We start from the raw sequence: 57,671 nt of genomic DNA, 5'->3' as shown, positions 1-57,671 counted from the left end.
AGCGGGCCAGCGCCGATCTGCGGCGCTCCCGACAGCGGGTGGGCGAGTTGGAGGCGGCGGCCCGCGAGCCGATCGCCATCGTGGGCATGAGTTGTCGTTTCCCGGGGGGCGTGAGCAGCCCCGAAGAGCTCTGGTCCCTGCTCGCCGACGACGGGGACGGCATCACGGCTTCCCCCGATGACCGCGGCTGGGAGATGCTGACCGAGGACCCCGGGCAGTTCTCCGGCGGATTCCTCCACGATGCGGCCGAGTTCGACGCCTCCTTCTTCGGGATCTCCCCCCGCGAGGCCCTCGCCATGGACCCGCAGCAGCGCCTGCTGCTGGAGTCCTCCTGGGAAGCCTTCGAGCGGGCCGGTATCGACCCGGCCTCGGTCCGGGGCGGCCGGACAGGCATGTTCGTCGGGGCGATGCCCCAGGAGTACCGGGTGGGTCCGGACGACGATGTCCAGGGCTTCGCCCTGACGGGCACCACCACCAGCGTCCTCTCGGGCCGACTCGCGTACTTCTTCGGCACCGTGGGCCCGGCGGTCACCATCGACACCGCCTGCTCGTCCTCCCTCGTGGCCCTGCACCTGGCCGCCCACTCGCTGCGTCAGGGCGAGTGCTCCCTGGCGCTGGCCGCGGGCGTCACCGTGATGTCCAGCCCCACCACCTTCGTGGAGTTCAGCCGCCAGGGCGGGCTCGCCGCCGACGGGCGCTGCCGCTCCTTCGCCGACTCCGCGGGCGGCACCGGCTGGGCCGAGGGCGTGGGCGTCCTGGTCCTGGAGCGCCTCTCGGTGGCCCGCCGCAACGGGCACAAGGTCCTGGCCGTCATCCGGGGCTCCGCCGTCAACCAGGACGGCGCCTCCAACGGCCTGACCGCGCCCAACGGCCCCTCGCAGCAACGGGTCATCGAGCAGGCGCTGGTCAGCGCGCGGCTCTCGGCCGACGAGATCGACGTCGTCGAGGCGCACGGGACCGGCACCGCGCTGGGCGACCCGGTCGAGGCCCAGGCACTGCTGGCGACCTACGGCCAGGGCCGGGACGCCGAACACCCCCTGCTGCTGGGCTCCGTGAAGTCCAACCTCGGCCACACCCAGGCGGCGGCCGGCATGGCCGGCGTCATCAAGATGGTGCTGGCCATGCGGCACGGCCTGCTCCCGCGCACCCTCCACGTGGACGCGCCGTCCTCGCACGTCGACTGGACCCAGGGGGCCGTGCGCCTGCTCACCGAGCCGGTCGCCTGGCCGCAGGGCGAACAGCCGCGCCGCGCCGGCATCTCCTCGTTCGGACTCAGCGGCACCAATGCACACACGATCCTGGAGGAGGCCCCGGCCGCCCCGTCGCCCGAGGCAGGCCAGGAGGACACGGCACTCCCGGCCGCCGCCGCACCCGTGGCGCCGGGCGCCGTCCCGTGGCTCGTCTCCGGCCGCACCCGCGAGGCGCTGCGCGCCCAGGCGGCGCGGCTGCTCGCACACCTCACGTCCCACCCCGACCTCGCACCCGCCGACGTGGCCTACTCCCTGGCCACGGCCCGCTCCGGCCTCGAACACCGCGCCGCGTTCACCGCGGCCGACCTGGACCGGGCCCGCGCAGCCCTCACCGCGCTCGCCGACGGCATACCGACCCCCGGCCTCGTGCAGGACACCGCCCGGACCCGGTCCAAGCTCGCCTTCCTCTTCGCGGGCCAGGGCTCCCAGCGGCCCGGCATGGGACGGGAACTGGCCGCCCGCTTCCCCGTCTTCGCCACCGCCCTCGACGAGGTCCTCGGCCACCTCGACCAGGGCCTCGAACGCCCCCTGAAGGACGTGCTGTTCGCCGCCGAGGGCACGCCCGAGGCCGCCCTCCTCGACCAGACCGGCTACGCCCAGCCCGCGCTCTTCGCGATCGAGGTCGCCCTCTACCGGCTCGCCGAGTCCTTCGGCATCAAGCCGGACTTCCTCACCGGGCACTCCATCGGCGAGATCGCCGCGGCGCACGTGGCCGGGGTCTTCACCGTGGCCGACGCCGCCGCCCTGGTGCTCGCCCGGGGCCGCCTCATGCAGGCGCTGCCCGAAGGCGGCGCCATGGTCTCCCTGGAAGCCACCGAGGAGGAGGTCCTGCCCCAGCTGGCGGACCGGCAGGACCACGTCTCGATCGCCGCGGTCAACGGTCCCGCCGCCGTCGTGATCGCCGGCCGGGCCGACGAAGTCGACGCCGTCGCCGAGCACTTCGGCGCGCTGGGCCGCAGGACCAAGTGGCTCCGCGTCTCGCACGCCTTCCACTCGCCGCTCATGGAGCCCATGCTGGCGGACTTCCGCGCCGCCGTCTCCCGACTCACCCCGCAGGCACCCGTCATCCCGGTCGTCTCCGGACTGACCGGGACCCTCGCCACGGTGGAGCAGCTGACCTCCCCCGAGTACTGGGTGAACCACGCCCGGCACGCCGTACGGTTCGCCGACGCCGTCGACTGGCTCCACGGCCACGGCACCGCCACCTTCCTGGAGCTGGGGCCCGACGGCGTCCTGTCCGCCATGGCCCAGACCTGCCTGGCCGCGACCGGCGCCACCGACGGTGCCCCCGACACCGCGGACGGCGTCCCCGCCACGCTCGCCGTACTGCGCCCGGGCCGCCCCGAGGCCGAGACCCTCACCGCCGCGCTGGCGGGCCTGCACACCCGCGGCGCGGCCGTCCAGTGGGAGCCCTACTTCCAGGGCACCGGCGCCCGGCGCACCGACCTGCCCACCTACGCCTTCCAACGCCGGCGCTACTGGCCCAAGAGCCTGCCCGCGACCGGCGGTGACGTGCGCGCCGCCGGCCTGGGCGCGGCGCACCACCCGCTGCTGACCGCGGCCGTGTCGGTCGCCAACTCCGACGGCCTGCTGCTGACCGGCCGGCTGTCGCAGCGCACCCACCCCTGGCTCGCCGACCACGCCGTGCGCGGCACGGTGCTGCTGCCGGGCACCGCCTTCCTGGAGCTGGCCGTGCGCGCCGGGGACGAGGCCGGCTGCGGTCGCGTGGAGGAACTCACGCTGGCCGCCCCCCTGCTGCTGCCCGAGGAGGGCGGCGTCCAGGTGCAGGTGTGGGTGGGCAGCCCCGACGAGTCCGGCCGCCGCGCCGTGAGCGTCCACTCCCGCCCCGACGGTCCGGAGGAGCTCCCCTGGACCCAGCACGCCGCCGGCACCCTCGTGACCGGCGAGCACCACGCCGACTTCGACGCCACCGCCTGGCCGCCCGCCGACGCTCAGCCGCTGGACCTCGACGGCTTCTACGACCGCCTGGCCGACACCGGCTTCGCATACGGCCCCCTCTTCCAGGGCCTGCACGCCGCCTGGCGCCGCGGCGACGACGTCTACGCCGAGGTGACCCTGCCCGAGACGGACCGCTCCGACGCCGAGTCCGCCGCGTCGTTCGCGATCCACCCGGCCCTCCTGGACGCCGCGCTGCACGCCGCGGCCTTCGCCGACCTGGGCGAGCACGCCCGCGGCGGCCTGCCCTTCTCGTGGCAGGACGTGACCCTGCACGCCAGCGGGGCGACGACGGTCCGGGTGAAGCTGACCCCGGCCGGAGACGACGCGGTGGCGATCGCCGTCGCCGACACCGCCGGCGACCCCGTCGCCTCCATCGGCTCGCTCGTCCTGCGCACCGTGCCCGACGAGCAGCTCGACGCCGCCAACTCCCTCGCCCGCGAGGCCCTGTTCGAGCTGCGCTGGACCGCGTCGCCCCAGGACGCCCAGGCCGCGCCCGCCTCCGTCGCCGTCCTCGGACCGGACCCCTTCGGCCTGGAGTTGGCCCTCGCCTCGCCGGACCGCATCGTCACCGCGCTGCCCGGCCCGGACGCCGACACCCCTGCCCCGGACGTCGTCCTCGCCCCCGTCCTGGGTGCGGCCGACGCCGTCGGTGACGAGGTCGTCACCTCCGTGCACGACCGCACCGCCCACGTCCTGGAACTCCTGCGGACCTGGCTGGAGAACGAGCGGTACGCCGCCTCCCGGCTGGTCCTCGTCACGCGCGGCGCCGTCGCCACCGACCCCCGGCAGGCGCCGGACCCGGTGGCCGCCGCCGTCTGGGGCCTGGTGCGGGCCGCGCAGAGCGAACACCCAGGCCGCTTCGCACTGTTGGACCTCGACCCCGCCTCCGCCGCGCCCGCCGCGCAACCGCTGCTGCAGGCCCTGGCACTGTCCTCGGACGAGCCGCAGACCGCCGTCCGCGGCACCGCCGCGCTCACCGCGCGGCTCGCCCGCGCCCGGACGGCGCAGCACGCCACCGAGTGGGACCCCGAGGGCACCGTGCTCCTCACCGGAGCCACTGGCGGCCTCGGCCGCGTACTGGCCCGGCACCTGGTCACCGAGCGCGGCGTACGGCACCTGCTGCTCGCCAGCCGCCGCGGCGCCGACGCCGAGGGCGCCCGGGAACTGGTGGCCGAACTCACCGGCCACGGCGCGCAGGTGGCCCTCGCCTCCTGCGACCTGGCCGACCGCGCCGCCGTGGACCGGCTGCTGGCCGACGTGCCCGTCGAGCACCCCGTCACCGCCGTCGTGCACAGCGCCGGCACCCTCGACGACGGCGTGATCGAGTCGCTCACCCCCGAGCGGATCAGCGCGGTACTGCGGCCCAAGGCCGACGCCGTCTGGCACCTCCACGAGGCCACCCGCGACCTGGACCTGGCGGCCTTCGTCGTCTTCTCCTCCCTCTCCGGCACCGTGGGCGCGGCCGGCCAGGGCAACTACGCCGCCGCGAACGCCTTCCTCGACGCGCTCGTCCAATTGCGCCGTACCCAGGGCCTGCCGGGGCTCTCCCTGGCCTGGGGCCCGTGGGAGCCCACCGGCGGAATGACCGGCGGTCTGACGGACGAGGACCTCGCCCGCCTGGCCCGGATGGGCACCCCCGCGCTCACCGCGGAACAGGGCACCGTCCTCTTCGACGCCGCCACCGCCATGGACGCCGCCGTCCTGCTGCCGACCCGGCTCGACCTGTCCGTCCTGCGCCTCCAGGGCGAGGTGCCGCCGCTGTGGCGCGGTCTGATCCGCACCCCGGCCCGCCGCTCGGTGGTCTCCGGCTCGGAGACGGCCGTCACCCTCGTGCAGCAGCTGTCCCGGCTCGCGGAAACCGACCGCCGTGAGGTCGTCCTGGACCTCGTGGCCGGTCAGGTGGCCGCCGTACTCGGCCACGCCGGCACCGCCGACATCGACGCCCGCCGCCCGCTGCGGGAGCTGGGCTTCGACTCGTTGACCGCCGTCGAACTGCGCAACCGGCTCAGCGCGGCCACCGGCCTGCGCACCGCCGCCACCGTCATCTTCGACTACCCGACCGTCGACGCCCTCGCCACGCACGTACTGGCCGAACTCATGGGCTCCGAGGTCGCCACCGCGACCAGCGCCCCGCGCGCCGCCGCCGACGAGGACCCCATCGTCATCGTCGGCATGAGCTGCCGCTACCCGGGCGGCGTCGCCTCGCCCGAGGACCTGTGGCGACTGGTCAGCGAGGGCACCGACGCCATCTCGGGCCTGCCCACCGACCGGGGCTGGGACCTGGACGCGCTCTACGACCCGGACCCGGACCGCACCGGCACGTCCTACTCCCGCTTCGGCGGATTCCTGCACACCGCCGCCGACTTCGACCCCGCCTTCTTCGGCATGAGCCCCCGCGAGGCCCTGGCCACCGACTCCCAGCAGCGGCTGCTGCTCGAAGCGTCCTGGGAGGCCGTCGAGCGCGCGGGCATCGACCCGACGTCCCTGCGCGGCAGCCGGACCGGCGTGTTCGCGGGCGTGATGTACAACGACTACGCCACGGTCCTCGGCGGCGGGCAGTTCGAGGGCCACCAGGGCAGCGGCACCGCCCCGAGCGTCGCCTCCGGGCGCATCTCCTACACCCTCGGGCTGGAAGGCCCCGCCGTCACCGTCGACACCGCCTGCTCGTCCTCGCTGGTCGCCATGCACTGGGCGATGCAGGCGCTGCGCGCGGGGGAGTGCTCGCTCGCCCTGGCCGGCGGTGTCACCGTGATGTCGACGCCCGGCGCCCTCATCGAGTTCTCCCGGCAGCGCGGTCTGTCCCCGGACGGCCGCTGCAAGGCGTTCGGCGACGGCGCCGACGGTGTCGGCTGGTCCGAGGGCGTCGGCGTCCTCGTCCTGGAACGCCTCTCCGACGCCCGCCGCAACGGGCACCAGGTGCTGGCGGTGGTCCGCGGCTCCGCCGTCAACCAGGACGGCGCCTCCAACGGCCTGACCGCCCCCAACGGCCCCTCCCAACAGAGGGTGATCCGGCAGGCGCTGTCCGCCGCCGGCCTGTCCGTCACGGACATCGACGCGGTCGAGGGCCACGGCACCGGCACCACCCTCGGCGACCCCATCGAGGCCCAGGCCCTGCTCGCCACCTACGGCCAGGACCGCGACGCCGAACGGCCGCTGCTGCTCGGCTCGGTGAAGTCCAACATCGGCCACACCCAGGCCGCGGCCGGCGTCGCCGGCGTCATCAAGATGGTCCTGGCGATGCGCCACGGCGTGCTGCCCCGCACCCTCCACGCCGACGAGCCGTCCTCGCACGTGGAGTGGGACTCCGGGGCGGTGCGCCTGCTCACCGAGGAGACCCCCTGGCCGCAGGCCGACCGGCCGCGCCGCGCCGCCATCTCCTCCTTCGGCTTCAGCGGCACCAACGCCCACCTCATCGTCGAGGAGCCGTCGGCCGCCCCCGACCAGCGCGAACAGCGGGCGAACACCCCCGTCGTCGTGCCCTGGACGCTGTCGGGCACGAGCCGGGCGGCGCTCCGGGACCAGGCCGCCCGCCTGCGGTCCTTCCTCGACGAGCGCCCCGCCCTCGACCCGGCCGACGTCGCGCTCTCCCTCGCCACCACCCGCTCGGCCTTCGACCAGCGCGCCGTCGTGACCGGCGACCGCGACGAACTGCTGCGCGCGCTGGCCGACCTGGCCGCCGACCGGCCCACCCCCGCAGTCACCGAGGGCGAGATCGGCGGCGCGGGCAAGCTGACCGTGCTGTTCGCCGGCCAGGGCAGCCAGCGCCCCGGCGCCGGCCGTGAACTCGCCGCCCGCTTCCCCGCGTTCGCCCAGGCCCTCGACGAGGTGACCGCGGCCCTCGACCCGCACCTGGACCGCCCCCTCAAGGACGTCCTGTTCGCCCCGGAGGACAGCCCCGAGGCGGCGCTGCTGGACCGCACCGAGTGGACCCAGCCGGCCCTGTTCGCCATCGAGGTCGCGCTCTACCGGCTGCTGCGGACCTGGGGGATACGCCCCGACGTCCTGCTCGGCCACTCGGTCGGCGAGATCGCCGCCGCGCACGTCGCGGGCGTCCTCCCGCTCCCCGACGCGGCCCGCCTGGTCGCCGCACGGGCGCGGCTGATGCAGGAACTGCCCGCCGGCGGCGCGATGTTCTCCCTGGAAGCCACCGAGGACGAGGTCGCCCCGCTGCTCGCCGGCCGCGAGCACGAGGTGTCCCTCGCCGCCGTCAACGGCCCCCGCGCCGTCGTCGTCGCCGGCGACCTGACCGCGACCGAGGAGATCGCCGCCCACTTCGCCGCGCAGGGCCGCAAGACCAAGCGCCTGAAGGTCAGCCACGCCTTCCACTCGCCGCTGATGGAGCCCGCGCTGGACGGCCTGCGCGAGGTCGCCGAGCAGCTCACCTACGGCGCACCGGAGGTCACCGTCATCTCCGGCCTCACCGGCCGGGCCGCCACCGAAGAGGAACTGCGCTCCGCCGACTACTGGGTCGCGCACGCCCGCGGCACCGTCCGCTTCGCCGACACGGTGCGCGCCGCACACGCCTGCGGATCCGGCACCTTCCTCGAACTCGGCCCCGACAGCGCGCTGTCGGCCCCCGCCCACGACACCCTGGGCGACGACACCACGGCGGACTTCGTCCCGCTGCTGCGCGCCGGGCGCGACGAGGAGCGCTGTGCGGCCACCGCACTGGCCCGCCTGCACGTGCGCGGAGTCACCGTGGACTGGTCCGCGTACCTCGCCGGCACCGGTGCACGCACGGTCGATCTGCCCACCTACGCCTTCCAGCACGAGCGCTACTGGCCCGAGCCGGCCCCGGCCCGCCTCGCGCAGGCCGCCGCCGACCCCGCGGACGCCGAGCTGTGGGGCGCCGTCGAACGGGGCGACGCGGCCGAACTGGCCGCCCTCCTCGGGTTGCGCGACGAACAGCACGCCTCTCTGTACGCGCTGCTGCCCGCGCTGTCCTCCTGGCGCCAGCACCGGCACGAGAAGGCGCTGCTGGACTCCACCCGCTACCAGGTCGCCTGGCGCCCCGTGACGGCCGCCGCCGCGCCCGTACTCGACGGCACCTGGCTGCTCGTCACCGCCGACGGCATCGACAGCGACGAGCTCCTGCACGCGCTGCGCGGCCACGGCGCCCAGTTCGAGACCCTCGTCCTGGACGACGCCTGCCGCGACCGCGCCGAACTCGCCGCCCGGCTCCACGCCGCAACCGCCGAGGGCGGCGCCTGCTCCGGCATCCTGTCCCTGCTCCCGCTCGCCGACCGGCCCGGCACCGAGGCCGGCGCCGAGCCGCCCACCGGGCTCGCGCTGAGCCTGGTCCTGACCCAGGCGCTGGTCGACTCCGACCTCGCCGCCCCGCTGTGGACCCTGACCCGCGGCGCCGTCACCACCGGCTCCGACGACCCGCTCACCAACCCCCTCCAGGCAGCGGTCTGGGGACTGGGCCGGGTCGCCGCCCTGGAGCACCCACAGCTGTGGAGCGGCCTGATCGACCTGCCGGCCGCCCTCGACGCACCCGCCACCCAGCACCTGGTCAGCGCGCTGGCCGCACAGGGCGGCGAGGACCAGATCGCCATCCGGGCCACCGGAGCGCTCGGCCGGCGCCTGGTGCGCCACCCGCAGGCCGAACTGCCGCCCGCCGACGCCTTCACCGCGCCGCACGGCACCGTGCTCGTCACCGGCGGCACCGGAGCGCTCGGCGCCGAGGTGGCCCGCTGGCTGGCCCGCAGCGGCGCCGACCACCTCCTCCTCACCAGCCGCCGCGGCCCCGACGCCCCGGGAGCCGCCGAACTCGCCGCCGAAATCGAGGAGTTGGGGGCCGAGGTCACCATCGCGGCCTGCGACACCGCCGACCGCGGCGCGCTGGCCGCGCTCCTGGCCGCCGTCCCCGCGGAGCACCCGCTGACCGGCGTCGTGCACGCCGCCGGCGTCGGCCAGAACGCCGCCCTCACCGAGACCCCCCTGGACGTCGCCGCGGAGGCGATGGCCGCCAAGATGCTCGGCGCCGCCCACCTCGACAGCCTCCTGGACGGCCACGACCTGGACTTCTTCATCCTGGTCTCCTCGATCGCCGGAGTGTGGGGCAGCGCCGGACAGAGCGCCTACGCCGCCGCCAACGCCTACCTCGACGCCCTGGCCGAGCACCGCGCGGCCCGCGGCCTGCCCGCCACCTCCGTGGCCTGGGGCCCCTGGGCCGAGGCCGGAATGGCCACCCACGAGGCCATCACCGACGAACTGCACAAGCGCGGACTGCGCTTCCTCGCCCCCGCGAACGCCCTCACCGAACTGCGGCGCGCCGTCGTCCACCAGGACGTCACGGTCACGGTCGCCGACATCGACTGGGAGCGCTACCACCCCGTCTTCACCGCCACCCGCCCGAGCCCCCTCTTCGACGAACTGGCCGAGATCCAGGCCCTCGCACGCGCCGAGGACACGAGCGCCGCGCCCGAGTTCGCCGCGCGCCTGCGGGGCCTCGACGAGGACGAGCAGACCCGGCTGCTGGCCGACCTGGTGCGGGCCGAGGCGGCCATCGCCCTCGGCCACGACTCGTCGGACGCCATCCCGGAGCGGCGGGCCTTCCGCGACGCCGGCTTCGACTCGCTGACCGCCGTGGAACTGCGCAAGCGGTTGGCCGCCCTCACGGGTCTGGCCCTGCCCGCCACCCTCGTCTTCGACTACCCGACCCCCGCCGTCCTCGCCCGCCACCTGCGCGAGGAACTCCTCGGCACCGGCGGCCACGCGGCCGCGACCGTGGTCGCCGCGCCGGGGGCCTTCGACGAGCCCATCGCCATCGTCGGCATGAGCTGCCGCTTCCCCGGCGGCGTCCGTTCCCCGCGACACCTGTGGGACCTGGTCAGCGAAGGCGTGGACGCCATCTCCGACTTCCCCGTCAACCGCGGCTGGAACACCGACCTCTACCACCCCGACCCGGACAACCCCGGCACGACCTACTCCACCCAGGGCGGCTTCCTCCACGACGCGGGGGAGTTCGACGCCACCTTCTTCGGCATCTCGCCGCGCGAAGCGCTGTCGATGGACCCCCAGCAGCGGCTGCTGCTGGAAACCACCTGGGAGGCGTTCGAGCACGCCGGCATCGACCCCACCACCGTCCACGGCACCCCGACCGGAACCTTCATCGGCTCCACCTACCAGGAGTACGGACTCGGCATCGAGGACGGCTCCGCCGGCCACCTGGTGACCGGCACCAGCCCCAGCGTGCTCTCCGGTCGCCTGGCCTACCTCTTCGGCCTCGAAGGACCGGCGGTCACCGTCGACACCGCCTGCTCCTCCTCCCTGGTCGCCCTGCACCTGGCCTGCCAGTCCCTGCGCAACGGCGAGAGCTCCCTGGCCCTGGCCGGCGGCGCGACCGTGATGACCAACCCCAACCCGTTCGTCGCCTTCAGTCGGCAGCGGGCCCTGGCCGGCGACGGCCGCTGCAAGGCGTTCTCCGACGGCGCCGACGGCATGACCCTCGCCGAAGGCGTCGGCATACTCGTCCTGGAGCGCCTCTCCGACGCCCAGCGCAACGGACACGAGATCCTCGCCGTCGTCCGCGGCTCGGCCATCAACCAGGACGGCGCCTCCAACGGCCTGTCCGCCCCCAACGGCCCCTCCCAGCAGCGCGTCATCCGCCAGGCCCTGGCCAACTCGGGACTGGCCCCGAAGGACATCGACGCGGTCGAGGCGCACGGCACCGGCACCGCGCTCGGCGACCCCATCGAGGCCCAGGCCCTGTTCGCCACCTACGGCCAGGACCGCGACCCGCAGCACCCGCTGCTGCTGGGCTCGGTGAAGTCCAACATCGGCCACACCCAGTCGGCGGCCGGCGTCGCCGGCGTCATCAAGATGGTCCTGGCCCTGCGCCGGGGAGCGCTGCCGCGCACCCTGCACGCGGACACCCCCTCCAGCCACATCGACTGGACCCCCGGCACCGTCGCCCTGCTGCACGAACCCGCCGACTGGCCCGAGGGCGAACGCCCGCGCCGCTGCGCGGTCTCCTCCTTCGGCATCAGCGGGACCAACGCCCACACCATCCTCGAAGAGGCCCCCCGCCCGCAGGAGGCGGCCGCCGAACGGCCGGTGCCCCCGGCCGGCGACGCCATCCCCTGGATACTGTCCGCCCGCACCCCGGGCGCGCTGCGCGCCCAGGCCACCCAGCTCGCCGCCCACCTCGACGACGAACCGACCCCCGACGCCCTCGACGTCGGCCACTCCCTGGTGACCGCACGCACCGTCTTCGACCACCGCGCCGTCGTCGTCGGCACCGACGACCTGACCCGGCGCGCGGCCCTCGACGCCCTCGCCACCGGCGGCTCCGCGCCCGGCGTCGTCCAGGGCACGGCGGACATCGACGGCAGGACCGTCTTCGTCTTCCCCGGCCAGGGCTCCCAGTGGGTCGGCATGGGAGCGCGGCTCCTCGACGAGTCGCCGGCCTTCGCCGAGCGCCTGACCGAGTGCGCCGCGGCCCTCTCGGAGTTCACCGACTGGTCGCTGCTGGACGTCCTGCGACAGGCACCGGGCGCACCGACGCTGGAGCGCGTCGACGTCGTCCAGCCCGCCTCCTTCGCCGTCATGGTCTCGCTGGCCGCACTGTGGACCTCCTACGGCATCACCCCCGACGCGGTGGTCGGCCACTCGCAGGGCGAGATCGCCGCGGCGGCCGTCGCCGGGGCACTCTCCCTGGAGGACGCGGCCCGCGTCGTCGCGCTCCGCAGCCAGGCCATCGCCCGCGGACTGGCCGGATCCGGCGGCATGCTGTCCGTCCCGCTGCCCGCCGCCGACGTCGAAGTGCGCCTGGCCGCCTACGAGGACCTGTCGATCGCCGCGGTCAACGGCCCCGGGGCCACCGTCGTCTCGGGCGCCGTCGCCCCGCTGGAGGCACTCCAGGCCGCACTGGTCGCCGAGGACGTCCGCGCCAAGCGCATCGCCGTGGACTACGCCTCGCACTCCGCGCAGGTCGAGCGGGTCCGGGAGGAACTGCACACCGTCCTGGCCCCGGTCCGCCCGCGCCCGGCACAGGTGCCGTTCTTCTCCACCGTCACCGGCGACTGGCTCGACACCACCACCATGGACGCCGACTACTGGTACACCAACCTGCGCCAGACCGTCCGCTTCCAACCCGCCATCCGCGAACTCCTCGCCCAGGAGCACCGCTTCTTCATCGAGGTCAGTTCGCACCCCGTACTCGCCATGGGCGTCCAGGCGACCGCCGAGGAAGCCGGCGGCACGGCCGCGGTGCTCGGCACGCTCCGGCGCGACGCGGGCGGCACCGACCGCTTCCTGACGTCCCTGGCCGAAGCCTTCGTCCGGGGCGCGGGCGCCGACTGGTCCGCCGTCTTCGCCGACACCGGCGCCCGCCGGGTGCCGCTGCCCACCTACGCCTTCCAGCGCGAACAGCTGTGGGCGATCCCCGACCGGTCCTCGGATCGGCCCGAAGCCGACCCGGTGGACGCGGAGTTCTGGACGGCGGTGGAAGAGGCCGACGTCGACTCCCTCGCCTCCCGCCTGCGCCTGGACCGCGCCGCCCTGGAGCCCGTCCTCCCGGCCCTGTCCGACTGGCGCCGGCGCCGGCGCGACCTGGCGGCCGTCGACACCTGGCGCTACCGCGCCACCTGGCAGCCGCTGACCGCACTGCCCACGGCGGCGCTGACGGGCACCTGGCTCGTCGTCACCTCCGAGGGCACCGCCGGCGACGACCTCACCGGCGCCCTCGCCACACACGGCGCCGACACCCGGACCCTCGTCCTGGACGACGCCTGCACGGACCGCGCGACGCTGGCCGCGCGCCTGGCCGACCTCGACGGCACCGCGGACCTCGCGGGCGTGGTGTCCCTGCTGGCCGCCGCCGACGGGCCGAGCCCGCACCACCCGGCGCTGCGCCGCGCAACGGCCCTGACCGTCGCGCTCGTGCAGGCGCTCGGCGACGCCGGAATCGACGCGCCGCTGTGGTGCCTGACCCAGGGCGCCGTCTCCACCGGCCGGGCCGACCGGCTCACCCACCCCGACCAGGCCCAGATCCTCGGCCTCGGTTGGACCGCCGCCCTCGAACACCCCCAGCGCTGGGGCGGCCTGGTCGACCTGCCCGAGGAACTGGACCGGCGGGCCGCCGAGCGCCTGGCCGCGGTCCTGACCGGCCGCACCGGCGAGGACCAACTCGCCGTCCGTGCCTCGGGCGTCCTCGCCCGCCGCGTCGTGCGCGCCACCCCCGCGGACTCCGCTCCGGCCCGTCCCTGGACGGCGCGGGGCACCACCCTGGTCACCGGTGGCACCGGCACCCTCGCCCCGCACCTGGCCCGCTGGCTCGCCCGGCAGGGCGCCGAACACGTCGTGCTCACCAGCCGCCGCGGCCCGGCGGCCCCCGGATCCGACGAACTCGTCCGCGAACTGGCCGAGTTGGGCTGCGAGGCAAGCGTCGTCGCCTGTGATCTGACCGACCGCGACGCGGTCGCCGGGATGCTCGACACGCTGGCGGCCGAGGGCCGCACCGTACGCACCGTCGTGCACACCGCCGTCACCATCGAGCTGGCGACGCTGGACGAGACGACCCTCGACGACTTCGCGAAGGTGATGGACGCCAAGGTCAACGGCGCCCGGCACCTGGACGAACTCCTCGGCGACGACCTCGACGCCTTCGTCCTGTACTCCTCCACCGCCGGTATGTGGGGCAGCGGCGCCCACGCCGCCTACGTCGCCGGCAACGCCCACCTCAACGCCCTGGCCGAACACCGCCGCGCCCGCGGTGCCCGGGCCACCGCCGTCTCCTGGGGCATCTGGGCCGACGACCTCAAGCTCGGCCGCGTCGACCCCGGCCAGATCCGCCGCAGCGGACTGGTCTTCATGGACCCCGAACTGGCCCTCACCGGCCTGCGCCAGGCCCTCGACGACGACGAGACGCACCTGGCCGTCGCCGACGTGGACTGGGAGCGCTACTACCCCGTCTACACCTCCGCGCGTCCCACCCGGCTCTTCGACGACCTGCCCGAAGTCCAGCGGCTCACGGAGAACACCGGCCAGACCGCGGAGTCCGGCAGCGAGTTCGCCGACCGGCTGCGCGGGCTGGCCACCGTCGAGCAGGACCGGCTCCTGCTGGACCTCGTCCGCGGCGAGGCCGCCACCGCGCTCGGCCACGCCTCACCCGACGTGCTCTCCGAACGACGCGCCTTCCGCGACGTCGGCTTCGACTCGCTGACCGCCGTCGACCTGCGCAACCGGATCGCCGCCGTGACCGGGCTCGCCCTGCCGAGCACCATGGTCTTCGACCACCCCAACCCGCTCGCACTCGTCGCCTTCCTGCGCGAGTCCCTCGCCGGGTCCGCCACCGGCACCGCCGCTCCGACCACGTACACCGCCGCTGCCGACGACGAGCCCATCGCCATCATCGGCATGAGCTGCCGCTACCCCGGCGGCGTCGGCTCACCGGAGGACCTGTGGCGGCTGGTCGCCGAAGGGGGCGACGCCACCGGCGAGTTCCCCACCGACCGCGGCTGGGACGCCGAGGGCCTCTACGACCCCGACCCCGACCGGTCCGGCCACACCTACTCGACCCGGGGCGGCTTCCTCCACGAGGCCGCCGACTTCGACGCCTCCTTCTTCGGCATCTCGCCCCGCGAGGCGCTGGCCATGGACCCCCAGCAGCGGCTGCTGCTGGAGACCTCCTGGGAAGCCATGGAGCGTGCCGGGATCGACCCCGCCACCCTGCGCGGCAGCAGCACCGGCACCTTCATCGGCGCCAGCTACCAGGACTACGGAGCCACCGGCGCGAGCCCGGAAGGCGCCGAAGGACACCTGATCACCGGCACCATCTCCAGCGTCCTGTCCGGCCGGCTCTCCTACACCTACGGCTTCGAGGGCCCGGCCGTCTCCCTCGACACCGCCTGCTCCTCCTCCCTCGTCGCCCTGCACCTGGCCTGCCAGTCCCTGCGCAACGGCGAGAGCTCCCTGGCCCTCGCGGGCGGCGTCAGCATCATGTCCACCCCCGGCGCGTTCGTCGGCTTCAGCCGCCAGCGCGCGATGGCGCCCGACGGCCGCTGCAAGGCGTACTCCGACCAGGCCGACGGCATGAGCCTGGCCGAAGGCGTCGGCCTGGTCCTCGTCGAACGGCTCTCCGACGCCCGCCGCAACGGGCACCGGGTCCTGGCCGTCATCCGGGGCTCCGCCGTCAACCAGGACGGCGCGTCCAACGGCCTGACCGCCCCCAACGGCCCGTCCCAGCAGCGCGTCATCGGCCAGGCCCTGGCCAACGCCAAGGTGGAGCCCGACAGCATCGACGTCGTCGACGGTCACGGCACCGGCACCGCCCTCGGCGACCCCATCGAGGCGCAGGCCCTGCTGGCCACCTACGGCCAGGGCCGCGACCCGCAGCACCCGCTGCTGCTGGGCTCGGTGAAGTCCAACATCGGCCACACCCAGATGGCGTCCGGCGTCGCCAGCGTCATCAAGATGGTCATGGCCATGCGCCACGGCACCGTGCCGCGGAGCCTGCACATCGACCGGCCCTCCTCGCACGTCGACTGGAGCTCCGGCGCCCTCCACCTGCTCACCGAGCCGCTGCCCTGGCCGAGCACCTCACACCCGCGCCGCGCGGGCGTCTCCTCCTTCGGGCTCAGCGGCACCAACGTCCACACCATCCTCGAACAGGCCCCGGAGGACAGCCCCGAGGACACCACCGACACCGCACCGGCCCGCCCGGTCGATGCCACCCCCGTGCCGGTGCTCCTGTCGGGACACACCGAAGCGGCCCTGCGCGCCCAGGCCGGGCGGCTCCTGACCCACCTCGCCGACCACCCCGACCTTCCGCTCACCGACCTCGCCTTCTCCCTCGCCACCTCCCGGGGCGCCCTGGAGCACCGCGCGGCCGTCGTCACCGACGACCCCGACGCGCTCACCCGCGCCCTGACCGCGCTGCGCGACGCGACCCCCGACGCCGGGCCGCTCACCGGCCGCCCGGACCACGGCCGGCTGGCCTTCCTCTTCACCGGCCAGGGCAGCCAGCGCCCCGGCATGGGCCGCGAGCTCTACGACCACCACCCGGTCTACGCCCAGGCACTGGACGCCGTACTGACCCGCTTCGACCTCGAACTCGACCGTCCGCTGCGGGAGATCCTCCTCGCCGCCCCGGGCTCGCCCGAGGCCGCGCTGCTGGACGACACCCGCTACACCCAGCCCGCCCTCTTCGCCCTCGAAGTGGCCCTGTTCCGCCTCGCCGAGTCCTGGGGCCTGCGCCCCGACTACGTCGCGGGCCACTCCATCGGCGAGTTCGCCGCCGCACACGCCGCCGGAGTCCTCTCCCTGGAGGACGCCTGCACCCTGGTCGCCGCCCGCGGCCGGTTGATGGCCGCACTGCCCACGGGCGGCGCCATGGCCTCCGTCGAAGCCACCGAGGACGAAGTGACGGCCGTGCTCTCCCCGTACGAGGGACGGGCCGCGGTCGCCGCCGTCAACACCCCGACCTCCCTGGTCGTCTCGGGCGACGAGGACGCGGTGCTCGCCGTCGCCGCGCACTTCGCGGAGCGGGGCCGCCGCACCAAGCGGCTGCGCGTCAGCCACGCCTTCCACTCACCGCACATGGACCCGATGCTGGCGGACTTCGCCCGCGCCGTCCGCTCCGTCACCTGCCACGCACCCACCGTGCCACTGGTGTCCACCGTCACCGGCACGCTCCTCACGCACGAGGAACTCGCCGCGCCGGAGTACTGGACCGGGCAGGTACGCGGCACCGTCCGCTTCGCCGACGCCGTCCGGCACCTCACCGAGCACGGCGTGACGACCTTCTTCGAGCTCGGCCCGGACGCCGTGCTCAGCGGCGCGGTCCGCGAGGGCACCGACGAACAGACCCGTGCCACCGCCGTCCCGGCACTGCGCCGGGACCGGCCCGAGGCCCCCGCACTGACCACGGCACTGGCCCAACTCCACCTGCACGGAGCGCAGGTCGACTGGAACGCCGTGTTCGCCGGCAGCGGAGCCCGCCCGATCGACCTGCCCACCTACCCCTTCCAGCGCGAGCGCTACTGGCCCGAGGCGACCACCGAGAGCGCCGCACCCGCCCACCCCGCCGACGCGGCGGACGCGGACTTCTGGTCGGCCGTCGAGCGGGCGGACCTGGCGTCCCTGGGATCGTCGCTGGACCTGGACGACGACACCCTCACCGCCGTCGTGCCCGCCCTCTCCTCCTGGCGGCGCCGCAGCCGGGAGCGCTCCACCGTCGACGGCTGGCGCTACCGGACCACCTGGAAGCGCCTCACCGGCCCGGCCGCCGCACGGCCCGCCGGGACCTGGCTGGTGCTCGCACCGGCCGACGGCGAGTCGGCGTGGCTCGACCCGGTCGCCGACGTCCTGGGCACCGACGCCGTACGGCTTCTCGTCACCGCCCCACAGCGCCAGGACCTGACCGAACGCCTGACCCAACTGGTCGACGAGCACGGCGCGTTCGCGGGCGTGCTGTCCCTGCTGGCCACGGCTGGCGACGGCACCGAGAGCACCGCCGACGCCACCACCGCGGGCCTGCTGCTGACGGCAACCGCCTTCCAGGCCCTGGGCGACGCGGGCATCGAGGCACCCCTGTGGTGCGTGACCCGCACCGCCGTGGCCGTGGACCGCACCGAACACCCGGCCCGCCCCGCCCAGTCCGCCGTCTGGGGCCTGGGCAGAGTGGCCGCACTGGAGCACCCGCAACGCTGGGGCGGCCTGATCGACCTGCCCGACGCGCTCGACGACGGCACCCTGCGCCGCCTGGCCGCCGTCCTCACCGACAGTGCCGGCGAGGACCAGATCGCCGTGCGCACCACCGCGGCCTTCGCCCGCCGGCTGGCCCACCACCGGGCCGCACCGGCCCCCGAGGCGGGCACGTTCAGCCCCACCGGCACCGTGCTCGTCACCGGTGGCACCGGCGCCCTCGGCGGCCACGTCGCCCGATGGCTGGCCGAGGCCGGCGCCCCGCGCCTGCTGCTGGTCAGCCGCCGCGGCGCCGACGCCCCCGGTGCCGCCGAACTCGTCGCGGACCTCGAAAACGCGGGAGCCGAGGTCACCCTCGCGGCCTGCGACACCGCGGACCGCGACGCGCTCACCGCCGTACTGGCCGCGATCCCCGACGCGCACCCGCTCACCGCCGTGTTCCACACCGCCGGCACCGTCGACGACGGCACCCTGGACACACTCACCCCCGAGCAGTTCGCCACCGTCCTGCGCGCCAAGGTCACCGCCACGCTCAACCTGCACGAGGCGACCCGCGACCGGGAACTGAGCGCGTTCGTGCTCTTCTCCTCCGTCGCCGGCACCCTCGGCGCACCCGGCCAGGGCAACTACGCGGCCGCCAACGCCTTCCTCGACGCCTTCGCCGAACAGCGCCGCGCCCACGGCCTGCCCGCCACCTCGGTGGCCTGGGGCCCCTGGGCCGAGACCGGCATGGCGGCCGACGGCACCGGCGTCCAGGAACGGATCCGCCGCGGCGGCTTCGCCCCCCTGCCACCCCGCCTCGCCCTCACCGCCCTGCGGCGGGCGATCGAGCACGGCACCCCCACGCTGACCGTCGCGGACATCGACTGGTCGCGCTACGCGGAGGTGTTCACCGCACTGCGCCCCAGCCCCCTCGTCGGCGACCTGCCCGCACTGCAGCGGGCCACCCCGACCGCCGGGACACCGCAGGCCACCCTGCAGGAACCGGCCCTGCGCCAGCGGCTCGCCGGACTCTCCCCGGCCGCGCGCCCGAGCTTCGTCCTGGACCTGGTGCGCACCCGGGTGGCGGCGGTCCTCGGGCACTCCGGCACCTCGGACATCGGCGCCGACCGCGCCTTCAGCGACCTCGGCTTCGACTCGCTGACCACCGTGGAGCTGCGCAACACCCTCACGGCCACCACCGGTCTGAAACTGCCCGCGACCCTCGTCTACGACTACCCGACCCCGACCGCACTCGCCGACTTCCTGCTCGCCGAACTCCTCGGCACACTGCCCGCGTCGGACATCGACACCCCGGCTCCGGCCGGCCGCGCGGCGGACGACGACCCCATCGTCGTCGTCGGCATGAACTGCCGCTTCCCCGGCGGCGTCCGGTCCCCCGAGGACCTCTGGCGACTGCTGAGCCGCGGCGAGGACGCGATCAGCGGCTTCCCCGCGGACCGCGGCTGGGACCTCGACGCGCTCGCCCAGGGCGCCTCCGCCACCCTCGAAGGCGGCTTCCTGGACGGCGTCGGCCTCTTCGACGCCGGCTTCTTCGGCATCTCGCCCCGCGAGGCGCTGGCCATGGACCCCCAGCAGCGACTTCTGCTGGAGACCTCGTGGGAGGCGTTCGAGCGCGCCGGCATCGACGCCACCACCCTGCGCGGCAGCCGCACCGGCGTGTTCGTCGGCACCAACGGCCAGGACTACGCCACGCTCCTGCGCCAGGGCACCGGCACCGCCGACCTCCGTGGCCACGTCGCCACCGGCAACACCGCCAGCGTCATGTCCGGCCGTCTGTCCTACGCCTTCGGCCTGGAGGGCCCGGCCGTCACCGTCGACACCGCCTGCTCCTCCGCGCTGGTCGCCCTGCACATGGCCGCCAACGCGCTGCGCAACGGCGAGTGCACCCTCGCCCTGGCCGGCGGTGTCTCGGTGATGTCCAGCCCCGGCTCCTTCACCGAGTTCACCGTCCAGGGCGGACTGGCCCCCGACGGACGCTGCAAGCCCTTCGCCGACGCGGCCGACGGCACCAGCTGGTCCGAGGGCGTGGGCGTCCTCGTCCTGGAACGGCTGTCCGACGCCCGCCGCAACGGCCATGACATATGGGGCATCGTGCGCGGCACCGCCGTCAACCAGGACGGCGCCTCCAACGGGCTGACCGCGCCCAGCGGACGGGCCCAGCAGCGCGCCATCCGCCAGGCCCTCGCCGACGCCCGCCTCACCCCCGCCGACGTCGACGTCGTCGAGGCCCACGGCACCGGCACCACCCTCGGCGACCCCATCGAGGCCGGCGCCCTCATGGCCGCCTACGGGCAGGACAGGCAGCACCCGCTGCTGCTCGGCGCCGTCAAGTCCAACCTGGGCCACACCCAGGCCGCCGCCGGCGTCGCCGGCACCATCAAGGTGCTCCTGGCGATGCGCCACGGCGTGCTGCCCAAGACCCTGCACATCGACGCCCCGTCCTCGCACGTCGACTGGAGCGACGGCACGGTCGCGCTCGTCACCGAGCAGCAGGAGTGGCCCGAGACCGGGCACGCCCGACGGGCCGGTGTCTCCGCCTTCGGCGTCAGCGGCACCAACGCGCACGTCATCCTCGAACAGGCACCGGACACCGAGGAACCGGTGGCACCGGAACCCACCGCGGCGGCGCCGGGCCTCGTGCCCTGGCCGGTGTCGGGCAAGACCGCGGCCGCACTGACGGCACAGATCGAGCGGATCTCGGCCCTGACCGACGCGTCACCGCTCGACGTGGGCCACTCCCTCGCCACCGGCCGTTCCGCGTTCGCCCACCGCGCGGTCCTCACCGCCGACGCGGCGGGCGTACGGGAACTCGCCCGCGGTGTCGCCCAGGAGACCGACGGGAAGCTGGCCGTGCTGTTCTCCGGCCAGGGCGCCCAGCGGGTCGGCATGGGCCGGGAGCTGTACGGCAGGTTCCCGGTGTTCGCGGCGGCGCTGGACGAGGTGCTGGCGCACTTCGAGACCGGGGCCGTGACGGAGCCCCCGTTGCGGGAGGTGATGTTCGGCGGGGCGGAGGGCCTGGACGAGACCGGGTTCACCCAGCCCGCGTTGTTCGCCATCGAGGTGGCGCTGTTCCGGCTCGCCGAGTCCCTCGGCGTCCGGCCGGACTTCGTGGCCGGGCACTCGATCGGCGAGATCGCGGCCGCGCATATCGCGGGGGTGTTCTCACTCGCGGACGCCTGCGCGCTGGTGGCGGCCCGGGCGCGCTTGATGCAGGCGCTGCCGACCGGCGGGGCGATGGTGGCCGTCCAGGCCGCCGAGAACGAGGTCGGGCCTCGGCTGGTCGACGGGGTGTCGATCGCGGCGGTCAACGGCCCCGAGGCGGTCGTCCTCGCCGGCGCCGAGGCCGAAGTGCTGCGGATCGCCGGCGAGTTGGCCGACGAAGGACGCAAGACACAGCGCCTCGCGGTGAGCCATGCCTTCCATTCGCCGTTGATGGAGCCGATGCTGGAGGAGTTCCGGCGGGTGGCCGATGGCCTGTCGTACGAGGCTCCCCGGATCCCGCTCGTGTCCAACGTGACCGGGCGACTCGCCGCCGAGGAACTGCTGTGCTCGCCCGGGTACTGGGTGCGGCACGTACGGGAGACGGTGCGGTTCGCGGACGGCGTGCGAACGCTGGCCGCCGAAGGCGCCGCGGTCTTCCTGGAGCTGGGCCCGGACGGGGTGCTGACCGCGATGGCCCAGCACACCCTCGACGCGACCGCGACCGTCGTGCCGATGCTGCGCAAGGACCGGCCCGAGGAGACCGCGCTGCTCACCGCGCTCGCCCACCTGTATGTCGTGGGCGTCGGGGTGGACTGGTCGGAAATCTTCGCCGGCACCGGCGCCCGCCGCACCGACCTGCCCACCTACCCCTTCCAACAGCAGTGGTTCTGGCCGGAGGCCGGGGCGGCCGAGCCCCGTCAGGACGGCCCGCAGGACTCCGTGGACGCCGAGTTCTGGGACGCCGTGGAGCGCGCGGACCTCCCGTCGCTCTCGGACGGCCTCGAACTGGACGACGCCGCACTGTCGGCCCTCGTGCCCGCCCTGTCCGCCTGGCGCCGCAAGCGCGTCGAACGTTCGACCGTCGACGGCTGGCGCTACCGGGTGACCTTCACCCCGCTGGCCGGCACCGCACCGGGCACCCTCACCGGACGGTGGCTGGCGCTCGTCCCGACGGGCGGCACCGCCGACGTGTGGACCGCCACCGTCCTCGCTGCCCTCGGCGAGTCGGCCGTCATCGTCGAGACCGACCCGACCGACCGTGCCGCACTCGGCGGGACGCTCGCCGAACTCGCCGCAGACGACACCGAGTTCACGGGTGTGGTCTCGCTGCTCGCGGCCCCGTTCACCGACGCCGTCCCCGCCGGACCGGCCTGGCCGAACGAGGCGGTGGCGGCACTGGCGGACGCCGGAATCGACGCCCCGCTGTGGTGCGTCACCCGCGACGCGGTGACGGTGGGCCGCGCGGAGACCCAGGTCAGCCCCGCCCAGGCGACGGTCTGGGGAATCGGCAGGGTCGCCGCCCTGGACCACCCCGACCACTGGGGCGGCCTGGTCGACGTGCCGCAGGTGCTCGACCGGCGCTCGGCCGAAAGGCTCCGCGCCGTCCTCACGGGCATCGGCGACGAGGACCAGGTGGCACTGCGGCCCTCCGGTCTCTTCGGACGACGGCTGGTGCGCGCCGCGCACGACGGCACCACGACCCCGTGGCGCCCGACCGGCACGGTCCTGATCGTCGGCCCGGCGGCCGGCGCCGGCGGACACTGCGCCCGCTGGCTCGCCGAGCAGGGCGCCCAGCACCTGCTGCTGGCCGACCCCACCGCACCGGACACGGCACCGGCGCGCGCCGAACTCGACGACCTGGCCGTACCGGTGACGGTCCTCGACTGCGCCCCGTCCGACGGTGAGGCGCTGCTGACCGCGCTCGCCGCGCTGCCGGCAGGGGCGCCCCTGACCGCCGTCGTGTACGCCGACGAGCCGTCCGACGCCGAGGAGCCCGACGCCGCACTGGCCGCGCTGCGCGCCGACGTGACGAACCTGGCCGAGGTGGCCGAGGCGGCCGCCGGCGACCGTCCCCTGGACGCGTTCGTCCTCTTCTCCTCGATCGCCGGGACCTGGGGTGCCGGTGGCCGGGCCGTCGAGGCCGCGGCCGGAGCCCAACTCGACGCCCTGACCGGCACGTTGCGCACCCGCGGGCTGCCTGCCGTGACGGTCGCCTGGGGCGGCTGGGCCGGCACCGCGTCCGACAGCCTGGCCGCCCACCTCAGGGCCAACGGGCTGCCGCCGATCGACCCCGCACGGGCCCTGACCGCGCTCGCCGGCTCGCTCGGCACCGACACCTCCTCGGTGACGGTCGCCGACGTCCGGTGGGACCGGTTCGCACCCGCCTTCACCCGCAACCGGCGCAGCGCCCTGTTCGCCGAGCTGCCCGAGGCCCGCGCGGCGCTGGCCCGGCCGGACACCACCGAGCCGGGCACCGCGGACACCGCGACCGGCCTGCGGGCCGAGCTCGCCGCCCGCCCGGACGCGGAACGCACCGAGGTCCTGTTGGCCCTCGTCCGTACCCAGGTCGCCGCGGTGCTCGGGTTCGCCGACGCCGACGCCGTACCCTCCGGCCAGCCGTTCCGGGACCTCGGCTTCGACTCGCTGACCGGCGTCGACCTGCGCAACCAGCTCACCACCGCGACCGGCCTGGCGCTGCCCGCGACCCTCGTCTTCGACTACCCCACCGCCGAGGCGCTCGCCGGCCACCTGCGGGCCGAGCTGCTCGGCGAGGAGACGCAGGAACTCCGCGTGGCGACGCGGGCGAAGGACTTCGACACCGCCGAGGACCCGGTCGTCATCGTCGGCATGAGCTGCCGCTACCCGGGCGGGGTCCGCTCGCCCGAGGACCTGTGGCAGCTGGTCATGGGCGAGGCCGACGCCATCGGCGGCTTCCCCACGGACCGCGGCTGGGATCTGGACCGGCTGCTGCACGGCGACCGGGACGGCCGCGGCCGGACCGTCACCGGCGAAGGCGGATTCCTCTACGACGTCGCGGACTTCGACCCCGGATTCTTCGGGATCTCACCGCGCGAGGCGATGGTGATGGACCCGCAGCAGCGCATCCTCCTGGAAGCCACCTGGGAGGCCCTGGAGCGCACCGGCATCGACCCCGCCCGGCTGCGGGGCGGCGACACCGGAGTGTTCATCGGCGGCGGATCGGGCGACTACCGGCCCGAGGCCGGCCAGCTCGGCCACGCGCAGACCGCGCAGTCGGCGAGCCTGCTCTCCGGCCGGGTGGCCTACCACTTCGGCCTCGAAGGTCCCTCCGTCAGCGTCGACACGGCCTGCTCGTCGTCCCTGGTGGCGCTCCACCTGGCGGCCCAGGCCCTGCGGGCGGGCGAGTGCTCGCTCGCGCTCACCGGCGGTGTGACCGTGATGTCCAGTCCGGTGAACTTCGTCGAGTTCGGCGAGATGGGAGCCCTCGCGACGGACGGCCGCTGCCGGCCCTTCGCATCCGCCGCGGGCGGCACCGGCTGGTCCGAGGGCGTGGGCGTCCTCGTCCTGGAACGGCTCTCGGACGCCCGCCGCAACGGGCACGAGATCCTCGCGGTGCTGCGCGGCTCGGCCGTCAACCAGGACGGCGCCAGCAACGGCCTCACCGCGCCCAACGGCCCCTCGCAGCGACGGGTCATCCAGCGGGCGCTGGCCAACGCGGGGCTGGCCCCGGCCGACGTGGACGCCGTGGAGGCACACGGCACCGGAACGACCCTGGGCGACCCCATCGAGGCGCAGGCGCTGCTGGCCACGTACGGGCAGGGCCGCGACCGTCAACTGCCGCTGCTGCTCGGGTCGGTGAAGTCCAACATCGGCCACACCCAGGCAGCCGCCGGCGTCGCCGGTGTGATCAAGATGGTGCTGGCGATGCGCCACGGCGTGCTGCCCAGGTCCCTGCACATCGACGAGCCCTCGGCGCACGTCGACTGGAGCGCCGGAGCCGTCGAACTGTTGGCGGAGGCGGCCGACTGGCCGCGTACCGGACGCCCGCGCCGGGCCGGAGTCTCGGCGTTCGGCGCCAGCGGCACCAACTCCCACGTGATCATCGAGCAGCCCGCGGAGATCCCGGCCGACGAGCCCACGCGCCCCCAGGGGGCGGGCGGCCCGCTGCCGGTCCCCGTGACGGGCACCGTGCCGGAAGCGCTGCGGGCCCAGGCCCGACAGCTGCACGCCTACGTGGCCGCCCGACCCGACCTCACGGTCGCCGAGTTGGCGCTGTCCACGGCCACCACCCGGTCGGCCTTCACCCACCGGGCCGCGGTCCTCGCCGACGACCGCGCGGCACTGCTCGCCGGCCTGGCCGCGCTCGCCGACGGACTCGACACCCCCCAGGTCCTGCACGGCCAGGCAGCGGAGCGCCGGGGCAAGCTCGCGGTGCTGTTCTCCGGCCAGGGCTCGCAGCGAGTGGGCATGGGACGGGAACTCCACGCCCGCTACCCGGTGTTCGCCGAGGCCCTCGACGCGGTCACGGCACGCCTGGACACGGAACTGGAACTCCCGCTGAGGGACGTCATGTTCGAGGACGCGGAGCGGCTGAACGAGACGCGCTTCACCCAGCCCGCACTGTTCGCCATCGAGGTGGCACTGTTCCGCCTGGTCGAATCCTGGGGCATCCGCCCGGACTTCACCGCCGGGCACTCCGTCGGCGAGATCGCCGCCGCGCACGTGGCCGGCGTCCTCTCCCTGGACGACGCATGCCGTCTGGTGGCCGCTCGGGCGCGGCTGATGAACGCCCTGCCCACGGGCGGCGCCATGGTCGCCGTACAGGCCACCGAGGAGGAGATCCGACCGCACCTGACCGACGGCGCGTCCCTCGCGGCGGTCAACGGACCGCGGTCGGTGGTCCTCTCCGGCGACGAGGACGTCGTGGTCGGCATCGCGGAGAAGCTCACCGCGGACGGGCGAAAGACTACGCGTTTGCGGGTGAGCCATGCGTTTCACTCCGTGCATATGGATGCCATGCTCCAGGACTTCCGACGCGTCGCCCGCAGCGTCGACTACCACGCCCCGGCGATCCCGATCGTGTCCAACGTGACCGGCGAGGTGGCCACCGAACAGCAGGTGTGCGACCCGGACTACTGGGTGCGCCACGTCCGTGAGGCGGTCCGCTTCGGCGACGGGGTGCGCACCCTGGCCGACCGCGGCGTGACCACCTTCCTGGAGCTCGGCCCCGACGGCACGCTCTGCGCCATGGCCCAGGACACCCTGGACACCCTGCCCGCGCAGCCGGTCACGCAGCCGGTCACCGTACCGGCGCTGCGCCGGGACCGCGGCGAACAGGAGTCCGTGGTCGGCGCTCTCGCCCGACTGTACGTCGACGGAGCCGCCCCCGACTGGGACGCCCTGTTCGACGGGACCGCGACCGCACCCCGCCGCACCGACCTGCCCACCTACCCCTTCCAGCACCAGCGGTACTGGCCGGCCACCCAGCCGGCCGCCGACCCCGTCGCGACGGGCGCTGCGGACGACGGCTTCTGGTCGGCGGTGCGCGAGGCCGACTTCGCCGCGCTGGAGACGACCCTGAACGTCGACGGCGACGCCCTGGCCAAGGTGCTGCCCGCGCTCGCGGACTGGCGCCGCCGCCGGGACGAGGAACACCTCGTCGACGGCTGGCGGCAGCAGATCACCTGGCAGCCGCTGACCCGGCGCCCCGGCCGCACCCCGGCCGGCACCTGGCTCGCCGTGCTGCCGGCCGGTCACCCCGACGACCCCTGGGCCGCCGACGCCGTCGCCGCCCTGGGCCCGGACACCGTATGCCTGGCAGCGCCCGGCCCCGACCGCGCGGCGCTGGCCGCACAGCTACGCCAACTGGCCGACGAAGGACACGAGTTCACCGGAGTGGTGTCCCTGCTCGCCCTCGCCTCCGCACCCGCACACGGTGCGGAAGCCCCCGAGGCACTGGCCCTGACCACCGCCCTGTTCCAGGCACTCGGCGACGCGGACCTCGCCGCACCCCTGTGGTGCGTCACCCGCGGCGCGGTCGCCACCACGCCCGCCGAGCCGGTACCCGGGCTCGCCCAGTCCGCCCTCTGGGGCCTGGGCCGGGTCGCCGCCCTGGAGCACCCGCAGCGCTGGGGCGGTCTGATCGACCTGCCCGACACGCTCGACGAGCGGTCCGCGGCCCGCTTCGCCGAAACCCTCGCGGCGCCCGGCGACGAGGACCAGATCGCGATCCGGCCCGCCGCCGTCCTCGGCCGCCGGCTGGTACCCGTACCGGCCGGAGCCGGCACGCAGGAGTGGAACCCCACCGGCACCGTCCTGATCACCGGCGGCACCGGAGCCCTGGGCGCCCACGTGGCACGCCGGCTCGCCGAGGCCGGCGCCCGGCACCTGCTGCTCGTCAGCCGCCGGGGCGCCGACGCCCCTGGCGCGGACGGACTGCGGGACGAACTCACCGCACTGGGCGCCGAGGTCATCCTCACCGCCTGCGACGCCGCCGACCGCGACGCGCTCGCCGAGGTGCTCGCCGCGATCCCCGACGAGGCCCCGCTGACCGGTGTGATCCACACCGCGGGCGTCCTGGACGACGGGATCCTCGACAGCCTCACCCCGGACCGCTACGAGGCCGTCTTCCACGCCAAGGCCGCCTCGGCCCTGGCCCTGCACGACCTCACCCGGGACCTGGACCTGGCCGTGTTCGCACTGTTCTCCTCGTCCTCCGGAGCGGTCGGCAACGCCGGCCAGGCCAACTACGCCGCCGCCAACGCCTACCTCGACGCGCTCGCCGAACGGCGCCGCGCCCAGGGCCTGGCCGCGACCTCGCTCGCCTGGGGCGTGTGGGGCGGCGACGGAATGGCCGCCGACCACCGGGCGGCGGAGGCGGCCCGGCGCACCGGAATCCGTCCGCTGGACCCGGACCTCGCCGTCGTGGCGCTGCGCCGGGCCGTCATGGACGGGCGGCCCACCGAGGTCGTCGCCGACATCGAACGCGACCGGTTCGTCCGATCCTTCACCGCCGTCCGGCCCAGCCCGCTGCTCGGCGAGCCGGCCGTCACCGAGCACCAGACGGACGGGGACACCGGCGAGGGCACCACCGGCGACGCACTGCGCGAGAAGCTCGCCGGCCTGTCGCCCGCCAAGCGCACCCGGGCCGTACTGGACCTGGTCCGCCGCCGGGCCGCGGCCGTGCTCGGACACCCCACCACCGACGCGGTGGGCGCCGACCGGGCCTTCCACGACCTCGGATTCGACTCCCTCAGCGCCGTCGAACTGCGCAACCAGCTCGGCGCCGCGACCGGACTGACCCTGACCGCCACGCTCGTCTTCGACCACCCCAACCCCGCCGAACTGGCGGTCCACCTCCTCGACCAGCTCGTCCCCGACCAGGAGCCGGGACAGGACACCGGCGACGACGCCCCGGACTCCGCCGGCATCCGGGCCCTGCTCGCCTCCGTCTCCCTGAACCAGCTGCGGGAGATCGGCGTACTCGAACCGCTGATGAAGCTGGCCGCGGAGCAGTCCGCGGCGGCGGGCGGCGAGGCCGCCCCCGAGACGGCAGCGGACGCCTACGACGAGTCGATCGACGCGATGGACGTCGCCGACCTGGTGCAGGCGGCACTAGAGCGCAACTCCTCCCAAGAGCGTTGACAGAGCGGAAAGAGCGGATCATGACCACATCCAGTGAAAGCGTCGTCGCAGCCCTCCGCGCCTCGCTGAAGGAAGCCGAGCACCTGCGCCGACAGAACCACAAGCTCGTCGCCGCGGCCACGGAACCGATCGCGATCGTGGCGATGGCCTGCCGGTACCCGGGCGGCGTGCAGTCGCCCGAGGACCTGTGGGAGCTCCTGGCCGCGGGCAAGGACGCGATCGGCGCGTTCCCCACGGACCGCGGCTGGGACCTGGACGCCCTGCGGGACGCCGGGGTCGACGCGCGCGGCAACGCCGTCAGCCAGGAAGGGGGCTTCCTCGACGGCGTGGGGGACTTCGACGCCGCGTTCTTCGGCATCTCCCCGCGCGAGGCCGTCACCATGGACCCGCAGCAGCGGCTGCTGCTGGAGACCTCCTGGGAGGCCATCGAGCGCGCCGGCATCGACCCGACCACCCTGCGCGGCAGCCGCACCGGTGTCTTCGTCGGCACCAACGGCCAGGACTACGCCTACCTGCTGGTGCGCTCGCTGGCCGACGCCACCGGCGACATCGGCACCGGAATCGCCGCCAGCGCCACGTCCGGCCGGCTCTCCTACACGCTGGGCCTGGAAGGCCCGGCGGTGACCGTCGACACGGCGTGCTCCTCCTCGCTCGTCGCCCTGCACACGGCGACCCACGCCCTGCGGGCCGAGGAGTGCTCGCTGGCCCTGGTCGGCGGAGTGAACGTGATGTCGTCCCCCGGCTCCCTGATGGAGTTCAGCCGGCAGGGCGGGCTGGCGGCCAACGGCCGGTGCAAGGCGTTCTCCGACGACGCCGACGGCACCGGCTGGTCCGAAGGCGTCGGCGTCCTCGTCATGGAGCGGCTGTCCGACGCCCGCCGCAACGGGCACCCCGTGCTCGCCGTCGTGCGGGGCTCGGCCGTCAACCAGGACGGCGCCTCCAACGGCTTCACCGCCCCCAGCGGCCCGGCGCAGCAGCGGGTGATCCGGCAGGCGCTGGCCGGCGCCGGTCTCTCGCCCTCGGACGTGGACCTGGTCGAGGCACACGGCACGGGCACGCCGCTGGGCGACCCGATCGAGGCCCAGGCGCTGCTGGCCACCTACGGCCAGGACCGCGACCCCGAACGCCCGCTGTTCCTCGGCTCGGTGAAGTCCAACCTCGGCCACACGCAGGCCGCGGCGGGAGTGGCGGGGATCATCAAAGTGATCCTGGCGCTGCGCAACGGTGTGCTGCCCCAGACGCTCCACGTGGACGAGCCGTCCTCGCACGTGGACTGGTCGTCCGGTGCGGTGGAGCTGCTGACGGAGTCCCGGGAGTGGCCCAGGGCCGACCGGCCGTGGCGGGCGGGGGTGTCGTCGTTCGGCATCAGCGGCACCAACGCCCACGTCATCATCGAACAGGCGGAGCAGGCCGAAGAGCCCGTGACGGAACCGCAGTGGGCGCCGACCGTCGTGCCGTGGTTGCTGTCCGCCAAGTCCGAACGGGCGCTGGCGGCCCAGATCGAGCGGATCTCGACGCACGGTGGCGCGCTGTCACCGGTGGACGTCGGCCGTTCGCTCGCCGCGGGCCGGTCGCTCTTCGAGCACCGCGCGGTGCTCCTGGCGCAGGGCCCCGACGGCGAACTGTCCGAGGCGGCTCGGGGCCGCACGGAGGCGGACCGCTCCCTCGCGGTGCTGTTCTCGGGGCAGGGTGCGCAGCGGGCGGGGATGGGTCGGGAGTTGTACGGCCGGTTCCCGGTGTTCGCCGAGGCGTTGGACGCGGTGCTGGAGCGTTTCGACGTCGGGCTTCGGGACGTGATGTTCGGTGACGCGGACGGTTTGGACGACACGGGTTTCACGCAGCCGGCGTTGTTCGCCGTCGAGGTGGCGTTGTTCCGGCTGGTGGAGTCTTGGGGGATCCGTCCGGATTTCGTGGCGGGGCATTCGATCGGTGAGGTCGCGGCGGCGCACGTGTCCGGGGTGTTGTCGCTGGATGACGCGTGTGTGTTGGTGGCGGCGCGGGCGCGGTTGATGCAGGCGTTGCCGGTGGGCGGGGCGATGGTGGCCGTGCAGGCGGCCGAGGAGGTGGTGGCGGCCCGGTTGGTCGATGGAGTGTCGATCGCGGCGGTCAACGGGCCCGAGGCGGTGGTTCTTTCGGGTACGGAGTCCCAGGTCTTGCGGATTTCGGAGGAGTTGGCGGCCGAGGGGCACAAGGCCCGGCGGCTTCCGGTCAGTCACGCCTTCCACTCGGCGTTGATGGAGCCGATGCTGGCGGACTTCCAACGGGTCGCCGAGGGGCTGACGTTCGAGGCACCGCAGATCCCGATCGTGTCGAACGTGACGGGGGAGGTGGCTGCTGCGGAGCTGGTGTGCTCACCTGGATATTGGGTGCGGCACGTGCGGGAGACGGTGCGGTTCGCGGACGGCGTGCGCGCCCTGGAGGGCGAAGGGGCTTCGGTCTTCCTGGAGTTGGGTCCCGACGGCGTGCTGTCGGCTATGGCGCAGGACGGGGCGGACGAGTCCGCGGTGTTCGTCAGTGCGCTGCGCAAGGACCGTGCCGAGGAACCGGCGTTGGCGACGGCGTTGGCGCGGTTGCACGTCACGGGGGTGGCGGTGGACTGGGCGGCGTGGTTCGCGGGCACCGGCGCCCGTCGCGTGGACCTGCCGACCTACCCGTTCGAGCACGAGCGGTACTGGCCCCGCCCGGCCGCGCTCGCCGGCGACGTGACCGCGGCGGGCCTCCAGCCCGCCGAACATCCGCTGCTGGGCGCCACGCTGACCCTCGCGGACTCCGGCGAGGTGGTGTGCACCGGCCGGCTGTCGTTGCAGGCGTACCCGTGGCTGGCCGACCACCGGATGGGCGGCAGCGTCCTCTTCCCGGCCACCGGATTCCTGGAGCTGGCCATGCGCGCCGGCGACCAGGTCGGCTGCGACCGGGTCGAGGAGTTCCTCTTGCTGACGCCCCTGGTGCTCACGGACGAGAGCGCCGCGCAGGTCCAGGTGGTGGTCGGCGCCCCGGACGAAGCGGGGGCCCGGACGATCTCGGTGCACTCGCGCGCCGACGGTCCGGTCGACCAGCCGTGGGTCCAGCACGCTCAGGGCACCCTGACCAGTGGCGAGCGGATCGTGGACTTCGGCTCTGAGGTCTGGCCGCCGCAGGCCGCCGCGGCCGTGGACCTGGCCGGCTTCTACGACGGGACCGGCTACGGTCCGGCCTTCCAGGGCCTGCGCTCGGTCCGGCAGTGCGCGGACGGGGCCTACGTCGAGGTGGCGCTCCCGGCCGAGGCCGCCGAGCAGGCGGGTTCCTTCGGGATCCATCCGGCGCTGCTGGACGCGGTGCTCCAGTCCCACCGGTTGGCCGGCGTCGGCAGCGAGCAGGAGGATTCCCTGCCGTTCGCCTGGCGGGGCGTGTCGCTGCACGCCGGGGGAGCCGCGGCGCTGCGGGCCCGGGTGCTGAAGACCGGCGACGACTCGGTGTCGATCGCGGCCGTCGACGTCGAAGGCGCCCCCGTACTGTCCGCGGAGGCGATGGTGATCCGCGCCTACCAGGCCCCCGACGGCGGTCGCGCCGGGCAGCGCGGCGCGGAGGACGGCCTGCTGCTGTCGCTGGACTGGACGGCGGCGCCCGAGGCGGAACCCACCGAGGTCCGGTGCGTGTCCTTGGGCGCCGACGAGTTGGGCGTGGGTGCCTCGGTCACGTCCCTGGCGGACCTGACCGGAGACGAGGACTTCGTGCTGGTCCCCGTGTCCGGTGCGGCGGCCGGCGACGTGCCCGCCGCGGCGCACGCGCTGGCGGCCCGGGCCCTGGAAGTGCTTCAGGACTGGCTCGACCGGGAGGAATCCACCTCGTCCCGCCTGGTGTTCGTCACCCGCGGTGCGGTCTCCGCCGAGGAGGGGGAGGCCGTACGGGACGTGGCCGCGGGCGTGGTCTGGGGCCTGGTGCGCTCGGCGCAGTCGGAGAACCCCGGACGGTTCGTGCTGCTTGACATCGAGGACGAGCGGGACGAGGCGGTCGCCGAGGCGCTCGGGGACCTGCCGGGCCTGCTGGCCACCGACGACGCTCAGTTCGTGGTCCGCGACGGTGCCGTCCGGGTGGCGCGCCTGGCTCCGCTGGGCAGCGGTGCGGGGCTGTTGCCGCCGGCCGACGTGCCGTGGCGGCTGGACAGTGCGGCCAAGGGCAGCCTGGACAACCTGGTCCTCGCCCCCTGCCCGGAGATCCTGGAGCCCCTCACCGAGGGCCAGGTCCGCATCCAGGTGCAGGCCGCCGGCGTCAACTTCCGCGACGTCCTGAACGCCCTGGGCATGTACCCGGGTGAGGCGGGCCTGTTGGGGGCCGAGGCCGCCGGTGTGGTCACCGAGACCGGGCCCGGCGTGCACGGATTGCGCCCGGGCGACCGCGTCGCGGGCATGGTCTTCGGTGGCTACGGCCCGGTCGCGGTGACCGACCAGCGACTGTTGGCACCCCTTCCCGAGAACTGGACGGCGGAGCAGGCGGCTTCGATGCCGCTGGTCTTCCTGACCGCGTTCTACGCGCTGAAGGACCTCGCCGACCTCCGGCCCGGTCAGTCGATCCTCGTGCACGCCGGGGCCGGTGGTGTGGGCATGGCGGCGATCCAGCTGGCCCGGCACCTGGGGGCCGAGGTGTTCGCCACGGCCAGTGAGGGCAAGTGGGACACGCTGCGGGAGCTGGGCGTCGCCGACGACCACATCGCCTCCTCCCGCACGACCGACTTCGAGGAGCGTTTCCGGGCGGTCACCGGTGGCCGCGGCGTGGACGTCGTCCTCAACGCCCTGGCGGGCGAATTCGTCGACGCGTCCTTGCGGTTGACCGCCCCGGGCGGCCACTTCCTGGAGATGGGCAAGACCGACATTCGCGAGCCCGAGGCCGCCGCCCCGGTGCACTACAAGGCGTTCGACCTCGCCGACGCGGGCCCCGACCGGGTCCGGGAGATGCTCACCGCGTTGCTGGAGCTGTTCGGCCAGGACGCGTTGCGCCCGCTGCCGGTGGTGACCTGGGACGTGCGGCGGGCGCCGGAGGCGTTCCGGTTCATGAGTCGGGCGCAGCACGTCGGGAAGATCGTGCTGACCCTGCCGCGTGCCTGGGATCCGGACGGCACGGTGTTGATCACCGGCGGTACCGGTGCGCTGGGCGGCGAGTTGGCCCGGCATCTGGTGACCGAGCGGGGCGTACGGCACCTGCTGCTGGTCAGCCGCGGCGGCCCGGATGCGCCCGGCGCGCGCGAACTGCGGGCGGAACTCGTCGCCCTCGGCGCCGAGGTGACCCTGCGCGCGTGCGACGTGGCCGACCGCGCGGCGGTGTCCGCGGCGGTGGACGCGGTGCCCGCCGCCCACCCCCTGACCGCGGTGATCCACACCGCCGGTGTCCTGGACGACGGCGTGGTGGCGTCGTTGACGCCCGAGCGGCTGTCGGCCGTCCTGCGTCCGAAGGTGGACGCTGCCTGGCACCTGCACGAGGTCACCAAGGACCTCGACCTCGCCGCGTTCGTGCTGTACTCCTCCGTCTCGGGTGTGCTCGGCACGTCGGGACAGGGCAACTACGCCGCGGGCAACGTCTTCCTCGACGCGCTGGCCCGCCACCGCACGGCACAGGGCCTGCCGGCCCAGTCCCTGTCCTGGGGCGCCTGGGCCCCGAGCGGCGGCATGACCGCCACCCTGTCCGACGTCGACGTCCAGCGGATCGCCTCTGCCGGAGCCACGCCCCTGACAGTCGAGCGGGGACTGGCGCTGCTCGACGCAGCCACCGCGACCGACGGGGCCCACCTCGTACCCATCGGACCGGTCACCACCGGCCCCCGGGACCGCGGCACCGTACCTGCGGTGCTGCGGGGCCTGGTCAAGGGCGCCCGCCGGACGGCAGCGGGCGGCGCGGGCGGTGCCGAGGCGGCCGCGACGCTCGGCCACCGGCTGCGGGCGGCACGAGCGGAGGAACGTCCCCGCATGATGACCGACCTCGTACGGACCGAGGCCGCCGCCGTGCTCGGGCACGCCTCGGCCAAGGCGATCGACACCCGGCGGGAGTTCAACGACCTCGGCTTCGATTCGCTGACCTCTGTCGAACTCCGCAACAGGCTCTCCACCGCCACAGGTCTGCGCCTGTCCGCCACTCTCGTCTTCGACTACCCCAACCCCGCCGCACTCGCCGAACACCTCGTCTCGCAGCTCGTGGACGAGTCCGCCACGGGCCCGGACCTCCTCGCCGAGCTGGCCCGGCTCGACTCCGCGCTCGCCGCCAGCGAGCCCGACGCCCGTACCAGGGCCTCCGTCGCCTCCCGTCTGGCGCAGATCCTGGAGGACTGGCGCGGGACCCCGGCCGAGGAGGACGACGCGCAGGTCTCCGAGCGGATCGAATCCGCCAGCACCGACGAGATCTTCGCCTTCATCGACAACGAGCTCGGCCGGCAGAGCGAACTCTGAGTCAGACCCACGCATTTACACGGAAGGTTCCACGTCATGCCGAACGACAAGAAGCTCGTCGACTACCTCAAGTGGGTCACGAACGACTTGCACCAGACCCGCCAGCGGCTGCGGGAGGCCGAGTCCGCCAAGCAGGAGCCGATAGCCATCGTCGGCATGTCCTGCCGGCTGCCGGGCGGAATACGCTCGCCGGAAGACCTCTGGCAGTTGTTGGACGACGGTCGCGACGGCATCTCGGCATTCCCCACGGACCGTGGCTGGAACCTTGACATTCTCAGCGGTGACGGAGGGGGCAGCAGCGCCACCGCCGAAGGCGGGTTCGTCGACGCCGCCTCGTTCGACGCGGGCTTCTTCGGCATCTCGCCCCGTGAAGCCGTGGCGATGGACCCGCAGCAGCGGCTGCTGCTGGAGACCTCCTGGGAAGCACTGGAGCGCGCCGGCATCGACCCGGTCTCCCTGCGGGGCACCCGGACCGGTGTCTTCGTGGGCACGAGCGGCGTCGACTACATCAACGCCGTACTGAACTCCCGCGAGGACATCGAGGGCCACGGCAGCACCGGGCTCGCGGGCAGCATCCTGTCCGGCCGGCTGTCCTACACGTTCGGCCTGGAGGGCCCGGCCCTCACCGTCGACACCGCCTGCTCGTCCTCGCTCGTCTCGCTCCACCTGGCGGCCCACGCACTGCGCACCGGTGAGTGCACGCTGGCACTGGCCGGCGGTGTGACGGTGATGTCGACGCCGATGAGCTTCGCCGGATTCACCCGGCAGGGCGGGCTGGCGTCGGACGGCCGGTGCAAGGCGTTCTCCGACGACGCCGACGGCACCGGATGGTCCGAAGGCGTCGGCATCGTCGTCGTGGAGCGCCTCTCCGACGCCCGCCGCAACGGACACCAGATCCTCGCCGTCGTCCGCGGCTCGGCCGTCAACCAGGACGGCGCCTCCAACGGCCTGATGGCACCCAACGGCCCGTCCCAGCAACGGGTGATCCAGCAGGCCCTGGCGAGCGCCGGTCTCTCGCCTTCGGACGTGGACGCCGTCGAGGCCCACGGCACCGGCACGACCCTGGGCGACCCGATCGAGGCCCAGGCCCTGTTGGCCGCCTACGGCCAGGACCGCGACCCCGAGCGGCCGCTGTTCCTCGGCTCGGTGAAGTCCAACCTCGGCCACACACAGGCGGCCGCCGGTGCGGCGGGACTCATCAAGATGGTCCTGGCGCTGCGGCACGGCGTCCTGCCCAAGACGCTGAACGCCGAGGTGCCGTCTTCGCACGTGGACTGGGAATCCGGTGCGGTGGAGCTGCTGACGGAGTCCCGGGAGTGGCCCGTGGCCGATCGGCCGTGGCGGGCGGGGGTGTCGTCGTTCGGCATCAGCGGCACCAATGCCCACGTCATCATCGAGCAGGCGCCGCTCGCCGAGGAACCCGGCGAGCAGGACGAGAGCGAGCCGAAGACCGCCCCCGAGACCGTTCCCCAGCTTGCGCCGACGGTCGTGCCGTGGCTGCTGTCGGGCAAGTCCGAGGAGGCACTGGCCGCTCAGCGCGAGCAGATCACCGCGCTGACCGGCCCGTCGCCGATCGACCTGGGATTCTCGCTGGCGACCACCCGGGCGCACCTGGAGCACCGTGTGGTACTGCTGGCCGAGGGCGACGAGACCGTCGAGGTGGCCCGCGGCTTCGCCGAGGACACAGTCGGAAAGACCGCGGTGCTGTTCTCGGGGCAGGGCGCACAGCGGGTGGGGATGGGCCGGGAGCTGTACGGCCGGTTCCCGGTGTTCGCCGAGGCGCTGGACGCGGTCCTGGGGCAGTTCGACGGCGAGCTGCGCGATCTGCGTGCGGTGATGTTCGGTGACGCGGAGGGGCTGGACGAGACGGGTTTCACTCAGCCGGCGTTGTTCGCGGTCGAGGTGGCGTTGTTCCGGTTGGTGGAGTCCTGGGGTGTCCGGCCGGACTTCGTGGCGGGGCATTCGATCGGTGAGGTCGCGGCGGCGCATGTGGCGGGGGTGTTGTCGCTGGACGACGCGTGTGTGCTGGTGGCGGCGCGGGCCCGGCTGATGCAGGCGCTCCCTGTGGGCGGGGCGATGGTGGCCGTCCAGGCAGCCGAGGACGACGTGGCGGGGTGGCTGGTCGACGGGGTGTCGATCGCGGCGGTCAACGGCCCCGAGGCGGTGGTGCTCGCCGGTGAAGAGGACGCGGTGCTCCGGGTGGCCGGGGAGCTGGCGGCCGAAGGACGCAAGACGCAGCGGTTGTCGGTGAGCCATGCCTTCCACTCGGTGTTGATGGAGCCGATGCTGGAGGAGTTCCGGCGAGTGGCCGAGAGGCTGTCGTTCAAGGCGCCGGAGATCCCCATGGTGTCCAACGTGACCGGGGAGCTCGCCTCCGAGGAGCTGGTGTGCTCGGCGGAGTACTGGGTGCGGCATGTGCGGGAGACGGTGCGTTTCGCGGACGGTATCCGTGCCCTTGAGGCCGAAGGTGCCTCGGTCTTCTTGGAGTTGGGTCCCGATGGCGTGTTGACGGCGATGGCGCAGCATGGTGCGGACGAGTCCGCGGTGTTCGTCAGTGCGCTGCGCAAGGACCGTGCCGAGGAGTCTGCGCTGGTGACGGCGTTGGCGCGGCTGCATGTCGCGGGTGTGGCGGTGGACTGGGCGGCATGGTTCGCGGGCATGGGGGCCCGTCGTGTGGACCTGCCGACCTATCCCTTCCAGCACGAGCGGTACTGGCCCCGGCCCGCCGCGCTCTCCGGGGACGTGACCGGCGCGGGTCTTCGGCCCGCGGAGCATCCGCTGCTGGGCGTGACCCTCACTCTTGCCGACTCCGGGGAGGTGGTGTTCACGGGCCGGCTGTCGTTGCAGGCGTATCCGTGGCTGGCTGACCACAAGGTGGGCGGCAGCGTTCTCTTCCCGGCGACCGGTTTCCTGGAGCTGGCCATGCGCGCCGGTGACCAGGTCGGCTGCGACCGGATCGACGAGTTCGTCCTGCTCGCGCCCCTGACACTTATGGAGGACGGCGCCGCACAGGTTCAGGTGCTGGTCGGTGCCCCGGACGAGACGGGCGTCCGGACGATCTCGGTGCACTCGCGGGCCGACGGGCCCGCCGACCAGCCCTGGGTCCAGCACGCCCACGGCACCCTGACCGGCGGTGAGCGGATCGCGGACTTCGCATCCCAGGTCTGGCCGCCGCAGGACGCGGTGGTCGTGGACCTGGAGGGTTTCTACGACGGGACCGGTTACGGCCCGGCCTTCCAGGGCCTGCGCGCCGTGTGGCGGCGTGGGGACGAGGTCTTCGTCGAGGCCGCGCTGCCGGCCCAGGCCGCAGAGGAGGCCGGGGCCTTCGGGATCCATCCGGCGCTGCTGGACGCGGTGCTCCAGTCCCACCGGCTGGCCGGGGTCGGCAGCGAGCAGGAACTCCTGCTGCCGTTCGCCTGGCGGGGTGTGTCGCTGCACGCCGGGGGAGCGGCGGTGCTGCGGGCCCGGGTGGTGAAGACCGGCGACGACTCGGTGTCGATCGCGGCCGTCGACGTCGAGGGCGCCCCCGTCCTGTCCGCCGAGGCGCTCGTCCTCCGCGGTCAAGTGGGCGCTGCGGCAACCTCGTTGATGACACAACGTCGCGCGGAGTACGACGCGTTGCTGTCGCTGGACTGGGTGGCGGCGCCGGAGGTGCAGCCCGCCGAGGTGCGGTGTGTGTCCCTGGGAGCCGATGAGTTGGGTGTGGGCGCGTCGGTCGCTTCCCTGGCGGACCTGACGGGGGACGAGGACCTCGTGGTGGTTCCCGTGTCCGGTGGGACGGGTGACGACGTGCCCGCCGCGGCACACGCACTCACCTCCCGGGTCCTTGGCCTGCTCCAGGAGTGGGCGGGCCGGGAGGGGCCTGCCGGCGCGCGTCTGGTGTTCGTCACGCGTGGTGCCGTCTCCGCCGTCGAGGGCGAGTTGGTACGGGATGTGGCCGCGGGTGCGGTGTGGGGCCTGGTGCGTTCGGCGCAGTCGGAGAACCCCGGGCGGATCGTGCTGCTGGATCTCGAAGACGGGCGGGACGAGGATGCCGCCGGGGTGCTGGGGGGCCTGCCGGGTCTGCTGGCCACCGACGATGCGCAGTTCGTGGTCCGCGACGGCGCGGTCCGGGTGGCGCGGCTGGCTCCGCTCGGCAGTGGCGCGGGGCTGTTGCCGCCCGCGGACGTGCCGTGGCGGCTGAGCAGTGCGGCCAAGGGCAGTCTGGACAACCTGGTCCTCGCGCCGTGCCCGGAGATCCTGGAGCCCCTCACCGAGGGCCAGGTCCGTGTCCAGGTGCAGGCCGCCGGCGTCAACTTCCGCGACGTCCTGGACGCCCTGGGCATGTACCCGGGCGAGGCCGGGCTGTTGGGGGCCGAGGCCGCCGGTGTGGTCACCGAGACCGGGCCCGGCGTGCGCGGGCTGCAGCCGGGCGACCGCGTGACCGGCCTGGTCTTCGGCGGCTTCGGCCCGGAGGCCGTCGCCGATGAGCGGCTGCTGACCCGCATCCCCGAGGGTTGGTCGGCCGCCCAGGCCGCCTCCGTACCGATGGTCTTCCTCACCGCCTACTACGCCTTGAAGGACCTCGCCGACCTCCGGCCCGGTCAGTCGATCCTCGTGCACGCCGGGGCCGGTGGTGTGGGCATGGCGGCGATCCAGCTGGCCCGGCACCTGGGGGCCGAGGTGTTCGCCACGGCCAGTGAGGGCAAGTGGGACACGCTGCGGGAGCTGGGCGTCGCCGACGACCACATCGCCTCCTCCCGCACGACCGACTTCGAGGAGCGTTTCCGGGCGGTCACCGGTGGCCGCGGCGTGGACGTCGTCCTCAACGCCCTGGCGGGCGAATTCGTCGACGCGTCCTTGCGGTTGACCGCCCCGGGCGGCCACTTCCTGGAGATGGGCCAGACGGACATCCGTGACGCCGGGTCCGCCGCCGGGGTGCACTACCGCGCCTTCGACCTCGCGGAAGCGGGTCCGGAACATACCCGGGACATGCTCGGTGCCTTGCTGGAGTTGTTCGCCCAGGACGCGTTGCGCCCGCTGCCGGTGGTGACCTGGGACGTGCGGCGGGCGCCGGAGGCGTTCCGGTTCATGAGCCGGGCGCAGCACGTCGGGAAGATCGTGCTGACCCTGCCGCGTGCCTGGGACCCGGACGGCACGGTGTTGATCACCGGCGGTACCGGTGCGCTGGGCGGCGAGTTGGCCCGGCATCTGGTGACCGAGCGGGGCGTACGGCACCTGCTGCTGGTCAGCCGCGGCGGCCCGGATGCGCCCGGCGCGCGCGAACTGCGGGCGGAACTGGCCGGGCACGGCGCCGAGGTGACCGTCCACGCGTGCGACGTGGCCGAGCGGGAGGCGGTGGCCGCGGTGGTGGACGCGGTGCCCGCCGCCCACCCCCTGACCGCGGTGATCCATACCGCCGGTGTCCTGGACGACGGCGTGGTGGCGTCGTTGACGCCCGAGCGGCTGTCGGCCGTCCTGCGTCCGAAGGTGGACGCTGCCTGGCACCTGCACGAGGTCACCAAGGACCTCGACCTCGCCGCGTTCGTGCTGTACTCGTCCGTCTCGGGCGTCACGGGGAGCGCCGGTCACGGCGGCTACGCCGCGGGCAACGTCTTCCTCGACGCGCTGGCCCGCCACCGCACGGCACAGGGCCTGCCGGCCCAGTCCCTCGCGTGGGGTGCCTGGGCGCAGAAGGACGGGATCGCGCGGGCGTCGTCCACCGCGGAACCGGAGCGGATCGCGTCGCTGGACGTGCCGCCGCTGTCGGCCGAGCGGGGACTGGCGCTGTTCGACGCAGCCACCGCGACCGACCAGGCGCACCTGGTCCCGGTCGGGCCACTGGCCCCCGGTGACCGGAACCGAGGCACCGTTCCTCCGGTGCTGCGGAGCCTGGTCAAGGGAGCCCGCCGCACGGCCGCTGCCGGCGGCACCGAAGCGGCCCTGCGACTGACTCGCCGGTTGACGGCGCTGACCGCGGACGAGCGGAGCGCCTCCACGGTCGATCTCGTACGGACCGAGGCCGCCGCCGTGCTCGGGCACGCCTCGGCCAAGGCGATCGACACCCGGCGGGACTTCCACGACCTGGGCTTCGACTCGCTGACCGCCGTCGAACTCCGCAACCGGCTCGCCACGGCCACCGGCCTGCGACTGCCCGCCACCCTCGTCTTCGACTACCCCAACCCCACCGCACTCGCCGCCCACCTCGTCGCCGTCCTCCTCGACGAGCACGACGAGACTCACGCTCCCACCGCGATCAGCACGGCGTCCGCCGACGATCCGGTCGCCATCGTCGGCATGGCCTGCCGGCTGCCCGGCGGCGTGCGGTCCCCGGAGGACCTGTGGCGGCTCGTCGTCGACGGGCGCGACGGCATCTCCGCCTTCCCGACGGACCGGGGCTGGGATCTGGAGACCCTGCTGGGCGGGGCGGAGGGCGACCAGGGGCGCAGTTCCTCCTCCCGGGGCGGCTTCCTGGACGACCTCGGCGACTTCGACGCCCCCTTCTTCGGCATCTCCCCTCGCGAAGCCATGGCGATGGACCCGCAGCAGCGGCTGATGCTGGAGACCTCCTGGGAGGCCATCGAGCGGGCCGGCATCGACCCGTTGTCCCTTCGGGGCACCGAGACCGGCGTCTTCGTCGGCACCAGCGGCTCCGACTACGGCAGCATCCTGATGAACTCCAGTGAGGACGTCGAGGCCCATGCCAGCACCGGGCTCGCGGGCAGTGTCCTCTCCGGGCGGCTGTCCTACACGTTCGGTCTGGAGGGCCCGGCCCTCACCGTCGACACCGCCTGCTCGTCCTCGCTCGTCTCGCTCCACCTGGCGGCCCACGCACTGCGCAGCGGCGAGTGCTCGCTGGCGCTGGCCGGCGGTGTGACGCTGCTGTCCACGCCGATGAGCATCGCTGGTTTCAGCAGGCAGGGCGCGCTGGCGTCGGACGGCCGGTGCAAGGCGTTCTCCGACGACGCCGACGGTACGAGCTGGGCCGAAGGCGTCGGCGTGGTCGTCCTTGAGCGGCTGTCCGACGCCCGCCGCAACGGACACGAGATCCTCGCCGTCGTCCGCGGCTCGGCCGTCAACCAGGACGGCGCCTCCAACGGCCTGACGGCACCCAACGGTCCGGCCCAGCAGCACGTCATCCGCCAGGCACTGGCGAGCGCCGGTCTCACCACCAGCGAGGTGGACGCCGTCGAGGCGCACGGCACCGGCACCTCGCTGGGCGACCCGATCGAGGCGCAGGCGCTGCTCGCCACCTACGGTCAGGACCGGGCCGAGGGACAGCCGCTGATGCTGGGCTCGCTCAAGTCGAACATCGGCCACACCATGGCGGCGGCCGGCGTCTCCGGGGTCATCAAGATGGTCCTGGCGCTGCGACACGGTGTACTGCCGCGCTCCCTCTACATCGGCACGCCGTCCTCGCACGTCGACTGGACGGCGGGCGACGTCAAGCTCCTCACGGAGCAGACCGACTGGCCGGACACCGGACGCCCGCGCCGCGGCGCGGTCTCCTCCTTCGGCATGAGCGGCACCAACGCCCACGCCATCCTCGAACAGGCACCGCAGAGCGTCGAGCTGCCGGACCGGGTCACCCGGCCCGTCGACCCGCAGGCCGTCCCGTGGCTCGTCTCGGGCAAGTCGCCCGGGGCGCTGGCCGACGGAATCGAGCAGCTCCGGAACTGGGTCGGCGAGCGGCCGGAACTCGCGCCGATCGATGTGGGCTTCTCGTTGGCCACCGGACGGCCGGTGTTCGCGCACCGCGCGGTGCTGCTGGCCGGTGACGAGGTGGCGCGCGGCACGGCCGAGGACCGCTCGCTGGCGATGCTCTTCCCGGGCCAGGGCGGACAGCGGGTCGGGATGGGCCGCGAGCTGTACCACCGGTTCCCGGTGTTCGCCGAGGCCCTGGACGCGGTACTGGCCCACTTCGACGACGAGTTGCGCGAGGTGATGCTCACCGACGCCGAGCGGCTGGACCGGACAGCGTTCACCCAGCCGGCCATGTTCGCCATCCAGGTGGGGCTGTTCCGGCTCGTCGAATCCTGGGGCGTCCGCCCCGACTTCGTCGGCGGGCACTCGTTCGGCGAGATCGCCGCCGCGCATGTCGCCGGGGTCCTCTCGTTGGCGGACGCCTGCACCTTGGTGGCCGCCCGCGGGCGGCTGATGAACACCCTTGAGGGACAGGGCGCCATCATGGTGGCGATCCAGGCGAGCGAGAAGGAGGCGACCGCGCGGCTCGTCGACGGCGTCTCGATCGCGGCGGTCAACGGACCGGAGTCCGTCGTCATCGCCGGCAACGGACCCGCCACGCAGCGCATCACCGAGGCGTTCGCCGCCGAGGGCCGCAAGACACGGCAGGTGGCGGTGCAGGTCGCCGGGCACTGCCCGCTGATGGACCCGATCCTGGACGACTTCCGCCAGGTGGCCGAGGGCCTCACCTACCAGGAGCCGCGCATTCCCCTGGTCTCGACCGTGACCGGCGAGCGCGCCTCGGACGACCTGATGCGCTGCGCCGACTACTGGGTCCGCAACGTCCGTGAACCCGTCCGCTTCGCCGACGCGGTACGCACCCTGGCCGCCGAGGACGTCACGGCCTTCCTGGAGCTGGGCCTCGACGGGGCACTGACCGGGATGGTCCCGCACAACGTGGACGGCACCGTCGTCGCCGTCAGTGCCCTGCGCAAGGACCGCCCCGAGGAGACGGCCCTGCTCGCCACCCTGGCGCAGCTGCACGTCGCCGGCGTCGACGCGGACTGGGCCAGGATCTTCGACGGCACCGGTGCCCGCCGCGTCGACGTTCCCACCTACCCGTTCCAGAGCCACCGCTACTGGCCGAAGCGGAGGGCACTGGCGGGCGATGTGACCTCCGCGGGCCTGCAGCCCACCGAGCACCCGCTGCTCGGCGCGGCGGTGCCCCTGGCGGACGGCGACGGCATGTTGTTCACCAGCCGTCTGTCGATGGAGACCCACCCCTGGCTCAGGGACCATATGGCGGGCGGCACGACCGTCTTCCCGGCATCCGGATTCGTCGAACTGGCCATCCGGGCCGGCGACCAGCTCGACTGCGACCGCGTCGCCGCACTCGCCCTCGACGCACCGCTGACCCTCACCGACGGCGCTGCCCTGGTGCTCCAGGTGTGGCTCGGCGCCCCCGACGACGAGGGCAACCGGCAGATCCGGTTCTACTCACGGCCCCAGGCCACGCCGGACGAACCGTGGACCCAGCACGCCACCGGCACCCTCGCCACCGGCGAGCACACCGCGGACTTCGACGCGTCCGTCTGGCCGCCCCAGGACGCCTCCGAGATCGACGTGGACGGCCACTACGACGGGACGGAGTTCGGCGCCGCCTTCCGCGGGCTGCAAGCGGCCTGGGTCCGCGGCGACGACACGTTCGTCGAAGCCGAACTCCCGGACGGCCTCGCCTCCGACGCCCCGTCCTTCGGCCTGCACCCCGCACTGCTCGAAGCCGTCCTGCATGCCACCGCCTTCAGCGACGTGGGCGACGAGGAGCACCTCTCCTACGCCGCTTCCTGGAACGACGTGTCGCTGCACGCCTCCGGGGCCTCGGCGGTACGGGCACGGATCACGAAGACCGGTGCGGACTCCGTCAGCGTCACGGCGGTCGATGCCGCCGGGGAACCCGTACTGTCGGCGCGCGACCTCACGCTGCGTGCCCTGGCGGAAGCACCCAAGCGCGCGGTCCGCAGCCGGCAGGAGAAGCTGCTGCGCCTGGAGTGGATCCCCATACCGCATGCGGAGGAGGCGCCGAGTGCCCGAAGCGCTGTCCTGGCGCCTCTGGGGGCCGCGTCGCTCGCCGACATCACGGGCACGCCGGACCTCGTCGTGGTCCCCGTGCCGCGTGCGGCGGACGGCTTCCCCAAGGTCGTGCACGAGCTGACGACACAGGCCCTGCTCCTGGTCCAGGAGTGGCTCGCCGACACACGCTTCGCCACGTCGCAACTGGTGTTCCTGACCGAGGGCGCGATCGACGGCGGTGACCTGACCGGTTCCGCCGTCTGGGGCCTGATGCGCTCCACGATGGCGGAGCACCCCGGCCGCTTCGTCCTGGCCGACGTCGAGGACGCCGGCGAGCACGGCGACGGTGGTGACGTGCAGCTGCTCCTCGCCGCCCTGCCGGGCCTGCTGCCCGGCGGAGAATGCCAGTTCGCCGTACGCGACAAGGCGGTACGCATGGCACGGCTGGCCTGGCTGCCCGCAGACGCCGAGACCAGGTCGCCGGAGTGGGACCCCGAAGGGACCGTACTGATCACCGGCGGCACCGGCGGGCTGGGCGTCGTGCTCGCCCGGCATCTGGCCACGACCGGCACCCGACACCTGCTGCTGGTCAGCCGCAGCGGCCCGGCGGCACAGGGAGCGGCTGAACTGGCCGACGAGCTACGGGCCTTGGGCGCGCAGACCACGATCGTGGCCTGCGACACGGCGGACCCGGAAGCGCTCGCCGGCCTCCTGGCCGACATCCCGGCCGAGCACCCGCTGACCGCGGTCGTCCACCTCGCCGGCATCCTCGACGACGGCGTGGTCACCGCCCTGACCCCCGAGCGCCTGACACCGGTGCTGCGGCCGAAGGTGGATGCCGCCTGGCATCTGCACGAGGCCACCAAGGACCTCGACCTCGCCGCGTTCATCATGTACTCCTCGGTCTCCGGCACGCTGGGCGCCGCGGGCACGTCCAACTACGCCGCCGCGAACGCCTTCCTCGACGGCCTGGTCCAACACCGCGTCGCCCTGGGCCTGCCGGGCCAGTCGCTCGTATGGGGCCACTGGGACGTCGGCGGCATGATCGGGGCGCTGAACCCCGCCTTCGTGGAGCGCATGCGAGGCAACGGTATGGCGCCGCTCTCCGAGGAGGAGGGCATGGAACTGTTCGACGCCGCGCGCGGCCTCACCGAGCCCGTCCTGATGGCGGTCAGCCTGATCCCCAACGTCCGAGCGCCGCTGGCCGAGATTCCCCCGATGTTCCGCGGCCTGGTCCGCCAGAGCAGGCGGACCGCCTCGAACGCCACGAGCACGTCCGGCACCCCGGCCACCTTCGCCCAGAAGCTGCTGGAGATGCCGGAAGGGGCGCGCGTCGGCCACATTGTCGACCTCGTCCGAGGCGAGGCCGCGCTCATCCTCGGCTACGCGTCCGCGGCGGACATCGAGCCCGGCCGGGACTTCTACGAACTCGGCCTCGACTCGCTGACCTCGATCGAACTGCGCAACCGGCTCGCCACGGCCACCGGGTTGCAACTGCCGGCGACGCTGGTCTTCGACACCAAGACCCCCGCCGACCTCGGCGCACGGCTGCGCAGCGAATTCGCCGCACAGCCAGGGCTCGCCGGCTCCACGTCCGAGGGGGGCCTCCTCCTTGCCGGGCCGGAACCCGACTCGCTGGAGCGGTTGTTCATCGAAGCCATGGACAACGGCAACTTCCCGGAGGTCAGGCTCATGCTGCGGGCCCTGACCGGCCTGCGCCGGAACTTCGAGAACACGGCCGAGCTGGAGGAACTGCCGCTGCCGACCACGCTCGCCGAAGGCCCCGCCGAACCGCGGATGATCTGCATCAGCACGCCCACCGCCAACGGCGGCGTCCACGAGTACGCCAGGTTCGCCGCACCCTTCCGGGGCGAACGGCACGTCTGCGCGCTGCCCCTGGTCGGTTTTGCCGCCGGGGAACGGCTGCCGACCACGGTGGCGACCGCGGTCAGGACCATCGCGGAGAGCGCCCTGCGCGCGAGCGACGGCAAGCCCTTCATCCTGGCCGGGCACTCCTCCGGCGGTACGTACGCCTACGCCGCCGCCGGGCTGCTGGAGGCCACCTGGGGCATCAGGCCGGAAGCCGTGGTGCTGCTGGACTCGGTCAGCATTCGGCACGACGACAACGAGGAGATCGACTACGACCGGCAGATGCACAGCAACTTCGTGGACAACGAGGAATCGCCGGTGCGGATGACGAACTCCAGGCTGTCCGGCATGGCGCGGTGGATGAACCTGCTCAGCCAACTGGACGTGTCGCACACGACCGCCCCCGTGCTGGTCGTCCGCGCCACGCAGGAGTCCGTCGGCATGGAGGCCATCGCGGCCGGCGCGGTCAACGAGACGAAGAGCAAGGCGTTCCCGACGGCCGAGCTGCGCCTCGTGGCAGCCGACCACTTCTCCATGGTGCGTGACGACGCCCCGGAGACCGCCCGGATCGTCAAGGAATGGCTGGCCTCGCTCGACACCGAGTGACCCGGCCGTAGTGCGCGGTGCCCGGCGGGCGGCCACCAGGCCGCCCGCCGCGGCGCGTTCCCACACCCACCCCACCGCACATCCCGGCACTCAACTACGGAAACCCGCAGTCCACCTTCTGGAAGATGGTGGGGTACCGGTCGGACGTGCGTGTCGACGCTCTCTTTTCCAAGTCCGGCATTCCACCGAACGATTGGCGTCCTGATGTCGAACGAGGAGAAGCTGCGCGAGTACCTCAAGCGCGCAATCGCAGACCTTCACGAGACTCGTCAGCAATTGGACGAGACGGAGGCGAAGCAGCGAGAGCCGATCGCGATCGTCTCGATGGCCTGCCGCTTCCCCGGCGGCGTCCGCGCGCCGGAAGAACTCTGGGCGCTGCTGCGCGACGGAGTCGACGCGATCTCCTCCTTCCCCCGCAACCGCGGCTGGGACCTGGAAGCGCTCTACCACCCCGATCCGGCCCACCAGGGCACTGCCTACGCCCGCGAGGGCGGATTCCTCCACGAGGCAGGCGAGTTCGACCCCGCCTTCTTCGGGATCTCCCCGCGCGAGGCGCTCGCCATGGACCCCCAGCAGCGACTGCTGCTGGAAACCGCCTGGGAAGCCGTCGAAGACGCCGGCATCGACCCGCAGTCCCTCGCGGGCAGCCGCACCGGCGTCTTCGTCGGCACCGGCCACGGCGGGTACGACGCCGAAGGAGGCCGACGCGCAGACGAGGTCGGCGGACACCTGCTGACCGGCAACCACATCAGCATCGCCTCCGGCCGGATCTCCTACGTCCTCGGCCTCGAAGGCCCCGCACTGACCGTGGACACGGCCTGTTCCTCGTCACTGGTCGCCCTGCACCTGGCCATGCACGCGCTGCGACGCGGCGAGTGCACCATGGCCCTGGTGGGCGGCGCGACCGTGATGTCCACGCCGCAGATTTTCGTGGAGTTCTCCCGTCAGCGAGGGCTGGCCCCCGACGGCCGCTGCAAGCCGTTCGCGGCCGCCGCCGACGGCACGGGCTGGAGCGAGGGCGTCGGACTGCTGCTGGTGGAACGGCTCAGCGACGCCGTGCGCAACGGCCATCCCGTGCTCGCCGTGCTGAAGGGCTCGGCCGTCAACCAGGACGGCGCCTCCAACGGCCTGACCGCCCCCAACGGCCCCTCCCAGCAACGCGTCATCCGCCAGGCACTGGCCGGCACGGGCCTGGCCGCCTCGGACATCGACGCCGTGGAGGCGCACGGCACCGGCACCACCCTCGGTGACCCCATCGAGGCGCACGCCCTGCTGGCCACGTACGGGCAGCAGCGCTCCGCGGACCGGCCCGTGTTGATCGGCTCCATGAAGTCCAACATCGGGCACACCCAGGCAGCCGCCGGTATCGCCGGCGTCATGAAGATGGTCCTGGCGATGCGGCACGGGCAACTGCCCAAGTCCCTGCACCTGGACGAGCCCACCGGCCACGTCGACTGGAGCGAGGGCCACGCCAGGCTCCTCACCGAGCCCGAGCCCTGGCCGAGCACCGATCGACCCCGCCGCGCCGCCGTCTCCTCGTTCGGCATCAGCGGCACCAACGCCCACGTCATCCTGGAACAGGCACCCGCCCACGAGGCCGAAGCCGCCCCCGAGCCGGCCGTCCGATCGGGCACGCTGCCCTGGATCCTGTCCGCCCGCACCGAAGCGGCCCTGCGCGCCCAGGCCGAACGCCTCGGCCGCCACGTACGGGACCGTGCCGACCTCGAACCGGCCGCCGTCGCCCACGCCCTGGTGGACACCCGGGCCCTGATGGAACACCGCGCGGTACTCGTCGCGGACGACCGAGAGGCGTTCCTGGACGGCCTGGACGCCCTGGCCACCGGCCGCAGCGCCAACGGCCTGGTCAGTGACGTCGCCGCCCAGACCACCACCGCGTTCCTCTTCGCGGGACAGGGCTCCCAGCGCCTGGGCATGGGGCGCGAACTGCACGCCGCGCACCCCGAGTTCGCGGCGGCCTTCGACGCGGTGTGCGCCGAGCTCGACCCGCACCTGGACCGGCCGCTGCGCGACGTGGTCTTCGCCGACGAAGGCAGCGCGGACGCCGCCCTCCTCGACCGGACCGCCTACACCCAGGCCGCCCTCTTCGCACTGGAAACCGCGCTGTTCCGGCTCGTCGAATCCTGGGGCGTGGCGCCCCGGTTCGTCGCCGGCCACTCCATCGGCGAGATCACCGCCGCCCACGTCAGCGGCGTACTGACCCTCCAGGACGCCGCGCGACTGGTCGCCGCGCGGGGCACCCTCATGCAGGCACTGCCCGAAGGCGGCGCCATGGTGGCGATCCAGGCCACCGAGGAGGAGATCCGCGACAGCCTCGCGGACTACGAGGGGAAGGTCTCCCTCGCCGCCGCCAACGGGCCCGACTCGACCGTCATCTCGGGCGACGAACAGGCCGTGACCGAGATCGCGGCGCACTGGGCGGCCCAGGACCGCCGCACCAAACGCCTGCGGGTCAGTCACGCCTTCCACTCCCCGCACATGGACGGCATGCTGGAGGACTTCCGGTCCGTCGCCCGCGACCTGACCTTCCACGCGCCCCGCATCCCCGTGGTGTCCACGGTGACCGGCGAGCTCGCCACCGCAGACGAACTGTGCTCGCCCGACTACTGGGTCCGACAGGTCCGCGAAGCGGTCCGCTTCTGCGCCGCCGTGCGCACCCTCGAAGCCGAGGGCGTCACCACCTTCGTGGAGATCGGCCCCGACGGCGTCCTCACCCCCATGGTCCAGGACTGCCTGACCACCCTCGACGAGCCCGTCCCCCCTGTCCTCGTCTCCCTGCTGCGCACCGGCCGCCCGGAAGCCTCCACCCTCACCACGGGCATCGCCACCGCCTTCGCGCACGGCGTCCACGTCGACTGGTCCGCCTGCCTCGGCGCCCGCAACGCTCCCCACGTGCGACTGCCCACCTACGCCTTCCAGCGCCAGTGGTACTGGCTGGACCCGGCCGACCCCGAGCCGGCGGAAGCGGCCGACGCCGTGGCGGGCGAGGCCGGATTCTGGGCCGCCGTCGAACGCGAGGACCTCCAGGAGCTGTCGGCCGTCCTCGCCATCGACGGCAGCGACGCGGACTCCCTCGGCAGCCTCCTGCCCACCCTCTCGTCCTGGCACCGACAGCGCCGGATCCAGGCCGCCGCGGACCGCTTCAGCTACCGCACCCACTGGACCCCGCGCACCGCCTCCAACGGCCCCGCCGCCACGGGGCACTGGCTCGTCGTCCTGCCCCACGGCCGCACCGACGACCCGTGGACCGTCCGCCTCCTGGACGCCCTGCGCGACCAGGGCCTGCACACCGACGTACGGGAACTGCCCGACACAGACGAGCCCGGCGACCCCCTCGCCCGACCCGACGCCCCCCTCGACGGCGTGCTCTCCCTGCTGGCCCTCGACGAACGACCCCACCCGCACCTGCCCTCCGTACCCCGTGGCGTGGCCGCCGCCACCACCCTGCTGCGCGCCCTGGAGACCGCGGGCATCCAGGCACCGCTGTGGTGCGTGACCCGCGGCGCCGTCGCCGTCGACCGGCACGAGGCACTCACCCACCCCGTACAGGCCCAGACATGGGGCCTGGGCCGGGTCGCCGCGCTGGAGTCCCCGCAGACCTGGGGCGGGCTCGTCGACCTCCCCGAGAACCTGGACGGGCGGACCGTCGCCGCGCTGCTGCGCACCCTCGCGGGGGAGGAGGACCAGGTCGCGATCCGCCCGGCCGGGGTCTTCACCCGCCGCCTGGAACGGGTCACCCCCGGCGACACCGACGCCCCGTGGCACACCCACGGCACCGTCCTGGTCACCGGCGGCACCGGCGCCCTCGGCACCCACCTCGCCCACTGGCTGGTCGACGCCGGAGCCCAACACCTCGTGCTCACCAGCCGCCGCGGCCCACAGGCCCCCGGCGCACCGGAACTCGCGGCCGCACTCACCGACCGCGGCGTCGAGGTGACCCTGGCCGCCTGCGACGCCGCCGACCGCGACGCCCTGGCGGCCGTCCTCGCGGACATCCCGCCCCACCTGCCGCTCACCGGCGTCGTCCACGCCGCGGGCGTCCTCGACGACGGCGTGCTGGACGCGCTCACCCCCGAGCGCTTCGAGACCGTGCTGCGCCCCAAGGCGCAGGCCGCGCAGAACCTGCACGAACTCACCCGGGACCTGGACCTGGACCACTTCGTGCTGTTCTCCTCCATCGTCGGCGTCCTGGGCAATGCCGGCCAGGCCAACTACGCCGCCGCCAACGCCTACCTGGACGCCCTCGCCGAGCACCGCCACCGGCAGGGGCTCCCGGCCACCTCCGTGTCCTGGGGCCCCTGGGCGGGCGACGGCATGGCCACCGACAGCGACGCCGCCGACCGGATGCGCCGCGACGGGCTGCTGCCCATGCCCCCGGCCCCCGCGCTCGCCGCCCTGCGCCAGGCCCTCGCCCAGGGCATGACGCACATGACCGTGGCCGACATCGACTGGAGCGCCTACGCCCCCGCCCTGACCGCCGTCCGCCCCAGCCCCCTCATCGGCGACCTGCCCGAGGCCCGCCGCGCGGTCCGCCCCGCGGACGGCCCGCGCGGGGAAGCCTCCCCCCTTCGCGACCGGATCGGTGCACTGCCGCCCGCCGAACAGGAAAAGGCGTTCCTGGCCATGGTCAGGGAAGAGGCCGCCAAGGTCCTCGGCCACCCCTCACCGGACACCGTCGACGCCCAACGCGCCTTCCGCGAGCAGGGATTCGACTCGCTGATGGCGGTCGACCTGCGCAACCGGCTCTCCGCCGCGACGGGCCTGCGGCTGCCCACCACCCTGCTGTTCGACCACCCCACTTCCGTCGCGGTCGCCGCGTACCTGCGCGCCGAGGTCCTCGGCGCCGCGGGCCCCGCCACGGTCGTGCGGGCGTCGGCCGCCACCCTCGACGAACCGGTGGCGATCGTCGGCATGGCCTGCCGCTTCCCCGGCGGCGTGGACTCACCCGCGGCCCTGTGGCGGCTCCTGGCCGAGGGCGGCGACGCCATCACCCCCATGCCGGCCGACCGCGGCTGGGACCTGGACCGGGTCTTCCACCCCGACCCCGACCACCAGGGCACCAGCTACGCCCGCGGCGGCGGCTTCCTGCACGGCGTGGCCGGCTTCGACGCGGACTTCTTCGGCATCTCGCCGCGCGAGGCCCTCGCCATGGACCCGCAGCAGCGGCTGCTCCTGGAAACCACCTGGGAGGTGCTCGAACAGGCCGGAATCGACCCGGAGTCCCTGCGCGGCAGCAGCACCGGTGTCTTCGCCGGCACCAACACCCAGGACTACGGCACGGTGCTGGACACCGCACAGGACGAGGCAAGCGGGCACCGGCTCACCGGCAACGCGATGAGCGTCGTCTCGGGCCGGGTCTCCTACACCTTCGGCTTCGAAGGACCGGCCGTGACGGTGGACACGGCGTGCTCCTCCTCGCTGGTGGCCCTGCACATGGCCGCGCAGTCGCTGCGCCAGGGCGAGTGCTCGCTGGCGGTGGCGGGCGGCGTGACGGTGATGTCCACGCCGTCCTCCTTCGTGGAGTTCGCCCGGCAGCGTGGGCTGGCCCCCGATGGCCGCTGCAAGCCGTTCGCGTCGGCCGCCGACGGAACCGGCTGGAGCGAGGGCGTCGGCCTGCTGCTGGTGGAGCGGCTGTCCGACGCCCGCCGCAACGGCCACCAGATCCTCGCCGTCGTCCGCGGCTCGGCCGTCAACCAGGACGGCGCGTCCAACGGCCTGAGCGCACCCAGCGGCCCCTCCCAGCAGCGTGTGATCCGACAGGCCCTGGCCAACGCCCAGCTGGCCGCCTCCGAAGTCGACGCCGTGGAGGCGCACGGCACGGGTACGACGCTCGGCGACCCGATCGAGGCCCAGGCACTGCTGGCCACCTACGGCCAGGAGCACCCGCCGGAGCAGCCGTTGCTGCTGGGCGCGGTGAAGTCCAACCTCGGACACACCCAGGCCGCCGCCGGTGTGGCGGGCGTGATGAAGATGGTGCTGGCGATGCGGCACGGAATGCTGCCGCGCACCCTGCACGTCGACGAACCCACCGGGCACGTCGACTGGACCGCCGGCGCCGTCGAACTGCTCACCGAGAACACGGACTGGCCCGAGACCGGCCACCCGCGACGGGCCGCCGTCTCCGCGTTCGGCATCAGCGGTACCAACGCACACGTGGTCCTGGAACTGCCCCCGGCCACAGAACCCGCAGCACCCGCCGCCACCCACGACGGCACGGACGCCACCCCTGAAGGGACGGTACCGCTGCTGCTCTCCGCCAAGAGCGAGAGCGCCCTGCGCTCCCAGGCGGCCCGACTCCACTCCCACCTCGACCGCGAGGCCGCGCCTCGGCTCACGGACGTCTCCCACACGCTGACGCGCCGCACGGCCTTCGCCCACCGCGCGGCCGTCCGCGCCCACGACCACGCCACCACGCTGCGGGCCCTGACCGCACTCGCCGCCGGTGAGGCCGACCCCGCCCTGGACACCGGCACGGCCCACCCCGGCCGGGACGCCGTCCTCTTCTCCGGCCAAGGGGCACAACGCCTCGGCATGGGCCGCGAGTTGTACGGCCGCTATCCGGTCTTCGCGGCGGCGTTCGACGCCGTATGCGCCGCCCTGGACGAGCACCTGGACCGCCCCCTGCGGGACGTGGTGTGGGGCGAGGACGCGGAAGAGCTGAACCAGACGGCCTACGCCCAGGCCGGACTGTTCGCCATCGAGGTGGCCCTGTTCCGGCTCGTGGAGTCCTGGGGCGTCAGCCCGCAGTACGTGGCCGGACACTCCGTGGGCGAGATCGCCGCCGCGCATGTCGCCGGGGTGTTCTCCCTGGCCGATGCCTGTGCACTGGTGGCGGCCCGCGGACGGCTGATGCAGGCACTGCCCGCCGGCGGCGCGATGGTGGCGCTCCAGGCCACCGAGGAGGAGGTGCTCCCGCACCTGACCGACGACGTCGCGATCGCCGCCGTGAACGGCCCCCGGGCCACCGTGGTCTCCGGCGCCGAGGCCGCCGTGCACGCGCTCACCGCGCACTTCGAAGCGGAGGGCCGCAAGACCACCCGACTGCGGGTCTCGCACGCCTTCCACTCACCGCTGATGGAGCCGATGCTGGCCGACTTCCGCGCCGTCGCCGAGGGCCTGTCCTACGGCGCGCCGGAACTGTCCGTCGTCTCGAACGTGACCGGCGCACTCGCCACCCCGGACCAACTGCGCACCCCCGAGTACTGGGTGACCCACGTGCGCGCAGCGGTGCGCTTCGCCGACGGCATCCGCGCCCTGAGCGCGCAGGGTGTGACGCGCTTCCTGGAACTGGGCCCCGACGGCACGCTCACGGCCATGGCCCGCGAGTCGCTCCCGGACGGCGACACCGCCGACCCGAGCGCTCCCGCGGAGAGCGTTCTCGTCCCCGCCCTGCGCCGGGACCGCCCCGAGGAGGCGACCCTCCTCGGGGCCCTGACCCAACTGCACGTGCGCGGCGCGGAGATCGACTGGACCTCGTTCCCGGCTGTCCGGGACGCGCGCACCGTCGACCTGCCGACGTACGCCTTCCAGCACCAGCGGTACTGGCCGACGCCCGACCACACCCGCACCGGGGACATCGGCGCCGTCGGCCTCGAAGCCGCCGGGCACCCGCTGTTGAGCGCCGCCGTGGAACTGCCCGACGGCGACGGTGTGCTGTTCACCACGCGCCTGTCGCTCGCCTCCCACCCGTGGCTGGCCGGACACGCCATCATGGGCTCGGTCCTGCTGCCGGGCACGGCATTCGTCGAACTCGCGGTCCGCGCCGCCGACGAGGTGGGCTGCGACCGCGTCGACGAACTGACCCTGGCCGCCCCGCTCGTCCTGCCCGAGCACGGCGGCGTGCACCTCCAGCTGCACGTGGGCCCCGCCGATGAGGCGGGACGCCGCACCTTCAGCGCACGCTCCAGGGTCGAGGGCGACGGCGACCACCCGTGGGTGCAGCACGCCACCGGCGCACTCGCCGTCGACCCGCGGCCGGCCGCCACCGACATCGACTTCGCCGCGGCGCCCTGGCCGCCCGCCGACGCCGAGCCCGTCGACCTGACCGACTTCTACCCTCGCCTGGCCGACCGCGGATTCGACTACGGCCCGCACTTCCAGGGCCTGCGCGCCGCATGGCGCCGTGGCGACGAGGTCTTCGCCGACGTCGCCCTGCCGGTCGCCGCCGAAGGCGAAGCACCGTCCTACGGCCTGCACCCGGCGCTGCTCGACGCGGCCCTGCACGTCGTGACGTTCAACGGCATCGAGCAGAACGTCGTGCCGTTCGCCTGGGAAGGTGTCTCGCTGCACGCCTCCGGCGCCGCGGCGGTACGGGTCCGGGTCACTCGCCACGGTGGCGACACGGTATCCGTGGACGTCGCCGACACCGCGGGCGGAGCCGTAGCCTCCATCGGCGCTCTCGTCGTGCGGCAGGTCTCCGCCGACCAGTGGGACAGCGGCACGAACCCGGTCGGCCGCGACGCGCTCTTCCGCGTCCAGTGGACCCCCGTACGCCTGCCCCCGGCCGGCGCAGCGGAGTCCGTCGCCGCGATCGGCGTCCCCGAGGGATCGTCGGCCGAGTGGTCCGCGGACCTGGTCGAGCACTACGCGGATCTGGACTCCCTCGCCGCATCCGGCCGGGCGCACGGCACGGTGTTGGCGCCGGTGGCGGCCGCCCCCGACGGACCCGACACGGTGGAGTCCGTCCACGCCGCTACTGCGCGGGCGCTGGACACGATGCAGTCGTGGCTGGCGGACGACCGGTTCGCCACCTCGCGCCTGGTGTTCGTCACGCGCGGCGCGGTCGTCGGAGCGGACCTCGCGGCCGCCGCGGTGTGGGGCCTGGTGCGGTCGGCGCAGTCGGAGAACCCGGGCCGCTTCGTCCTGGTGGACCTGGACGAGGATGCCGAAGTGGCGATCCTGCCAAGGGCGTTGGCGTCGGACGAGCCGCAGCTGTCGCTGCGCGGCGGCGAGGCGCTGGCCCCGCGACTGGCCCGCGCCCAGGCGCAGCAGGCCCATGTCTGGGACGCGGCCGGCACGGTCCTGATCACCGGCGGTACGGGTGGTCTGGGTCGTACGGTGGCCCGGCATCTGGTGGTCGAGCACGGGGTGCGGAGCCTGCTGCTGGTGAGCCGTCGTGGTCCGGCTGCGGAGGGGGCCGAGGAACTGGTCGCCGAGCTGGCCGAGCACGGTGCGCAGGCCCTCGTGGAGGCGTGTGACGTGTCCGATGCGGTGGCTGTAGCGGACCTGATCGTCCGTCATGCTCCATCGGCCGTGGTGCATACGGCCGGCGTGTTGGACGACGGTGTGGTGGCGTCGTTGACGCCGGAGCGGTTGGCTGCGGTGTTGCGTCCGAAGGTGGATGCGGCGTGGCATCTGCACGAGGCCACCAAGGGCAGGGACTTGGACGCGTTCGTGGTGTTCTCGTCCGTGGCCGGCACGATCGGCAGTTCCGGCCAGGCCAACTACGCGGCGGCCAACGCCTTCTTGGACGGTTTGGCGCAGCATCGTCGTGCGGCGGGTCTGCCTGCGGTGTCGTTGGCGTGGGGTCCCTGGTCCCAGGACAGCGGCATGACCGGCACCCTCACCGACGCAGATCTGCAGCGCATCGCCCGCCAGGGCATGCCCCCGCTCTCCGCCGAGCAGGGCGTCGCCCTCTTCGACGCCGCACTGGCGGCCGGGGACGCCCACATGCTCCCCGTGCGCTTCGACCTGGCGGGCTTGCGCGAGCAGGGAGAGGTGCCCGCACTGTTGCGCGGCCTGATCAGGACCCGCGCCCGGCGCTCGACGGTGGCCGGCTCGACCGCTGTCGCCGGCCTGGTGGGGCGCCTGTCCGGACTGGGCGCGGTGGAACGGCGCGAGGCGCTGCTGGACCTGGTACGCGCCCAGATCGCCGTGGTCCTGGGCCACGCGAACCCGGAGACCGTCGACCCGGACCGGGCCTTCCAGGACCTCGGCTTCGACTCGCTGACCGCGGTCGAGCTGCGCAACCGGCTCAACGACGCGACCGGCATGCGCCTTTCGTCCACCGCCGTCTTCGACTACCCCACGGCCGGCACGCTCGTCGACTTCCTGCTCGACGAGTTGTTCGACGCGCAGGAGGAGGTCGAGCTGCCGACAGTGCCGTCACCGGCGGGGGCCGCGGACGACCCGGTGGTGATCGTCGGCATGAGCTGCCGCTACCCGGGAGGCGTCGCCTCGCCCGAGGACCTGTGGCGGCTGGTGTCCGAGGGCGTGGACGCGATCTCGGACTTCCCCACCGACCGTGGTTGGGACATGGCGGCCCTCCACAACCCGGACCCCGAGGCGTTCGGTACCTCGTACACGCGCTCCGGTGGCTTCCTTCACCAGGCCGCGGAGTTCGACCCCGAGTTCTTCGGGATGAGCCCCCGGGAAGCGCTGGCGACGGACTCGCAGCAGCGGCTGCTGCTGGAAACGACCTGGGAGGCCATCGAACGGACCGGCATCGACCCGTCGTCGCTGCGCGGCAGCCGGACCGGTGTCTTCGCGGGAGTGATGTACACCGATTACGAAGACCTCCTCGTCGGCGACCAGTTCGAGGGCTTCCGCAGCAACGGCAGCGCGG

The 57,671-nt window shown here is 74.0% G+C and carries 3 protein-coding genes and 1 pseudogene (2 of these 4 cut by a window edge); all 4 read left to right on the top strand.

Translation table 11 applies throughout. From position 1 onward, the window contains the following. On the top strand, window positions 1-28,469 hold the 3' portion of the coding sequence (locus JNO44_RS00530) for a type I polyketide synthase (RefSeq protein WP_205360356.1). 34 nt of this gene lie to the left of the window's left edge; only the last 28,469 of its 28,503 coding nucleotides appear in the window; its start codon lies beyond the left edge, outside the window; it ends in the stop codon at window positions 28,467-28,469. Between the two features lie 20 nt (window positions 28,470-28,489). Then, a complete protein-coding gene (locus JNO44_RS00525) occupies window positions 28,490-34,882 on the top strand; it encodes a type I polyketide synthase (RefSeq protein ID WP_205360349.1) in 6,393 nt (2,130 codons plus the stop codon). Window positions 34,883-34,918: 36 nt separating this feature from the next. Beyond that, window positions 34,919-47,089, top strand: a pseudogene (locus tag JNO44_RS00520) (type I polyketide synthase); the annotation flags it as partial. Between the two features lie 204 nt (window positions 47,090-47,293). Beyond that, on the top strand, window positions 47,294-57,671 hold the 5' portion of the coding sequence (locus tag JNO44_RS00515) for a type I polyketide synthase (RefSeq protein WP_205360347.1). 10,037 nt of this gene lie beyond the right edge of the window; only the first 10,378 of its 20,415 coding nucleotides appear in the window; its start codon is at window positions 47,294-47,296; its stop codon lies off the right edge, out of view.

This window comes from Streptomyces noursei, from assembly GCF_016917755.1.
GTDB lineage: Bacteria > Actinomycetota > Actinomycetes > Streptomycetales > Streptomycetaceae > Streptomyces > Streptomyces yunnanensis.
Note: the sequence above shows the minus strand (reverse complement) of the source record. Positions and strands in the feature narration are given on the sequence as shown.

Bases quoted from the DNA above. Each gene is read 5' to 3' on its own strand.
- JNO44_RS00525 (WP_205360349.1), top strand. From the start codon at position 28,490: ATGACCACATCCAGTGAAAGCGTCGTCGCAGCCCTCCGCGCCTCGCTG.